Origin of the sequence: Alteromonas sp. CyTr2 (genome assembly GCF_947311905.1) — a bacterium.
Lineage (GTDB): Bacteria > Pseudomonadota > Gammaproteobacteria > Enterobacterales > Alteromonadaceae > Alteromonas > Alteromonas macleodii.
In genome coordinates, this window is record NZ_CAMZMZ010000006.1 from 1 (window position 1) to 57,671 (window position 57,671).

A 57,671-nucleotide genomic window follows, 5' to 3' on the forward strand; every position below is an offset into this window, starting at 1 on the left:
CATGAATGTTCCTATCTTTTTTATCTCGCTGATATCGTTATATTATTTGTGGGGATACCTCAGACTCTGACCCCATTCTTGTGGTTTAGTCGTTTCGGCGTTGAGATAGTCAGCGGTACAGGATACTCTTCGGTATCCTTTTTTATTTGTACCAATGGCTTATGTTTACTTATCTTTGCAAACCTTATCGCGCCTTTTCCTTTGTCTGCGCTGCTTCTGTACTTACTTCTACTTTAATGACTGGTTCGGCGAATGCCGAAGTACCTGCTTCTAATTTAGCCTCGGTTGAATCGTCGGCGACAACAAAAAGCAAAAAGATGACGCTGAGTAATGCCTCTATCGATTTGGACGTATATCGTCAGCACGTTAAAACACTGGCAAGCGATGAGTTTGAAGGGCGAGGGCCTTTGTCGAAAGGTGAAGAGAAAACAGTCGATTACTTGGTAACCCAATACAAAAAGCTAGGGTTGAAGCCAGCCTTTGGCGATAGCTACACCCAAGCTGTGCCTTTAGCCAAAATAACGCCTAAGAACATCTCATCGTTAAAAATAGGCGGGCTTGATTTTAGCGCAGGCAGCGACTTTACAGCCCGTACTCAGCGCATTGTTAATGACTACTCACTTGCTAATAGTGATGTAGTTTTTGTGGGTTATGGCATTAATGCCCTAGAGTACAATTGGAATGATTACGCAGGCCTGGATGTAAAAGGAAAAACCGTTGTATTGCTGGTAAATGACCCGGGTTTCGCTTCTAAAGATCCAGAGCTTTTTCAGGGCAACGCAATGACTTATTACGGTCGCTGGACATATAAGTACGAAGAAGCAGCCAGGCAGGGGGCAGAAGCGGTTTTCATTATTCATGAAACCATGCCTGCGGGTTACGGGTGGGGCGTAGTCGAAAACTCAAATTCCAATACCAAATTCAGTTTAGTCGACGACAACAACAATGCTTCACAAGTCGGTGTAATGGGTTGGCTTCATTTAAATGCCGCAAGACAGCTATTTGAAAAAGTGGGTATGGATTATGGCGAGCTTAAAGACAAAGCTTCAAAGCCAGGATTTATGCCCATCGCGCTAAACACAAAAGCATCATTGGGTTTCACCAATACTATTGAGCGTGCCGAGTCGCAAAATGTTGCAGGCATTTTAGAAGGTACAGATAAGCCAGAAGAATGGGTGATGCTTCACGCTCACTGGGACCACCTAGGCAAAGTTGAGAAGAACGGTCAAACCACTATTTACAATGGTGCGGTAGACAACGCGTCAGGCGTAGCAGGTGTGCTTACATTGGCAGATGCGCTGTCAAAACGCGATGAGGGCTTTGCGCGTACACTAATGTTTAGTGCGTTTACCGCAGAGGAAACAGGGCTACTCGGTGCCGATTATTTTGCAAATAATCCACCGGTACCAACATCGAACATGGTGGCTTTTTTAAATATCGACGGCATGAATGTAAACGATGATGTTGATTACATTTTGCAGTACGGCGAAGGTTATTTATCTATTGAAGACGATTTAGCAACAGCTGCCGCGCTACAAGGGCGAAACGTCAAAATGGATCCGAGACCTCAAAATGGACTGTTCTTCCGCTCAGATCACTTCGCGCTTGCTAAGCAGGGCGTGCCCTCAATTTTGTTCATGAGCTTAGGCGATACCGACCCTAGCTTCATCGCCAAACGCTATCATAAAGCAGATGATGACTACCTTCCAAGCTGGACATTAGGTGGTGTGCAACAAGACCTCTCACTTATCGGCTCTATGCTGAACTATTACGCCCAAGGCGATGTGTGGCCATACTGGAAACGTGACTCTGATTTTAAAGACAAGCGCACACAGGCAATGGAAGTGAAAAAGGCAAAGTAATTCACGCTTAACTGTAGGTAGCGATATAACAAGGTAAAGCGACGCTAATGAGTTGGATTTTATTTACGTTGGGCGCGGTTGTTATGCAAACCGTGCGCAATGCACTTCAGAGTAAGCTGAGCGGTGCAGTTAACACCTCTGGGGTGACGCTCTCTCGCTTTATTTTGGCTCCGCCAATAGCTCTCGTCTATTTACTCATTCTCTACAGCAGTAGCGCCAGTCAAGTGCCTGAGTTCTCAGGCTTTTTTATTACAGTGATATTGTGTGCTTCGCTACTTCAAATAGCGGCCACTTCTTTAATGGTGATTTTGTTCAAGCAGAAGAATTTTGCCATTGGCGCAGGTCTAGCGAAGAGTGAGGCCTTGGTGGCCGGCGTTGTAGGCATGCTCTTTTTCGGAAGTTATTTAACGCCCCTTGGGTGGGCGGGCATAGTAATAGGCGCAATAGCAGTATTTGTGTTAAGCAGTGGCAATCGGCTCCATGGGATTAGTGTGAAAACCATGGTAATAGGTCTTGCTTGCGGTACCTGTTTTGCGCTTACATCACTGTTGGTGCGCGAGGCTAGCCATATGCTAAATGTTCAGCATACAGTGGCTGCTGCTTGGGTGTTGTTATGGGTGCTATGTGTACAAACGATAAGTTTAAGTGGTTATATTGCGCTAACTAAACCCTTCGTGTTCAGACAGCTAACCAACGCTAAAAAGCAGGTGCTAGCGATTAGCACGGTAAGCTGTTTGGGCTCAATTTGTTGGTTCACCGCTATGGCATTGCAACATGTGGCGCTAGTAAAAACGCTTGGGCAGTTAGAGGTGTTACTTACCTTGATACTCTCACATTACTGGCTAAAAAATGCAGTCACAAAACGCGAAATTGCTGGCTTACTTCTTATTGGGCTTGCCGCAATCTTTGTTATGTGGGCATAAAGTACTGACAATATTAAACACTGAAGTTTTTAGTACAAAATCAATTGAATGTTATTTTCATAAAACAAAAAAGTGCTAAACAACCTTAATTAAAACGACAGGAAAGGAACATGGATAAGCGACATTTCTTGAAATTAGCGGGCGCTAGCTTTGCGCTTGCTCCTGTGGCTTCTATGGCTGCAATTAATCAAACCAATGCAACAGACATTAACGGTTTAAGCGGGCTAAGTGATATCACCGCAAATGCGAAGCCGATTACCGTAGAAGAACGCAAAGCGCGTATTGAAAAAGCGCAGTCGCTTATGAAAGCCCAAGACATTGCGGCAATTCTGGTCGAGCCTGGCGCTGCAATGGATTATTTTTCAGGGATTAATTGGTGGCGTAGTGAGCGCTTGACCGCGCTGGTTATCCCTCAAAAAGGTGACATGGCGGTGGTAACGCCATTTTTCGAAAAGCCAAGTGTGCTTGAGTCGTTAGCTATAGGCGATGATGTAAGAGTGTGGCAAGAGCATGAAAGCCCGTTTGATGTCGTAGCCAATATTTTAAAGTCGCGCGGTATAACAAGCGGCAATATCGGCTTTGAAAGCAGCGTACGCTACTTTGTAGTTACCGGAGTCAGCCGAGCGCTACCAAACATTCATATCGTTCCCGCCGAGCCAATTACACTTGGTTGTCGCATGTATAAAACTGCGAGTGAACTGGCACTTATGCATAAGGCCAATGAAGTTACTTTACGTGCTTACGAGTTTGTTTTTAGCAACCTAAAGCTTGGCATGAGTCAGCAGGATGTAAAAAGTTTGATGAACACCGCACAGCAGCACTTAGGCGGCAGCGGTACATGGTGTTTGGCGCTGTTTAACGATGCAAGTGCTTATCCTCATGGCACAAATGCAGCACAAACTATCAAAGAAGGTTCGGTGATCTTGCTAGACAGCGGTTGCAGCGTGCACGGTTACCAAAGCGACATAAGTCGTACTTTGGTATTTGGCAAGGCGCCTCAGAAAGTTCAGGACGTATGGCATACAGTAAGGGAAGGGCAGAACGTAGCATTTGCCGCAGCTAAAATTGGTGAGCCAGCAGGCAAAGTGGATGATGCAGTGCGCCAATTCTACGCCAGCAAAGGGTACAGCAAAGACTATGCATTGCCTGGGCTAAGTCACAGAACAGGTCACGGTATCGGCATGGAAGGACACGAGAGTGTTAACTTCGTGCGTGGTGAAAATACGCCACTTAGAAAAGGCATGTGCTTTTCTAATGAGCCAGGTATCTATATTCCGGGTGAATTTGGTGTGCGCTTAGAAGACTGTTTGTACATGACAGAAACAGGCCCCGCTTACTTTACCGAACCGCCAGAAAGTTTGGCGAAACCGCTGGGTAAATTGCTGAATTTATTAAGCTAAATAAGAAGTTAATAAACCTGCCTCTCAAAATTTTTATTAGCTGTTACACTTAAAAATATTACCTAAGTGAATGATGGATAAACTATGCCTGAAAGAAAATTTAGATTGGTTACGCGAAGTGATTTCGATGGACTGGTATGTGCGGTTTTATTGAAAGATTTAGACTTAATTGACGATATTTTGTTTGTTCATCCAAAAGACATGCAAGACGGTAAAATTGATATTACCGAGAATGATATCACTACTAACCTGCCTTACGTTGCGGGTTGCCATATTGCCTTCGACCATCACTTAAGCGAAACAGTGCGTAACTCAGGCGATATTGATAATCACATCATTGACCCGAAAGCGCCGTCGGCGGCGCGCGTTGTTTACGACTATTACGGTGGTGCAGATAAATTTCCTAACATCTCAGTAGATATGATGGATGCGGTAGATAAAGGAGACTCTGCACAGTTTAGCGAAGAAGAAATCCTTGAGCCCACAGATTGGGTGCTCATGAATTTCATCATGGATGCGCGAACTGGGCTTGGTCGTTTCAGAGATTTCAAAATCTCTAACTATCAGCTAATGATGAAGCTAATAGATGCGTGCAAAGACCATAGCATTGAAGAAATACTGCAAATGGAAGACGTGGCCGAGCGCGTGAGTTTGTACCACGAGCACAATGAAATGGCGAAGGCGCAAATTGCCAAGTGTTCTACCGTATACGACAACCTAGTAGTGCTTGATTTAACCGACCAAGAAACCATTTACGCGACAAACCGGTTTGTTATTTATGCCATGTACCCCGACTGCAATATCTCTATTCACAATATGTGGGGGCTTAAAAAGCAAAACGTGGTATTTGCTATTGGTAAATCCATTACTAATCGTAGCTCAAAAACCAATGTGGGAGAGTTGTGCTTGAAGTATGGCGGCGGTGGTCACATGAACGCAGGTACATGTCAGGTTGAAACCAGCAAAGCCGAAACTGTACTCGGCGAGCTTATCGAAACCATCACGAGTGATGGCTAAAGCTAATTGAATAAGAACGGTGGGGCAGAAAAAGTACTCTGACCCCCCAATTTTTATTGGGTTAGCCGAACTTTAAAAAATTCGGCGAGTGTTTTACTTATTACCGGGTGCTGGGTGTCTTGGTTAAATAAGCAAATATTTACCTTGCCTAATTTGGGCAGGTGCGGGTGGTTTAGCGCTACAAGGTTTGCCGGTAAGCTAGATTTTGCTAGAGCTGTCACGCCTAGCCCCTGTTGAATGGCGGCAACCAATCCACCTAAATCTGCATTGGTATAGCTAATTTTCCATGCAAAGGTTTGCTGCTTTAACTGCTCAATAACGCGGCTTCGATACATGCATCCATCGGGAGCAAGCACCAAAGGAATGTTGTTGCCAACCAACGGGTGAGCCGTGTCGCCAACCCAAACTACATCATCTTCTAACACTACTTCGCCTTCTGTCTGCTCGCCCGGGTTAACCAACGCCAAAATCAAATCGAAATGATCGCGCTGAGTCGGGTGCAGCAAGTCACGGCTTAAGGCAGAGGTCACTTCAAGTGATACATCGGGATAGCGCTTAGAAAATTCGCCAATTAGACCCGGCAATAATGTAGAAGCAAATTCATTGGGAATGCCAAGGCGCAAGCGACCGCTAAGCGGGGCAGGGGTTAAGCTGCGAAAGATGTTATCGTTAAGCTCTAGCAGTTCTTTCGCCTTTGGGTACAGCCAATTGCCGTCGGCGCTAGGTACATGCCGTTGCCCAACTTTAGTAAATAGCTTGCGGTCTAACTGCGACTCTAACTTTTTAATTTGTAGGCTTATTGCCGGTTGAGAACGGCCTAAGAAGTCGCCCGCTTTAGCGTAGCCACCAAGTTCAATAACGCTAACGAAGGTTCGTAAGGTATCAAGGGAAAGCTGCTTCATGTTGATTTGCAATCTTAATGTAGTTTAACCAATACATTATAAATATAAATGTATTGATAAGAAATTCCAATTTGTTGCATAAACGTTAGCTCACTATACTCAATTTCGTTTTCTACCTTTCAAATTAAAAAGAGTAAGTGGAATGTCTAGTACCACCGCCCTACACGCAAAGCACCTAGAAGCCGGTGCGAAAATGGTCGATTTCTTCGGCTGGGATATGCCAATTAACTATGGTTCACAAATTGAAGAGCATCACGCTGTGCGTCAAGACGCCGGTATGTTCGATGTGTCTCACATGACCATTGTTGACGTAAAAGGCGCACAAGCAAAAGCGTATCTTCAGTACCTTTTAGCCAACGATGTGGCAAAACTAAAAGACAAAGGCAAAGCGCTATACAGCGGCATGCTTAACGAAGATGGCGGTGTTGTAGACGACCTTATCGTTTATCACTTCGACGAGACTAACTATCGTTTAGTGGTTAACTCAGCAACGCGCGAAAAAGACATGAACTGGTTAATGAGCAAAGCAGAAGGCTTTGAGGTGACCATCACCGAGCGCCCTGAATTTGCCATGATTGCCGTTCAAGGTCCTAACGCAAAAGAAAAAGCCGCCACCTTGTTCAGCGCAGCGCAAAAAGAAGCGGTAGCGGGCATGAAGCCATTCTTTGGTGTACAAGCAGAAGACTTATTTATTGCTACCACAGGTTATACCGGTGAAGCAGGCTACGAAATTATGGTGCCAGCTGAGCAAGCGGAAAGCTTCTGGCAAGCACTACTAGACGCGGGCGTTAAGCGATGCGGCCTGGGTGCTCGCGACACACTTCGCCTAGAAGCAGGCATGAACCTGTACGGCCAAGATATGGATGAAACCGTATCACCACTAGCGGCTAACATGGGCTGGACAATTACATGGGAACCGGCTGATCGTGACTTCGTAGGGCGTAAAGCACTAGAAGCGCAGCGCGAAGCGGGTACCGACAAGCTAGTAGGCTTGGTGATGACTGAAAAAGGCGTGCTGCGTCACGGTCTTAAAGTGAAAACAGAAAGCGGCGAAGGCGTTATCACTTCAGGTACGTTCTCTCCAACTTTAGGTCACTCAATTGCGATGGCACGAGTACCAAGTGATGTTGGTGAAACAGTAGAAGTGGAAATGCGCAAAAAGTGGGTTACAGTAAAAGTGGTTAAGCCCTCCTTTGTTCGCAATGGAAAAAGTGTTTTATAAGTTAACAGAGAATAACAGGAACGATTATGAGCAACATCCCAACTGATTTACGCTATGCCGCTACGCACGAATGGGTTCGCCCTGAAGGTGACGGTGTTTTCACTGTAGGTATTTCTGAGCACGCACAAGGCTTACTTGGCGACATGGTTTTCGTTGATTTGCCAGATGTTGGCGACGCAGTAAGCACTGGCGACGACGTATGTGTTGCTGAATCGGTAAAAGCAGCGTCTGACGTTTACGCGCCAATTTCAGGTGAAATTGTAGCAATTAACGAAGACCTAGAAGATTCACCAGAACTAGTTAACACTGACCCGTACGGCGACGGTTGGCTATTCAAAATTAAAGCTGACGATGCGGCAGAAGTAGAAGGTCTACTAGACGCTGAAGGCTACGAAAACAGCATCGACGAAGAGTAATTCGTTTCGCAGTTTTAAAAGAACCATAATTTGAAAAGGGGCATGAAGATAATTCAGCCCCTTTTTAACTTAAAGATTTAACGCGCCCTTGCGGCAACCATTACGAGTGCTTAACAACGTTATGTCGAATACTTCCCCTACATTGGCTCAACTAGAGCAAAAAGATACTTTTATCCGCCGTCACATTGGCCCGGGTAAAGGCGAAATTGAAGAAATGCTGTCTGCTATTGGTGCAAGCTCACTAGACGATTTAATTGAGCAAACTGTACCGGCAGGTATTGCGCTACCAGAGCCACTAAAATGTGGTGAAGGGGCGACAGAAGTTGAAGCATTAAGTGAACTTAAAGCCGTTGCACAAAAGAACAAAATTAACCGTTCTTTCATTGGTATGGGTTACTACGATACACACGTACCAAACGTTATTCTTCGCAACGTACTAGAAAACCCAGGTTGGTACACAGCGTACACGCCTTACCAGCCAGAAATTGCTCAAGGTCGTTTGGAAGCTATTCTTAACTTCCAACAAGTAACCATTGACCTAACTGGCCTAGAGCTAGCATCTGCGTCATTACTTGATGAAGGTACAGCGGCAGCAGAAGCCATGGGTCTTGCTAAGCGTGTGTCTAAGAACAAAAAAGCGAATGCGTTCTTTATTGCTAACGACGTTCACCCGCAAACAGTTGACGTGGTTGAAACTCGCGCTGAAATGTTCGGTTTTGAAATCATCAAAGGTGCGGCAGAAGAAGCAGCAGAACATGACGTATTCGGTGCGCTACTTCAATATCCAACCTCTACCGGTGAAGTAAAAGACATCAGCGACATCATTGCTGCGGTACAAGCGAAAAAAGGCATTGTAGCAGTAGCCGCTGACCTAATGAGCTTGGTTATGCTTAAGTCGCCTGGCGAGCTAGGTGCAGACGTTGCACTTGGTAGTGCACAGCGCTTTGGTGTACCAATGGGCTACGGTGGTCCACACGCGGCATTCTTTGCTACACGCGACAGCTACAAGCGTTCACTACCTGGCCGTATTATTGGTGTGAGTAAAGACACCCGTGGTCGCCCAGCACTTCGCATGGCGCTACAAACTCGTGAACAACACATTCGCCGCGAAAAAGCGAACTCGAACATCTGTACAGCGCAGGTGCTGTTAGCCAACATGGCAAGCTTCTACGCGGTGTACCACGGCCCTCAAGGCCTTAAAACTATTGCTGAGCGCATTCACCGCTTCGCCGACATTCTTGCTACTGGTTTGAATCAGAAAGGTGTAGCTCTAAAGCACAGCACGTACTTCGACACGCTAACCGTAATGGTAGACAACAAAGAAGACGTACTAGCAAAAGCCTACGCAAAAGGCATGAACCTGCGCGCAGACCTTGAAGGTGCGGTAGGTGTGTCGCTAGACGAAACTACCACACGTGAAGACATTGTTGCGCTATTCGACGTATTGCTTGGTGAAGAGCACGGCTTAACAGTGGAAGGTCTGGATGCAGAAGTAACCACGCAAGACGTAAAATCTATTCCTGAAGGTTTAGTACGTACTAGCGACTTCCTAACGCACGAAGTGTTTAACAAGTATCACTCTGAAACAGAGATGCTTCGTTACATCAAGAGCCTTGAAAACAAAGACTTGGCGCTTAACCACTCAATGATTTCATTGGGCTCGTGCACCATGAAGCTAAACGCAACGGCTGAAATGATCCCAGTGACATGGGCTGAATTCGGTCAGCTTCACCCGTTTGCACCACTAGACCAAGCTGCGGGCTATCAAGAAATGATTGCCGAGCTAAGCGAGTGGTTAATTAACGTAACAGGTTACGACGCGCTTTCAATGCAGCCTAACTCAGGTGCGCAAGGTGAATACGCAGGCCTATTGGCTATTCAGCGTTACCATGAAAGCCGTGGCGAAGGTCACAGAAACGTGTGCTTAATTCCAAGCTCTGCCCACGGTACTAACCCAGCGTCTGCACAAATGGTTAGCCTTAAAGTGGTAGTAGTTGCGTGTGATAGCAAAGGTAACGTAGACCTTAACGACCTTCGCAAGAAAGCGGAAGAAGTGGGTGACAACCTATCGTGCGCCATGATCACATACCCGTCTACCCACGGTGTATATGAAGAAACCGTGCGCGAGATTTGTGACATTGTTCACCAATACGGCGGTCAGGTTTACATGGACGGCGCGAACATGAACGCGCAGGTGGGCATTACGTCACCTGGCTTCATTGGTTCAGACGTGTCGCACCTTAACCTACACAAAACCTTCTGTATTCCACACGGCGGTGGTGGCCCAGGTATGGGACCAATTGGTGTTAAGTCGCACCTTGCGCCATTCCTACCAAACCACACGGTTGTTAACGTAGAAACGGCAGGCAAAGACTGTGGTGCGGTATCGGCAGCACCATGGGGCAGTGCATCGATTCTGCCTATTAGCTACATGTACATCAAAATGATGGGTAGCGCTGGCCTTCGCCGTGCAACCGAAGTCGCTATTCTGAACGCTAACTATGTGGCTAAGAAGCTAGAAGGGCACTTCCCAGTGCTTTACAAAGGCAACAATGGCCGCGTAGCGCACGAATGTATTATTGACCTTCGCCCGCTTAAAGAAGCAAGCGGTGTGACCGAGCTAGACATTGCGAAGCGCCTAAACGACTACGGTTTCCACGCGCCAACCATGAGCTTCCCTGTAGCGGGTACACTTATGATTGAACCAACCGAGTCGGAAGCGAAGTACGAACTAGACCGTTTCATCAACGCTATGGTTAGCATTCGCCAAGAAATTGCGAAAGTAGAAAGCGGCGAGTGGGATGCGACTGACAACCCGCTACACAATGCACCGCACACACTAGCTGACATCTGTGACAGCGACTGGAACCGCAGCTACGACCGCATGCTAGCGGCGTACCCAGCTCCAGAAGTACACAGAAACAAGTTCTGGCCAACGGTTAACCGTATTGATGACGTTTATGGCGACCGGAACCTGATCTGTTCTTGCCCTAGTATTGAGAGCTATGTTGAAGAGTAGGGTGGTTTAGCTGCGTTGCTGTTAGAGCTTGATTGATTTGAAAGGCGAACCGGTTGGTTCGCCTTTTTTGTTTCAAGTTTTAGTGTTTAGAAGTCCGTTTTAGACGAATTGCAGACCTTCCCCCCACTTAGAGGAACTGATTGGGCTTAGGCAACAAGACATCATCTTGCATGGCCAGATTCCGTTTGTCTGGATACAACCCTATGAAGGCCACGCACTAAAAACACCTCATTCTCAGCGCAAAATACCCTTGGTCGGAGAATCCCTTCATGCCTTCCAGCAACAGCCAAAGGGTTTTCTTGATCGCTACCCAATACCTGATTCCGCCTCTACGGCGATTAACAAATACCTACGGGAAAACAAATGCGCCCTTCTCCCAGTAACACGCTCTATTCACTCCGGCATACATTCAAAGACCGTTTACGGGATATTGGCGCGCCGGAAGAAATTATCGATGAACTAATGGGGCATAAAACTCGTGGTCCGAAATACGGTCGCGGCCATTTGCTGGAAAAAAAGTATGAATGGCTACAACGAATTGCATTTGATGTTCATTGACGATTTAATGACCAACAAAGAACAATCGGAATAGCACCATGCAGGGAAATAGTAACAATTCCACAACTTTATCCACTTTGCTTATGTCTCAGTCAAAAGGTTTATTAGTTGCACACCGCAATGCACTAACTTTTCTTACCGCAAGCGTGATGGTTTTGAGCGTATCATTCGGTGCACAAGCACAAGATGAATTAAAATTCCCATCTTTCCCTGCAAGTTTCGAAACCGCTGAATATCAAGGACAAAAGGGCTGTATTCCTAATGATGATAGATATGAATTCGCCGTGATGAAAAATGAAGGGATGGAGAGAGTAGGTGGACATCCTTTATTAGAAACAAGAAAAAACGGTCTTCATGTTATGTCTATGATGTATAATGCAGAAAAAGGCTATGGCTATTCCTTATCAATTAAGGGGGATGGCAAGATGTGCGTAACAGACAAATATGTTTCAATGAAATTTAGTAATCAATTATCAAATAACTTCACCACAATCGCAGCCAAAACCAAGTCACCACTAACGCCTGAGGATTGTAATTTTGCTGAAAAAGCAGTTAACACTTGCGGCTCATACCACACCTTAACAAATAAATTGGTTAAAAGGGATTACCGGTTCGACTGGCAGGGTACAAGAGCTGACGGCAAAATTGCCACTATGCTCTCGGGTGAAAACCAGTCATTCCTATTGCTGACCGATGCTAAAACAAGCGCAACCATTATTATTGGTATCGGTAAGGGTGAGTTTGATTATTACAAGAAAGCCAAGGGATAACAGACTTTAGGAGTAAAGCATGGCTAAAATTAAATTACCAATCACCACCTGTCTTCTGGCCTTGTATTTTTGTCTATCGGTTAATGCACAAGCAAAAGAATTACCATTACCCGCTTTTCCAGCGAACTTTGAGGTGGCGGAGTACCAAGGTCAAAAAGGCTGTATTCCCGATGATAATAAGTATCAATTTGCAGTAATGGAAAATGAAAGCTTAGTTCCAGTGGGGTTTCACCCTCTTATGGATACGCCTCAAGAAGGCCCTCATTTAATGAATGTGCTTTATAGCAAAAGTGGAAATTATGCATACACAATGTCTAAAAAGTTAAACGGTATGCGCTGTGTTTACAATAAAATAGAAAATATTAGATTTGGTATTGCTGTAATAAATGATTTGTACAAAGATATAAAATACCAAGTAACCGATGTTGACTGCCACTTTGATACTAAAATCATAAATATGTGCGGATCATTTAAAGCTGTAACAACAAGACTCACCAATGCGGGATACAAATTTGATTGGTCGGGCACGTTATCATCACAATATCGTCTGAGCTTATTGACCAAAGATGAGCAATCTTTCTACTTAAAGACCGATCAAAAGACTGGAGCCACGATATTCATTGGTGTTGGCAAAGGTGCGTACGAAGCCTATAACATAAAATAATGCTTTTAGACTTCTACCGTTTAATGATCAATAGGGTGGAAAATGCATAGCTCCAAGGTCCGGTTTACGTACTTTGTTGTCCCACAGCCTGCATTTACAGGCTCAAATAGACAATATCCGGTCGGTCATGGCTAATCGAGTAGCGATCCGGAATGTGGCAGTATCGGACTTCGGCAATATTTTCGACAGTCAATTGAAGGATTAAAATGATGACAGTACTCTTGGAAACTAAGACAAGTATGAAAGAATAGGAATCTAGTGTTATGTCTACGTGGGCTGGCGTTGAACTTGGAGAGTACTCTATTGAGGAATGGCAAAATACCTATCATAAGTGGCTCTTCAACGACACCGATCGGGTCAGAGAAGTACCTAAAGATTCTTTCATTGGCTATCGTATGGATACCGCAACCCTTAGGCGAAGGTTGGAGCTTCAGGGAGTTAACAGGTTAGCAGTTGAGACAGAAATGGACGAGGTCAAGCTCTCATGGATCAAGGAAATGAAAGAACTATTGAGTGTTACAGACCTTACGGAGCACCATGACAAATATTTATGTTACATCGACGGACTTCTGAACTGTTCTTTCGATAGTTGGTTGAAGCTTATTCCCGTCGCTAGAGCCATTTCCATATCTGAAAACAAATCTACTCAAATCAAATCACCTACTGAGTCTAAAAATTTAACAGCAGCAGAACAAAATCTTCTTAAGTTTATGTGTTCTAATTACGATGAGTATCCGAATTACTCTGCTGGAGCTTATCATTTTCCTTGTAAGTCATCTTTTACTTACGCATGGGCGATTCTTCAAGTAGTAGAATCAGATGTCGTTTGCGAGCTGGATATATCAGGTCTGATTGATAGCGGTTGGGTTGAAGATTTCGATGATCTGGCAGAATATCAAGCTGGCCAAACTAAGTTTTATGAAAGAGCGGAAGTAGAAATTTATGAGATCACACATCTCAGTCGGTTGGATGAAGCTAACAGAGTTTTACAACGCATCTCATATAGTGGACTAGTTACCATACTTGAAGCCTATTTGTCGGATATCGTAAAACGACAAGTTCTGAACAGAGAATCCATCAAGAGAAGATTTGTTGAGAAATTCGAACCTTTTGCTAAAAGTCAAAAAAAATTCGAGATAACAGAGATCTACTTTAGAATGGAACAGCTTGATAAGTTAATTGTTGATTGCATTGACAGTTTATCTTTCCACAGTGTGAAGACAATTAAGGACTTCTTTTCCTCGGTCTTATTAATCAGTATTCCTGAGGAATTGAGTGACTGCCTTGCCAAAGCAATAATCACTCGACACGACATTGTTCACCGAGCCGGGAGGACAAAAGATGGTGATTCCAACGAGGTTTCTCAATTTGATGTGCAAGCTTTATCTCAATTGCTAATGAAAGTGATGGCTAGTATAGATTCCCAAATCGTTGATGATTTATTAGGCGACTGGCAATCGCAAAACTAGTAGCAGTGAATTTTGCTTCTCAATGAAAACAGTCACCCTAGAACAAGTATCTCAGTGTCTGCTTAACGTACATAGCAGCCGCCTGGCTTCGAATATACTAACGGCGGCAACTGGTACAAAAAAAGAATTAGGGGCATGTATCAGTTCACTCCCGATGATCTATTCTTTTCTAACACCCCGAATATTCCCATCCATAACAAGCGTCTTAACCAGCCCATTTCCATCATCCATCTCAAAACGAACGCTACTTCCATTCTTCGCAAAAAATCGCCCGCCACCCTCATGAAAATACTCTTCATTTTCAACATAAGGTAAGGCGTTAAGCACAAAACCATTGACTGTTTTTTCTAGTACCACATCAACGTTAACTGGGTTAGTTACCACGTAGGTTCCAATGTATTTACTCAGTTCCTTTTGGCTTATGGGTACTAACTTCCTAACCTCAGCTTCCGAGTAACCTACGTTTAACGTTTCTTTTAAGCGTATTTCTAGTTCAGTTATTAACTGCCTGCCGTTATTGCCGTTCGTCATAATGGCGTAGCCGTTGCCGGTATCTAGTTCAAGGTATAGCTGCGACATAAACCCAGCATCTGCGCCACCGTGACCAAAGCCCAGAATTTCTCCATCGTCACTCATGTTGATAAAAAAGCCTATTCCTACGTTAGGCGGCTCAGTGCTTGGCGTATTGTTGGTTAACATTTTTTGCGCGGTGGCTTGCGATATCCAGTCGGTTTTCTGCCCTAAATACGCACTGCGCACGCCGCTTGCCAATTTCAACATGTCTGATGGCGTACTCCACATGCCTGCAGCTGCTAATGTGGCGTAGGTATGGGCGCCACCCTTAATTGGCGCACCGTCTCCGTCATACGGCGTCGCCATATTGTTTGATAGGTTTGTTGCAATGGGTTGCTCGAAGCCAGAACGTGTCATGCCTAAAGGTTTAAACAAAAGCCGTTGTGACAGAGTTGGCAGGGGCTCGTTAGCTACGTCTTGCAAGGTAAGCTGAGCAAGCGTAGTACCGCCACCGGAATAACGCATTTGCGTGCCAGGTTGAATATCAACAACAACGGCATCGGTATTGGCGGGAAATACACCTTCTAGCACCTGCTGCAAAGTAGGTACTGGTTCGCCCGCTGCGTAACCAGGAAAGCCATGTACTGTGGTGCCTGCCGTGTGGCTTAATAATCTGCGTAAAGAAACAGTGTCTTGCCCTGTCCATTCATGTTCAGGCAACTGCCAGCTGGTGAGTAAGGTATTAACATCTGCATCTAAATCTAGTGGGTTATCTTCGCGGTACTTCACCAATACTGCCGCAAATGCGGGTTTAGAAATACTGCCTGCTTGGAACACCGTGTTTTCATCAATAGCCAATTCAGAAGTCAAATCTTTAACGCCGCTTTGCATGGTCCAAGCTATTTGCCCATTTCTCATAAACGCGACAGACACACCAGGTACATCATAATGCGCTTGTCTTTGCTCCAAAGATTGGTAATCAACCTCTTGCCCTTCAATTCGAATGCGTTCAGTAAGGCCTGTTTTTAAAAGGTTGGCTTCTTTTGACTCTGCGGCAGCAGAAGGGGAGGCGGGAAAGGTTTCAGGCTCTGTACAGCCCAATAACGACGCTAAACAAAGCGAAAGTGTAAAAGAGGAGAAGAGCTTGATTGATGTCATTATGTGTATTCCATTACGAGTGAACGTACCAGAGTACGTTCCTACTATTATTCGGTCAATGCTGACGATTTTCTAGTTCAGGCACTTGATAGCTAGTCGCCTGTACCTTCCGCAATCTTCTTTCGCAAGTATGCCAACCGCGTTTTAAAAGCACCATTTTCAACATTTTCTTCATAGCTCATTGCTAGCGCTTTCTCTCGCATTTCAAGTGCCATGGCTAAATCGCCGTTAGCTTCATAACCGTCTGCCAGGCTGTCGTAGGCATCAGATTTGTTAGGGAAGCGAGCTATATTTTTCTTAAAAATTGCAATGGCAGAGTCAAAGTCTTGTTTGTTTAACGCCGCATAACCCGCGTGGTTTACGGCTTTATATTCTGGCTTTGCTTCAAAAGCGTATTTTGCAGAAAGGTCTTTATAGTATTGCTCTACCGCAGGAATACCTTCTTGTATTATCGCACCTGTTGGGCGTAACGAATTTAGCTGCTTTTGAAGCGCCAAGCTCATACCTGCAAGTGCAGTCGTATTGTGGCTTTCAGATGTATCTAGCTCGGTATCAAAGGTAAACCCTTTTCGTTCGCTGCTATTTAGCAGTTCAACGTAACGTTCGTATGCGCTTAGCATGTTTCCACCTTCGTTACCCATATTTATGTATAGATATTTGTTAAGGTCGCTATCTGACGCAAAGAACGCTTTTGCCTCTGGAAATATCACTTCGTCGTGCCACCACAAACTTGGGCTAAATGCGAAGTAAGCTTGAAACAATTCAGGCCGCTCTCGCAGTGCGTATAAGGTAAAAAGTGCGCTTAATGAATGCCCAGAAACAATCGCGTAGTTATTGGTGCGATAGTTTGCCCCTACGTAAGGCTTTAGTTCTTTTTCTAGAAAGTCTAAAAAGTTGTCGGCACCACCAGATATTCCCCACTGGTTGTAGCTTTCATCATAGGTAGGTGTGAAGTCTCGCGTGCGCTCGGTGTTGGTAATACCGATAACAATCATTTCCTGCGCCATTCCAGACTGATTTAGCAGATCAAGCGTGCCTACGGTATGGGCAAAATTACGCTGTCCATCTAGCAAATATAAAACTGAGTAGGTGGTGTCTTTGTAGCGGGAATAGTTATTAGGTAAGTGAATAAGCAGTTCTCGCGACTCATTCAAAATTTCTGACTTTATTGTTGTAACCACGGCCTCGCCACGCACTTTGGCGTTTACGTGAAAGCTAAGGCTAAAAGCAAATAAGGCGCAGATAAAAACACAGGCAAGCTTTTGATACATTTGAAATTCCCTTTCCCGCTATCAGGCGCGAGTTTCTCTTTATAATTTAATTTACCTAAGCTGTCATAGTCACTCAAACTTGTCAAAAAATAACCAAGTCATTAATTGGACAGCATTAACTTTTCAATAGATTGCTCGATGATAGTTCGCAAGTTTTGTTTGTCCTGAGCGGGCAAATAGCGCGTATGAGCATTAATAAACTCAGGTGTTAAATAGATGCGTTTAATTGCAGCGTTTATACGCTCTATGTGCTCTGCACCCTGAGGAGTATTGGGGCAGATAACGTGGCCTGATACGTAGTCAGGGTTATCTGCAATAGAGTAACTACGCACTTTAATAGGCATGTTCTCTCCAAAACTTCTGTATAAAGTTGCAGGAAAAATGAGTGCAAAATCAGACTTTCCTTTTGAAAACATTTCCATAAAGCGAGAGTAATAAATATTATTTGCTATACGAAGGATTTGCTCTCGACTAACTTGCTTTAGATCGTCGTCTATCCTTTCACCGAATGAGTATTCTTCTGGTAACACAATAAAAGAGTCTGGAAAGGCTTCTATTACGCGAGATATGCTCAGTATTCGGCCTTTTTCATCTAAAAATTCCTTTTCTATTGGTGGCAGTGAAGCCAGTTGGTAAAAACGCTGTGTCTGGAAAAAGCTAAGCGGTAGTGAGTAAAGGTGATTTTTTTCGCGTTCTGGTGCTTTTATTTTATTAAGTACGCAAATGTTTTCGCCATGCTGCATATACGCAAAAGAACGCACAAGTGGAACATGAAGCACAGGATCTGTATACCCTATTTCATCAACTAGCATTTGTACCGTATCGACAGAAGTAGAATAGGGATTGCCTTGTAGATTTACCCTTTCAGTAAGAAATGCATTGTCTGCGTGAAACGCCAGAACATTATTCTGCTCAATGCTGTCACTCGAATTTGCATGAGCAAATTTCACTAATGTTATTAAAATGAATAGTCCAACCCTGAACAACTTTTTACTCCTTGGTAAAACCTCAACGCACCTCACCTTGTCTCGCGTTAAACGTACTTTTATTTTGTGACTCTATTAGGAAAGGTAACAGCGTTTAATTTACGTAGTTTTTAAGCGCGGCTTCTACGATTTAACCAATTTACCATCTTTTTGATGTGCTTTTATAAATATTAGAAAGGTTTTCACGTGTTGACGCGCGACTAACGAGACATTTAGCCCTGTGTAATTAGATTCTGTAGAGGGAGTAAAAAAGCCGCAATCAGCAACGTGATGCGGCTTTCCGAGCTGGGCTGACTAGGCAGCCTTATAGAGCAATTGCGTAAAAGGGGTTAGCTAGAACGACCCTCACTCATAGCTGCCTGTTCAAATACCTTAACTCTAGACATATGATCACCTCCTTATCTTCGTTGCTTAAACTTCTTGGAAAATAACACAGGCGGTATTTTAGTAAAGTGTCGCTGCATTAAAGAAAGTTTAGGAAAAGCGCGCACGACTCACAAACACGAATAGCGAAACCAAGTCGATAATATAAACCTGTTTAATTAAATCTACGTAACCAATGCTAACTGAAACCCTTTGCGCCGCCCGTTTACGTGCAATTAACGTCTTAACGTGCAACCAGCAGTACGCAAACCCTCAAAAAGGCTAGAACTTAATGCAAACAACAAGCACGCACAAAACCAGCAAGAGTCGGAAAGCCGCACTATTGGTTACGCTTTTTGCCACCTCTTTTTTTACCTTTGCTCAGTCGAAAGCATCTGAACAAATTGAAATGAAGGGCAGTAAGGGCACTACTGTAACGGGTAATGTTCAGGCGTCCTTCGATAACCCCTGGGCTATGACATTTTTGCCAGACGGGCACAGCTTGGTAACGGAAAAAGCTGGCACTTTATGGCTGCTTGATGAAAAACAGCAGAAGCGTTTTGCTATTAGTAATGTGCCAAGTGTTACTGCGCGCGGGCAAGGCGGTTTAGGTGATGTCATTATTCACCCTGACTTTGCGTCGAATAACACCATTTATATTTCGTACATTGAACGAGATGAAAAAGACGATGCGTTCAGCGGTGCGGTGATAGAGCGAGCCACGCTTACCTTATCTGATAGTGGTGCGAAGCTGTCTGATAGAGAGCTAATTTGGCGTCAGTCGCCGAAGGTGACGGGGAATGGGCATTATTCTCACCGCATGGCGTTTTCACCTGATGGCCATTTATTTATCACCTCGGGCGAGCGCCAGAAATTCACGCCAGCACAAAACATGGCGATGAACTTAGGTAAGGTGCTGCGCTTAAACGACGACGGTAGCGTGCCCGAAGATAATCCGTTTTATGGTCAAGGCAACGTAACAGAACAAATCTGGACATTAGGTCACCGCAATCCGCTAGGCATTGATTTTGATGAGAAAGGTAATTTATGGGCTCATGAAATGGGGCCGCGCCATGGCGACGAACTTAATATTATTGAACGAGGTCGCAACTATGGTTACCCAGCAGTGTCGCAGGGCGACCATTACTCAGGCGTGAAAATTCCTAACCACGAAGACTACCCCATCTTTAAGTCGCCTGAATTGGCATGGGTGCCTGCCATTAGTCCTGCCGGTTTTATCATTTACAAAGGCGATAAGTTTAGCGACTGGAAGGGAAATGGTTTTATAGGCGGTTTGTCTTCAAAAGCGCTGGTTCGTGTTGCATTTAATAAAGACGATGAAGGCAACTGGAAGGTTGAAGAAGCAGAGCGCTACGAATGGGGCAAGCGAGTACGCGAAGTCGAGCAAGACAGTAAGGGCAATATCTATGTGCTTGAAGATAAAGAAGGCGGAAGGCTGATAAAGCTCAATTCACTAAACTAGACGCTATGTAAGCAAAATGAGGCTGAAGCGTAAGCTTTGAGGGTACATAAGTACACATCGATAAGTGATGATATGTGCTCTCAAGCTGCGATAACTTTATAAGGTCTTGTTTTTGAGTGACTTTTTAAAGCCTTTTTTCTTTTAAATGACGCTTTTTCTAAGTTGGGCCACATTTTTACAATCTAAAGGAAAAATGTGTTGCAAGAACAAGATGGTTTCGCAAATGGTTTTAGGTGTATCTGCGAGCACCTTTACGCCATGAGCAATCAATGGAGGAGTTTAGTATCAACCCGTTGAGCAATGTGATACGTTGCTCTTTAGACGAAAGTATAAGTTAATCTATTCAAACCTCAGGATCCTCATGTCACAGCCCCCCAAAAACATTAACTTTGAACGTTGCGAAGACGAGCCAATACATATTCCCGAAAGTATACAAAGTTATGGTTTTCTTATTGCTTTTAATTACAAGGACTTGAAGATTTCGATTGTCAGTGACAACTGCGAGTCAGTGTTCACTGAGCCGCTCATTGGTAAACATTTTTTAGAAATACTCTCATCTGACACGAATGAACGGGCATTTCTTGAAGAGACGTTTGATAGGGTTACAAAAACCAAGATTAGGCTGCCCATTAAGCTTCACTTAAAAGCCTCGATGTTAAAGGAAGGAGCGGCGATAGATTATTTGGCGGTGGTGTATGATTCCGGTCACAACTATGTTGTTGAGCTAGAGCCCGCTACTGAATTCAGAGATACTTATAGCGCAGAGCAATTTATCAAACTCTATGCTATGTCTATTGCTCCGCGCTTTAAAGAAATGACGTCACTAAGAGAGATGGCTCAAGAAATGGTCTCGACCATTCGGTATCTCACAAATATGGACAGGGTAGTACTTTACAAATTCAATGATGACTACTCAGGGAAAGTTATCGCAGAAGCTAAAGCCGATGATATGGACTCATATCAAGACTTGTACTTTCCTGCGTCAGATATTCCTGCACAGGCTAGAGCGCTTTACAAAACTAACTGGGTAAGACTAACCCCTGATACTGAGTTACTTCCTGCAAAGCTAGTTCCGTCGACTGAAGCGTCAGGCAGAGAGCCGCTGGATCTCACTCGCTCGCTGCTGCGAACCTTTTCACCTATTCATCTTCAATACATTAGAAACCAAGGTTTGCGGGCTTCATTTTCGATCTCTTTAGTAACGGACGGCGAGCTTTACGGGCTAATTTCTTGCCACCATCGCGAGGCTTGTTATATTCCACAAGATGTACGACTGCAATGTGAGAATTTAAGTCAACTGTTCAGCTGGCATTTGTTGGCGAAAGAAGAAGAGATTGCGAAACGCAAAAAGCATGTTACTGATAAAGCTGTTGATGCGATGTTGGATAGAATCGGTCCAGCAAATCCTATTAGCCGTGTAGTCAAAAGTGGCGAGCGCGCTTTTTTAGACGCGCTTAATAGTTCAGGGTTTGTTTATTATTCTCAGTACGAGACCATTACCCTCGGTTCTACTTTACCGATAGAACTCATCAAGGAGATTTTTTCCAAAGCAAGCAGCCAAGGCGGGTTCCCATATACCAACGACGCGCTTTATGACGATTACCCGGAAGCACGACAGTACGGTATTGCTGGCATAATGATTATTCCACTGTTTGAAAAGAAGCAGTACTTTACCGCCTGGTTCAGGAAGGAAACCCATCGCGTACAAAAGTGGATTGGCGCCGAAGATGAGAAGTCTGAAGATGCACCAAAAGCTCAGCGGCTTAAACCCAGAGCTTCGTTCACTATCCATACCCGCACTATAAAAGGGCGCTCAACGAGTTTTGATAGGGCGGATGTCGATACTGCCAATCGCCTGAATAGAATGTTTCTTGTTTATGCACTTGATGTGCAAGAACGTATGCACATCAGTATTCAAGAGCTTGAAAAGCAAGATAATTACAGAAATGAATTTCTTGCCACGTTAGCTCACGAATTGCGAAATCCGCTTGGGCCTATTATGTCTGGCGCAAGTATTTTAGAAACGGTTGACGATGATAAAACGCGTAAAAGAGTGACGGCTATTATTAATCGTCAAGCGGAATACATGTCAAAACTTATCAACGATTTGATGGATGTATCGCGTATTACGCGAGGTAAGGTCAAGCTTGAGTTTGAAAAATTGAGTATTCAAGACGTGCTGTCAGATTCCCTTGAAATTGTTGATCAGCAGGTAAAAGCGAAAAAACACAATATAACCGTAAATTATCTCGAAAAAGATGTGACGGTTTATGGCGATAAAGCGCGTTTAAGTCAGATATTCTCAAACATTATTCACAATGCTGCTAAATATACGAGTGATCAGGGAAGGATAACTGTAGATATCAGAGAGGAAGGTGTCATGGTTGTCGTTGCTGTTAAAGATAACGGCATGGGGATACCTGAAGACAGGCTTAAAGACGTGTTTAATATGTTTACCCAAATTGAGGCGCACTCTACACATACTAAAGGCGGTTTAGGAATAGGGCTTACGTTGGTGAGTAAACTTGTAATGCTGCATCACGGTGATGTGTCGGTAATGAGTGAAGGGTTAGGCCGGGGAAGTACCTTTGAAGTTAGACTTCCCATCTCTAAATTGGCTTATGAGCAGTCTGACAATCAGGAAGCCGAGCCAGCTATTCAAAGCCAAACCAAAGTCATGTTCGTTGACGACAATGCCGATCTTATAGATGCATATTGCTTATTAGCTGAGTCTATGGGAGTGACTGCCCTAGGTATTACTTCTCCTAAAGAGGCTGTCGCTGAATTCAAGGCGTTTAAACCTAACTTCGTATTTCTTGATATCGGTATGCCAGATATTGACGGTTATGAGCTGGTTAAAATGCTGAAAGCCTTACCTGAATCAGAGAATGTTAAGTTTTATTCTCAAAGCGGGTGGGGCTCAGAAAAATATGTAGAGGACTCCCAAGCGGCAGGGTTCGATCAGCATTTCGTAAAGCCCTTGTCAAAAGACACAATTCAGTCGGTACTAAGCTAAAACATCTGTTAAGAGGTTGAAGCTTACCTACTGAATGACTCAAATGCTGTGAAACACGTTATAATGCCGGACAAACGTAATTAGGAATACATATGAAAGTTTGTGGTGTAGATTTAAAAGGTAATGAAGCAATTGTTAGTTTGGTGTCGCTAGCTGACGGCTTGTTTCATTTGCCAGATTGCCGTACGCGCCGTTTAACGCTTGCCGATACCAGTGCGAAGGGCCTAAAGAGCTTCCAAAGCACCTTCGCTAAACTTGTAGAAGACTACAAAATTGATGCAGTGATAATTCGTCAGCGTCAAAGCAAAGGTAAATTTGCAGGTAGTGCAATTGGCTTCAAGCTAGAGGCTGCCATTGAATTGATTGAAGGGCTTCAAGTTGTAGTATTTAGCCCAACGGATATTAAAGAATCACTACGTAGAAATCCGCTTGCAGTGCCATTTTCTGACACGGGTTTAAAACAGTTTCAAGAAACCGCTTTTACAACGGCGTATGCGTGGCTTATGAAAAATGAGTATGCCTCGCAAGAGTCAGACGAGTAATAATCGGGAGCGGTTGGCTCAATGTTTATTTTCAGTTTATTTAATTGTGCCTGCATTTATTGTGCGGGCATTGTTTTTCTTAATTTCTCTTATCCCAGCCTGAAAGGTTTTACTTCACCATTCCCTCAACTTTCGCATTCATCTCTACCAATGCTGTGTAAAGTGCTTCTAACTGATCGCTAAAACCAGCTACGCTTCCATGCTCATTACGTTTTACCGTTAGCTCAATCGTTGCAGCTAGCTCAGCTAAGGCGTAAGCGCCAATGTACCGAAGGGCAGTTATGTAGATATGCGCTATACGAACAATAGAAGCATAGTCTTTTTCATCAATGGCTTTTCGAAGGTTATCTAGCTCTTTGTTAAGTGCTGCAAAGTCGTTAAGTAACTCTTTATACAAAGTCTCGTCATTTAACATTGCTTGCATGGCTTGAGATTTATCTATAAAGCTCAGCGGTATTGTGTTTGCCGATGGCCCGCCGGTTACTTCAGTGGTCGCCGTCGACTTTCCTTTATTTAGCACTTCAACAAGCACGTCAAAGAAGCGGTTTGGGTCAACCGGTTTGTTGATGTGGCCGTCCATGCCCGCTGCCAGGCTCTTGTCGATGTCTTGCTGCATGGCGTGCGCCGTCATGGCAATAATCGGCAAAGTTAACTTCAGCTCATCTCTGATTTTTTTAGCTGCTGTTAACCCGTCCATAACGGGCATTTGGATATCCATCAATACCACGTCATAGCTGTTATCTTCACGTAAGGCTTTTATGGCTTCAAAGCCGTTGCTAACCACTTCAATATTCGCGTGGGTGTCGTTTAACAGACCAAGGGTTACTTTTTGATTCAGCGTATTGTCTTCTGCGAAAAGGATCTTCGTTCCGCGCAGATTAGGCACAGGCGCAGCATCTGCTGGTAGGGTTCTTGTGTTCACGTTTAAGCAAAGCTCTTGTAGCTTATCTACAAGCTCACTGGTGCTAAAAGGCTTTTTAATGAAGGTTCGAATACCTAGTTGGTTAGCCTGCTCTCGCATATGAGGCGACTCGAATGCATACAGCATTATCACCTTCGGTGGCTTAATTGAAAACTCCTGTTTCATGATGGCTGCAACTTCCAATCCATCAATGTCAGGCATATTCCAATCTAAAATAAGTACGTCGTAAGGCGCACTGTTTCCCACAGCAGCACGCATTTTGGCTACGGCTTCTTTACCGCCGGTCGCAACATCTGCTTTAATGTTAGCCACTGATAGCGACTCGATAATAGCGTCACGCGACACGCCAATGTCATCAGCAATAAGCACCTTAAGTAACGAAAGTTGCTTAGACGGCGATACAATTTGTTGGGAAGCATCCTGTTTAACGGTTACGGTAAAATGAAAGCTTGCGCCTTTTCCAAGCTGGCTCTCAACCCAAATCTCTCCGCCCATTAATGTGACTAACTGCTTACATATTGCTAATCCTAGGCCGGTGCCGCCGTATCGACGAGATATAGACTCATCACCTTGGTTAAATGGTTGAAATAGCAAAGCCTTTTGCGTGCTGTTTAGCCCAATCCCTGTGTCTTTAACTTCAAATTCAAGCTGAATGTCTTCTACATTATGCGTGCATCTAACGCTTACCGAAATCAGTCCATCCTCGGTAAACTTAAGAGCGTTGCTAACTAAATTGCTTAGAATTTGCTGTATGCGTAACGGGTCGCCGATGAGGTTTAACGGTACGTCACGTGATATATGCTGAATAAGCTCTATGTGCTTTTCCTCAGCGCGCCCTAAATGCAATCTAATGGTTTGGTTTACTAGCGCGTCTAAATTGAATTGCGTCGATTCAATATCAAGCTTGCCCGCTTCTATTTTCGAGAAGTCGAGTATGTCGTTAATTATGCTTAGTAGGGTTTGCGACGCGCCTTCAATTTGAATAAGGTTCGTTTGTTGATCTTTATCTTCTGCAGCCCGCTGCGAAAGCTTGGTCAGGCCGATAATGGCATTAAGCGGCGTGCGAATTTCGTGACTCATGCGTGCAAGAAAGTCAGATTTTGCTTTTGTTGCTTTCTGAAGGTCTTGAGTAAGTGCATCGAGCGCCTTACGTTGTTGACGAGTTCTAAGCCATAGGCCAACGACTAAGCCTAATGAAAGGATCACAAAACCGATGAAATACAGCTGAAACGTGTTTTGCTTTTTCTGTATAAGGTTACGCTGCTCTTTTAGCTGGTTGTCTTTCTCTAGAAGCTTGATGGTTTCTTCTTTTTCGGAAATAGAAAGTCGCACGCGGTTAAGGGCTAACAATCTTGATTGCTGTTCATTAAAACTTTCTTCATATGTTTTCGTGTATAGCTTTGAATATTCTAACGCGGCTTCAAAATTGTTGGTTGATTCAAGGAGTGAAATGAGCTTTTCCAACATGCTTAGCACCACTGATTTGTCGTTCTTTATGGCGTCTTTTTTTAATCCACCTTCAAGTTCGCTAATAGCCAAGTCTATTTGATTGCGTTTAATGTAGATGTCGACTAAGCGCAGTAGTCTAGACCCTTCGTTGTACTTAAAACCAACTTTGCGGTCTGATTCCGCAGCGCGGTTCAACATGGTCAGCGCTTCAGTTAAATTGCCTTGGGCGATATGTAGCTCAGCCATTTTGGTATGAACAATGCCAATAAAGGGATAGTGCACCTCTTTGAACAATTCTTCTGCCAGCAGAAGGCTTATTTTAGCGTCTTGATAGTCCCCCAGTTCCGTTTGCGCGTAACCTTGGAAAAAGTAAGCAATGGCTTTGTTTTCTTTATCATTTAAACGCTGGGCTGCGGCGAGGAAGTTTTGACCTAGCTGCAACATCATTTCGTAGTTTTGCAGCGACATGTACACATTGCCCATAGCGCTATATACAAGCAAGGCGTTATCGCTATTTACTTCAATGAAAGCAGCAAGGGATTTGTTGAGCGCTTCAAGTGCACGAGCATGCTCACCAGACAAGTCCAAAATAAGCCCTTCTAAGCGAAAAGATTCTGCCAGCGCCATGGTGTTGCCGCCTTTTTTTGCAAGCTTGCGGGCTTCCAACAGAGTTTCGTATCCGGCGACAAGGTCTTGCTCAAGAATGTGCTTATAAGCTCTTAGATTGAATAAACGGGCTTGCTGAAAAGCGTTCGGGTGGGCGTCGAAGAAATAGCCTAGCTCGGTGAATGTGGTTTCTACAGACTCATCATTATTTTGAATTCGCTGCTTCAGTTCGTCTAGCGTAGTGACTGATGATGTGGTGTTAAGTGGTTCTTTTAAAAGCGCAAAAGTAGGAAGCGCCATCGTAAAACAAACGATAGCGAAGATGCATTTCAAACGGCGCTTCACTTTCTACTTCAGCTAGCTTAAAAAGATAACGACTAGTAGCTAATTACGCGGGTAGCTTTGCTTGTATCATCAAAGCGTTTGGCTACTTCGTCCCAGTCTTGGTCTTTAATTAGCTGAAGATCTTCACCAGATAAACCGTACTTTTCTGCTGTGCCCACAGGGTCCTTTTTATACGCATCCACAAGTTTGCTGTTGCTGTCTAGCTCAACCAAGAAATCTACAATTGTTTTCTTTGCCATGTCGTTTTTCCTTTTAGTTTACTTTTGGAGATCTAAAGTCAATAACTTGCTGCTCAGTTAAACCTAGCTTTGCCAAACGATCCTGACGGTATGCTGGCATGCCAAGTGAGGGTACAACTAGGGTCGAAATTAGTGTTGGCTTGGCGAACTGTAATTCGCGAAGCAACACTTTTTGTATTTTTGGCTCGCAAAGGGGCAGGGTGGCTGCCTCGTAAATAATCAGCTCGTGATCTTCTGGGTAGTGCTCGGCCAGAATGTCAGCCAGCATGGCAAGCCCAGATTCACTGTGATTAGCATCTAACACGCTCAGCGTTGCTTCTCCGGCTAAACCTATTTGCCAGATGATTTGCGTCATGTGAGGGTCAATGCGGTAATCGCGAAACAAAAATTGAGTTGCTTCATAAGATTGACAGCCAAAGCGAGAGGGATCTATTCCCAAATCCGCAATTAAGCAGTCTTCTGCAGACACGCCGGGGAGCATTTGCGCATCTAGACCAAGTTCCCGCACTCTGCGAATAGCCTCATGAGAAGGCGTAACAAATACGCCTGGGTGACCATAAAAAGCCACGCACACTTTTTTACCTTCAACAACTGACTGCACGATGCGGTCGGCCATTTGGTCATAGGTGACAGCGCGAGATTTCCCTTCTTGATAAAGGTCGTCTAAAGACACACTGTTCGGGTTTATATTGGTGACCACGTGTTCACCAATTTTGTTCATAATCCCCATGTACACAATGTCAGCATTTTCGATGTGGCTTTTGGTCGCTATCGTCATTTGACCCGCAACACTGATTCCAGTGCCAACTACAACTAGCGATCCCTTAGGAGTATGTTCTTGTCCCTGAATTAGCGTCATATTTTCCTTTACCACTTGCTAATTGTGATTCACTCAACACTATAAATTAGATTTAGGGTATTTGCTACGTTCACTGATTTATAGCATCTACCATTGCTTTCACATCAGCGTATCGGCAGTTTTCACAAGAACCAAAGCCCTTTACTTGTCTCACTTTAAATCGAGTGAACAAAGGCATGGTCATGCCAGTTAGAAAACGACAGCAAATAGATGATGTGATTGGGCCATCAGATTTTCCGCTCAAATGCGCTTTTAGTGCTGCTATGGCCTCTGAAATTTGGTTTGGGTTCGGTGTGGAAATTGGATTTGAATAGCTGAGCTTAGCCACATTTCCCTGACATACACTGCAGTGCCCGCATTCATTGGGCGCTTGGGAATCGTCAAAATACGCCGATAAGTTATAGCTTAAGCAAGTATTGAGTTCGAAGAAGCCTACCAGCGCGGCGATTCGTTCTATTTCTTTGCACTCGTTTTCAGCGAAATAGTGAGCCAGATTATTGGCTAAGTCGGCACTTTGTAGTTTTTCGTAGTCCACGCGGTATACGTCAGTTATTAAGCGTGATGCAAGCTCAATATGATTGTGTTCATGTAAATACTCTAGTGCGGCCACCACCCTGGCACGCTCTGCGCCGTAATGCTGATAAATACTGTCGAAATCTACAATGCCCCACACCTTTTTCATATTTGAATGAGTGAATACGGCCTCTAAAAAGCGAGCCCGTTCTTCTGAGAAAAGGCCAAGTATGGAGGTTTTCTCTGAAATAAAGCGAAATTTATATTCAGCAAAATAGGCATACAAAGGGCGAATAACGTTGGCGAGTTCAAGCTGTACCAGCAGGGTTTTAAGCGGAAGCTGTCGTATGTTGCTGGCACTCGATAAGCTATTAATTTGCGTTTCCCACTGGTAAACACTGTTTTCGCCGTAAATAGGTGAATCATTGTGCGCCGCTGAATTTATGTGAGCAGGGACCTGTGAGCTAATATCATCAATTACGCGTTGAATGGCGCTCTTATCTGGTGTGTCGCCGTAAACGAAGTTCTCTATGGTGACTAAACCGTCAAGGTTTGCTAATACCGTGCAGTTTGCCGCTTTACCGTCTCGTCCACCCCGGCCAATTTCTTGGCTGTAGTTTTCAATAGACTTTGGTAAGTCGTAATGAACAACAAAGCGAATATCCGACTTATCAATGCCCATACCAAATGCAATGGTAGCCACAACAACTTGAAGCTTATTGTGCATAAAATCTTGCTGAATACCTTGTCTTACATCACTGTCGAGACCAGCGTGGTAAGCCTTTGCAGCAAACCCTTGTTGCTGTAGGAACCGGGCTACTTCTTCTGCACTATTTTGCAGCGTGACATAAACGATACCCGCGCCTTGCTGTTTTTGAATTTCTTCAAGTAAGGCTTGGTTTTTATATGGTTCATGTACTGGGCGAACATGCAAGTTCAAGTTAGGTCGATAAAACCCTGTTTGAATAATATTAGCTGGCGCAATATCAAAGTGCGCTGCCATATCTTCTTTTACTTTTTTAGTGGCAGTAGCTGTGAGCAGAAGTACTAAAGGAATATTAAGCTCTTTCTGATACGCGGGGAGTTTTAGGTAGTCAGGGCGAAAGTTGTGGCCCCACTCAGAGATACAGTGTGCTTCATCGACAACTAGCATACTTACCGGAATAGACTCAATGAACTGCCGAAAATGTTCGTTCTTAAAACGCTCCACCGACACCATCAGAATTTTACACTGGCCTGACCGCACGTCGTTCATCATTTGCTTGTTCTGCTTGGGCGTAAGCGTGGAGTCGATACTGGCTGCTGCAATGCCTTTGCTATGCAAAAATTCCAGTTGATCTTTCATTAGCGCTAGTAATGGAGAAACCACCAGAGTTAAATGTGGTAGCTGCGTAGCGACAAACTGGTAACACAAAGATTTGCCCGAACCAGTGGGAAAAATTGCTAACGTTGAATGCCCACTAAGTAGAGAATCCACCGCCTCTTTTTGCCCCTCGCGAAACGCTGAGAAACCAAAAAGCTGTTGTAAAATATTTGGGGTAGAAGACATTCTTTTTATCCATGTAGTTGATGATTTAAGTCTAACTATTTCTATCTAGTCGTACGTTGAAACAAAATATAGTAGGCAATTTGAAACTTGTTATATGGCGTTGTGGTAATAAACGCAACGATACCTGAGTCCAGTTTCAGCCTCAGTCAGTCTTTGTAGCCCCATGGCGTACTGGGAACAGAGACTGTGTTATCGATATCGAAATCAACCTGTACTTCGCGCGCAGGGCGAATCAATCGATAGCTAAAGCGGTTCGAGTAAATCATTATTTGCCACTCGTTATCGGTGGATGCTGCTATCCCAGATTCTATAAATAATGCTTTTGAGTAGGCGTCTGCGGGGAATGACTGAACTTGGGCGTACCCTTCATCTACCGTGTGCCCGCCGTACATGGTAGATGAATGGAAACTGCCGTCTTTATTTCTGTGGTCGTGTTTTAACAAAAGGCCAGCGCCAGTCTTTGTTAATATCCAGGTGCGGGACGCGTCGTCACCCACATGAAAAGGTATCTGAATTTCTGAGTCTGTGCACTTTCGTACGTGCATAACAAGTTCTGCATCACCGAAGGTATTACCTACATTATCTTTACTCACCTTCCCTTGAAACGCTTTACCGCAGAGCGCTTTTATAGAATTAAAAAACGCGTCGTGGGTAGGAATTGAGACCAAAGGTGCAGCTTTACCAAACCCCACATCGCTTATTCCGATTAGTCCTAGTAAGAGGTAGATACAATGTCTTTTCATTTTTTATTCGCTATTACAGGTCGATACACGCTTTGCAGTGTAACTCATCTAAATTATCGGGTGTATCAACCATCGAAACGCATATGTATTCGAAATATAAATACTGCTGATAGTGGCGGCGTGTTAGCTTGACAATACATACAGCGTTTAATTTTTAGGGCACGAGAGTCAATATGAATAAATCTAAACAACTATTTACGCTAATTACATCAGAAGGTGAGCTTCAGGTATCGCTAAAAGAGGTAGATGTTCCAGAGCCGAAGCCGCACGAAGTGATAGTGCGTATGGAAGCATCTCCTATTAACCCGTCAGACATGTGGCCTATGTTTGGTCCAGCAAGCCTAGATAAAGCGACCTTCGATACAGATAAAAGTGCGTTGGTTGCGCCGGTGCATAAGCCTTTGTTAAATCGTATTAAGTCGCGTTTAGACCAGACGTTGCCTATCGGAAACGAAGGTGCAGGTACGGTTGTTAAAGCGGGTGATAGCCCGGAGGCACAAGCTTTAATGGGCAAAACCGTATCTATTCTTACTGGCGCAGCTTATACAGAGTATGCATGCGTGCCCGTGCAGGCATGTTTACCTCACATAGATAGCACAACGCCACAACAAGCAGCGTCGTCATTCGTTAACCCACTGACCGCGCTAGGTATGGTTGAAACCATGCGTATGGAAGGCCACAAAGCGCTAGTACATACCGCAGCGGCATCGAACCTTGGGCAAATGCTGAACAAGATTTGTTTAGAGCAGGGCGTAGAGCTTGTAAATATTGTTCGCAGCCAAAAACAGGTGGATATGCTTAAAGAGATCGGCGCGAAAGTTGTGCTTGACTCAAGTAGCGAGAATTTCAAAGCTGAACTTTATCAAGCCATAGACAGCACGGGCGCAACCCTAGCGTTTGACGCCATTGGCGGCGGTGAGCTTGTTAGCGATATCCTTACCATGATGGAAGCGTCGGGCAGTAAAGATGCAAAAGGATTTAACACTTACGGCTCTGACAGCAATAAACAAGTGTATATCTACGGCGGCTTAGATTTCTCTCCGACAATTCTAAACCGCGCTTACGGTATGACGTGGAGCATTGGTGGCTGGTTACTAATGCGCTTCTTAGGCAAGCTTGATAAGAAACGCGTAGGCGAGCTATATCAAAAAGTGGCGATGGAAATTAACACTACCTTTGCGTCGTCTTACACCAAAGAACTGAGTCTTGAGGAGGCATTACAGCCTGAGAATGTAGCGCTTTATAACGCTAAAAAGACCGGTGAAAAATATCTGATTGTGCCAAACAAAGGCTAATCAGCGCAGCGTTTAAATACAGCAATTTCAGCTAAACTTTGATTAATAAAAGGGTCTGTTGATCTTTGATGTACAAACTTCGGTTTAAAGTACATCAAAGGGCTACAGCCCTTTTTTTTATTCGCTATTATTCAGCTGCAAAGAAGCTGAAAATGATGCGAAGTAACCAGTAACCGAGATAAAAGGTATTTGAGACAACATGCCTGAAGGTCCCGAAATTCGTCGTGCTGCAGACAAAGTCGAAGCAGTAATTAAAGATACTTCCTTAGAAAAAGTAGAGTTTGGACTAGCTCAGCTAAAACCCTATGTTAAACAGCTAGAAGGCGAGAAAGTCTTGCGCATGGAAACCCGTGGCAAGGCGCTAATTACCCATTTTAGCAATGGGCTCTCTATGTATTCACACAATCAACTCTATGGCGTGTGGCATACCTGTAAACGCAACGAAATACCGGGTACTACCCGCCAGCTAAGGGTAGGGCTTCATACCGAAACACACAGTGCTATTTTATATAGTGCGTCTGACATTAGCATTTGGCCAACACAAACTATTCATGAACACCCTTTTTTACAAAGAGTTGGACCCGATGTACTCAACAATTCGGTGTCAGAAGAAATGGTATTAGAACGACTACGTTCAAAAGCGTTCTACAATCGCGCGCTAAGCGGCTTATATTTGGATCAGCGCTTTATGGCAGGACTAGGGAATTACCTTCGCAGCGAAATTCTATTTGCTGCAGGTGTTCACCCATCACTTAAACCTTCTCAGATAGGTGATGATCAGCTGCGCAGCTTGGCACATCACACCTTAGCAATATGCAAACGCAGCTATGAAACCGGTGGCTATACCGTGTACACAGAACTACGCGAAGTGCTTGAAGCAAAAGGCGTTAACTTTGAAGGTACGCGGTTTATGGTGTTCGACAGGGAAGAGCAGCCTTGTAGAGTCTGCGCCACTACAATAAAACGCCAAACGTATAACGGGCGGCGCCTTTATTGGTGTAGCCAGTGCCAGGCGAAGTAATCTACCCCAATTTTTTATGATCAATAAATAATCTGTTTGACTTATTTCCAATTACGATTAATTTTATCCGTAACTGGTTACGGAGTTTTGTGAAGTGAAGTCATTTAATGAATTGGGGCATATTGCATTAGGTACTGCCTTACGTCAGTTAGCCGCGCAGGTGTCAAAGGATGCAGAAAATACTTATGCGAAATTTGGATTTGCGATAGAGCCAAAGTGGTTTCCAGTATTTTACGTGCTCGCGTCAAAAGGTGCTGATTCCGTCGTGAATATCGCTAAAGAGATAAATCATTCTCACGTGTCGGTGAGTAAAATTGTAAAAGAAATGAAAGCACGCGACCTTATTGAAAGTTATAAATCGAGCGACGATTCGCGGGTTACGCTGGTGGCTTTAAACAGCAAAGCGAAAGCGATGGTACCCCAAATGGAAAAGCAGTGCGATGCCATAGACGCTGCCATGCGCGAGCTAAAAGATGAAACGGGTATCGATTTATGGGAAGCGGTGAGCGTAGTTGAAAGGCATCTTCGATATCGCCCCATAAGTGCGAGAGTGGACGGTGACTCGCCTGATATTAAGGTAGTCGATTATGCGCCAAAGTATCGCGAGGCATTTAAATCGCTCAATGTTGAATGGATAAACAAATACTGGGAGCTCGAAGAGCCCGACTTTAAAGCGCTCGACGACCCTGAAGGCTACATTTTGAATCAGTCGGGTGTGATATTGATTGCGTTAGATAAGGGCGAACCCATAGGCTGCTGTGCACTTATTAAACAAGCTGACGATACGTTTGAACTTGCCAAAATGGCGGTGTCTCCCAAAGCTCAAGGCAAAGGGGTAGGGCTGCTGTTAGGTAAAAGTATTGTCGAAAGAGCGAAAATGATGGGGTTAAAGCGGCTTCATTTAGAGAGCAATTCGGTGCTTAAGCCCGCAATACGTTTGTACGAAAAGATAGGGTTTAAGCATATTAAGGGGGCGTCATCGCCTTACGCGAGATGTGATGTGCAGATGGAGCTTTATTTAAATAAGTAATTGTTACCGTGAAGTGCAGCGATAAGTTGTAACAGCTGTTTTTGCAAAAACGCAATATAGTCCTGACGTTCGTTTGTAGCGAAGTATTTCGGACAGTTTTGATCGAACAGCTTAAGACAGTCTTCTAAATGAGAGTTACTATAGTCACAAAATATCAAATTATTTTCAGTTATAATATTCCAAAAATTAACTAGTTATTATTTATCCCACTTGGGAGTGCAGTTAAACGCTCGTTCCCAAACGCGGTCACGTTGGAAAGTTAGATTAACTTTATCACTTATATCATTTTACTTGTTTGCTTTATCTTTGCTTCTACCTTGGCTAACCAAATCAGCGGAATAATAATTAAAGAAGATCCTATAGCCAAGCTCAGGTCCGGTATTTCATCGAACCACAGCACCCCTACAACTACAGCACCTAATAAGCCAGTGTATTCGGCACTGGAAATTTTACTGGCTTCGATTGCTCTATATACCAATACACATATACCAGCATAAATTAGGATAAAAGTGTTGGAGCCTGTTGCCGTTAACATTGGAGTCCAGTCCCAAGGTTTGCCTTCCCATAACGCCAACCCAAGTGCGGCTGGGATACCTACTAGGTTGGTGAGCATTAAAGTTTGGAACACATTATGATGCTGAGGTAATTTACGAACCAATAAATTATTTACAGCCATAGTCAATGCGACGACAAGGGCGGCAATCGCTGCCCAATTAATTTGGGTTGGTTTGACCACGATAAGTACGCCGATAAAGCCCAAAACAGCAGCAGCAATTGAGTGGCTAGTCAGCTTTTCCTGAAACAATATCATGGCTAACGGCAGCATAAGCAAAGGCGCTGTATAGAAAATAGCATTTACGGTAGCTAACGGTAGAGCGCCCAGAGCGAATACCATAAATATTGCCCCTAATAACCAAATGTGGCCACGTATGAAGTGCCATTTGAGGCCAGCGAAGAGGCTTTGTTTATTACTGAGTAGACAAAATGGAAATAAAATCAGCACTGCGGTCAATTGACGAAATAATACAAATTGGTATGTGGCAGTATCTGCTGGCAGAGTTTTTATCAAAGCGTCAGAAAAAACACCAATTATATTTCCGATGATAAGTAATGTCATCGCGAGTCCAACAGTTATTTTGGGCATTTCATTACTCCTGCTACATTCTAGAAAATGTCAATGGAACTGAATTAACAGAGTTACGTTTGTAAAACAGTTATATGATTAGCGTATTCCATACCTTATATGATGTATAATGTTTAAAATGTTTTTAGTATGAGCTAAATTTATAATGAAGTTGCCTCCTTTACGTGCCCTGCAATGCTTTGAAGCTGTTGCGCGACTTAATAGCTTTTCCAAAGCTGCTGAGCACCTCAATGTGACTCAAAGTGCGGTTAGTCACCAAGTTCGATTACTCGAAGACTATTTGGGTGAAACTCTGTTTAACCGACAGGGGCGTTCTTTTTCCTTGACTAAGGTCGGGGAACGTTACTTTGAAGAAGTGACTAACTCATTAGGAAATCTATCAAATGCCAGTCAAATGATACGTCACGGGAAATCAGGCAATCTTCGTTTGGCTTTATATAGCTCTGTGGCGGTGAACTGGTTGATACCGAAGTTAGAAGATTTTAGAAATCAGCACCCAGAAATAGAAATAACTTTAAATATGGTCGGGGATCAACCGGATTATAATGACCAATTTGCGGATTGTTTTATTACAACGAATCCACCGGAACGTAACTTTGTCAATCAATTCATGTTTACTGAAAAACTTTATCCAGTGTGTGGAAAAAAGCTTTGGCAGCAGTTAAGAAATAAGCCTCTACCTGATTCATTATGGCAACACCCGTTGTTATCAGTACAATACTCAGATACAAATGAAAGTCTTGGTGACGACTGGTTACGTTGGTGTATGAGTGGTAAATTTGAATTACCTAAAGATGTCAAAATTAATCAATTTAGTCATGTCTTACTTGCCGCTGAAGCGGCTCGATATAATTTGGGAATTACCCTCATTAATAATTACATGATGGATGATCAGGATCGCCAGCAAAGTCTTGTGCGCATACCTATGCACGAGCTTATTACCGGAGATAACTTCTATTTTGTCTATAAGGAAACACGAGCTAGGCAACCTGATATTATGAAATTAGGTCGTTGGCTTAAACAGCAGTGTTATGAACTGGAATCAGCTTAGCTATTTAAATCAGAGTTGAAGGTGAATACACTTACTCAGATAAGTAGCCACACAACACCACGGTCACTGTTTTGGTTTAACTGGAGGTTCGATACTGTTGCCAAAACGGATAACTCTCGGCTTTCAATAAAATAATAAAAAGCTGAGACGCATTCAGTCCATTCTTGCCAAAAGACGAGTGTGCGCCTTGTTAACCGCACACTCAAATTTTCACTTAAATATTCACTCAAAAACTCTCAGGCACAGAAAGTATCATTACTTTCTTTGTGAGTAATAATGCTGCTCTCTGCCTTCATCTCTTCAATATGAGCCATGGTTTGCTGTTTTAAATCGTTGAGCAATGCCTGAAAAAATTCAAGCTGCTCATCGTTCATATAGTCGTCTTCACTGGTGGCAAGAAGCGATTCTTTAGTCAACGTTTTACTCATTTCAGCTCCACTAAGACTCGATGAAACCAGCCAAAAACCTGATTATAGTGTGTCTCGCCATACAAACGCAGGAATTGTTTTGTATGCTGATCCTTCATGTTCGAAAGCGCCGCTATCCGTTATTCTAAAAACGCTTTGTCTAACGTTATGCCACAATCGCGGACAATACAGTTTGGCCATTCAACGAAGTTAGACGGTATTACCGGTGAATTCATGAGGCCTCCTGTTAGTCAATTTTGGTTTTAAGCCCTCTGCGAATAAGCAGAGCATCTGTTGTTGGCGCTTTTCCTCGGAATGCTTTATAAGACTCCATCGGGGGACGAGAATTGCCGGTAGATAAGATTTCCTTTCTATATTTCATACCGTTTTCTAACTTTAATCCGCCGAGTTCTTGCATATAAGCAAAGGCATCAGCAGCTAAAATTTCACTCCACATATAGGCATAGTAGCCAGCGGAATAGCCGCCACCCATTGAATGTGCAAAGAATGCTGACTTATAACGAGGTGGTACATAAGACAAGCCAACATTATGTTTATCGAGAGCTTGGGCTTCAAAGGCTTGGACATCTTCAGGCGCCTGCTCGGCAGAGATAGAATGCCACTCCATATCAAGCAGTGCCGCAGACATATATTCCAATGTGTCATAACCCATATTGAATGTACGTGAACGAATCACCTTTTCCAGCAGAGCGTCTGGAATAGGCTCTCCAGTTTCATAGTGCTTGGCATAGTTTGCAATAACTTCAGGGTGGGCTGCCCAGTCTTCTTCGAAGGTAGAAGGGAACTCTACATAGTCTCGCGAGACAGATGTACCGGCCAACGTTGGGTAATTTACGTCTGACAGCATGCCGTGAAGTCCGTGACCCATTTCATGGAACATGGTAGTCACATGATCGTAACTGACTAATGTAGGCTCGCCATCAGGCGCTTTGTTTATGTTCATTACATTAACCACAACAGGCTTTTGCGAGAGCAATTTCGACTGTCCTACGAACGAACTCATCCAAGCTCCACCGCGTTTACCTTTGCGAGAAAAGTAGTCGGCATAAAAAATCGCTAAACTGTCACCATTTATATCAAACAGCTCGTAAGCCTTTACATCAGGGTGGTAAACCGGCAAATCTGGACGGGGCTTGAAGCGCACTCCGTACAATTTATTCATAGTGAAAAATACGCCATCTTCAAGCACGCGATTAAATTCGAAGTATTGTTTCACCTCGTTTTCATCTAGCTCGTATTTAGCTTGTCTTACCTTTTCTGCGTAGAAAGCCCAATCCCAAGGTTTTAGTTCGAAGTTATTACCTTCCGCTTCAATCATTGCTTTAATGTCAGCGGCTTCTTTTTCAACGTTTTTAAGCACAGCGGGCACCATACTGCCTAGCATGTCGTATACAGCGCTTGGCGAACCGGCCATTTGTTTGTCTAGGCTGTAGGCCGCCCAGCTATCAAATCCAAGCAATGCTGCTTTTTGTGCGCGCAGTCCTGCCAATCGGCTAATAATTTTGGTGTTGTCGTATTCCCCAGATTGGTTTCGGTATGCTGATGCTTCCCACACTTGCTGGCGAAGTGCTCTATTTTCTAGTGAAGTAAGGACAGGTTGACGAGTAGTGTTCGTGATACTTAGAAGATACTTGCCTTCTTTATCAGCAGCTTTAGCAGCATCTGATGCGGCCTTTATTTGGCGCTCTGACATCCCTGACAGCTGCTCTACGTCATTCACTACCACCGCAATTTCAGATGACTCTGCCAGTAGGTTTTGAGAAAACTGCGTGGTTAAGGTTGAATGTTCTTCGTTTATTTCACGTATCTTCTGTTTATCTGATTCATTGAGTTTAGCGCCAGCGCGAACAAAATCAGAGTAATACACTTCGAGTAGTCGGGTTGATTCAGTATCTAACTCCAACTCGTCGCGCTGGTTGTATAGTGTTTCAATACGCTTAAAAAGCGCACTATTTAAATTAATGGTATCGCTGTGAGCCGCCAGCTTTGGCGCTAGAATTTTTTGGATTTCTCTGCGTTCAGGCGAGCTACCTGTTCCTACTAAGTTGAAAAATACTCGGCTAGTTCTGGCGAGTAAACTTCCGCTTTTTTCAAGCGCTAGCAACGTATTGTCGAAGGTGGGAGCGTCAGGGTTAGACGCTATTTTTTCTACTTCTTGTAAGTGCTGTTCCATTCCTTTTTCAAATGCAGGAATGAAATGCTCGTCCTTTATCAAATCAAATTGCGGCGCGCCGTAAGTCAGTGAACTTGCCATAAATAAAGGGTTCGTCTGCTCTGCTTTTACTGAGTCAGTCTGCGTTGTAGCAGTCTTATTCATTGTTGACACCTGTTCGGTGCAGCCTGTTGCCAAAAGTATAGAAGATATCGTGGCTGAAATAAGGAGCTTTTTCATAGGGTTCCTAAATTTTTAGGGTAATTAACTGTCTGTGAGTGTAATGTTATGTTGTAACAATTGTCAATTGTGAGAAAGTGCGAAGAAATTAAAGGAAGCGATAGAAGTGCTGCTGGGGTAAGCCTTAACTAGCGGTCTACTAGTCTTCTTTGCATAAAGCTTAGTGTGCTTCTCGTTTTACAAACATGAACACTAACATCACGTTTAAGCCAAATATAGCAATGCACAACGACCCAATAGTGGCATCTCTGAAGCTAAAGAATTGAGCCACGGTGCCTGCGCCAATGGTGCCTAGCATCATACCCACCCGAGTGGCGTTTGAATAAAACGCTGAAGTAAAACCTGTCAAATCAGGCGCTTGTTGTTGCAGCAAGGTCAATCCAATACCGGCATATAAACCGTAGAATAGGGCATTTAATATTTGAAGCGTTAACAGTTCCCAACTCGCTTGAGAGAAATATACGCCAACGTAAAAGCAACAGCCGAAAATAAATGCCACAGCCATGATACCCGCAGGTGGGAACCGTCGGGCTAATTTGGCTGCTAGCAGCATGGTTGGTATTTCAAGGGCGGCCACAACCCCCATCATTAACCCAGGCAAATTTTCAGGTAACCCCAGTTCATTCATTACGTACAAAGGCATGGATGATAAATACATGACATTGCCTGCCATTCCGGCAAGTATGGCTAACCCCACAAGCCAAAACGGCAGTGATAGCGAGCCCTTTAGAGTAGTGTTGAGTGAGTGTTGATTGGCTTTTTGCCCAGGCACAACTTTAACCACAAAAAGCGTCGCAACAACCACGCACGCTATAGCCACAGAAAAGGACGCTGCGAAGCCAAAATTGGCAACCAGCGTAAATGCCAGCGGCGGGCCTACCACCCAAGCGAGAGAGATGGCCGCGCGAACTTTTGAGTTAAATGCGGCTAAGTCGATGTCTTGGTTTTTTGCCCATAATCCTGAAACAGTCAGCATTTGAGACACGGCCCCAGCGCCTACTGACATAAACAATACGCCAGCAAGGAATACGTGCCAAAACTGCTTGCTAAAGATAAAGGCGATCATGGCGATGCCCACGCAAACCATGGTCAGCCCATAAAGGCGATTTGCGTTAAAACCTTTGTCTGCCAAGTGCCCGAGGTACTGACTGATCACCAACCCTGATAGCGTAACGGACACCATATAAATACTTATATAAATAGGCTCAACGTTGATCTCATCAATGAGAAAGTAGCTCATGAGCGGCGTAACAAACGACGATGTTAGGCCAGTTAATAGGCTTAACAGTAAAAAAGGAAGCTGTGGAGAGAATGCGTGACGCGATGTCATGAGGATACGAGCTCCGAGGGACTGTTAGACGTGGTTGACCGAAATTCGTAAAGAAAAGGTCGCAGCCCTTAATAACGAGCGCGCATTATAAGTGCTGCGCATCTCATGTCTATGACAAAGCTTTTATTAGTTATGCCGTTTTAAATACTTGGTTTACCTCATATGCTCAAGCACTGCGCGCTTTTTAAATTTAAAGAAAGCTCGCAATTTCGCTAAGCGACTTTTTTTGCATGGCGTGTGCAGGAATTGTGGCGTTATCCGCCGGATAGCCCGCAATAATAAGTATATAAGCACGCTCGTTATCAGGCCGTTGACAGACTTCGGTTAAAAAGTTCATTTGTTGCCCAGCACGCCCATTATAAAAACCGCGCTCACTAGGGCGTATTGTGTACATCGAAATAGAAAATGGCGTAAACAAGTATGCACAATAAAAAAGCGACTCACTCAGGAAAAGTGAATCGCTTTGGTGAAATACGTTGGTAGTAGAAAACGCTGTTAGTGGCGTTTGAACGGCGGGCGAGTGCCGCGTTTTTGCGTGTCAGTCTGCTCTTCTAGCATTTCAAGTTGGGCAACGTCATACACAGGCATCATGGTTGTCACTCTGCGATACGGTGGCTTGCCGCGCATGATGACTTCTTTCACTTCTACGTATTCAATTGCTTCTTGCCCTACAGATTCCAATTGCGCTACATCGTTCACCGATAAGCTTACAATCTTGCGTTTAAATGGAGGCTTTCCTGAATAATCAACTACTTGTACATCAACCGTTTCATCAGTTGATGATGTCATAGCTTGCGCTGCGTTTGCAGAAAAACCAAGTGAAACAGCCGTAATTAATGAACCCAATACATAGCGTAATTTCATGTCGTGTCCTCTCGTTGACATACTTACCTTTCTACATTGTATGAGCGAAAAAGTTCTAAACAATGACGATTGGTGATAGGTGATTGCTATCACCTAATTGGATATAGAAAATTTGAGTAATCAAGAGGATAGAGAGCAGTTGAAAGAGAAGTTACTGCGTTGAAAACGGAGTGTTTAACGTTGGTGCGGAGTAAATGGTTTTGTGCACTATTATGGTGCTGCGGCACCGTCTGGTATTGTAGAGTTTCGGTAAAATCAATCATTTACCCTTTGGTCTTTATCTTGCTGTCAATCAACACCTATGTAAAGTGTCGACAAAGGGTGTATGTGCGGTGAGTTTAAAATCTAAAATTCCCTTATTTTTTCTGCTAACTTTTTGGTTAGCGTGCACATCTGCCGTGTCAGCGATAGAGCAAAATATTCCTCTTTCACAAAGCAAAGGCGGAACACTGTACCTAGAAGCGACCCTAGAATCGAACATAAAGGCTTCGTTTCTATTAGATACGGGTTCAAGCTTATTAACCCTCAATCAAGCTACGTTCGATGCGCTAACAAGAAATCAAAAGCTTCTTGCCACCAGAACCTCTGCTGCCAGAATGGCAAATGGAAAGATCGTTAAGATATCTCAGTATCAATTAAACTCGGTTCGTATAGGAAATACGTGCGAAGTGGGGCCAGTGGAAGTGGCCGTGCTTCCCAAAGGGAACAATATTTTAGGTATTAATACGTTGCTTAGGGTCGCACCTTTAACTATAACACCAGACGCTGTTATTTTAGCCGGGTGTGAATAGCGTGAATGATTCACTTTTGTTTGATTAAACAGCAATAAAAAAGCGAACCCGAAGGTTCGCTTTTAAATGTGTTTTTCGCTGGAAGTTTAAATTAATCGTCGCACTCGCTAACGTCGCCGCCCATTTGCTCTTTCATTTTTACGCAAGCTTCATAAGCTTTCTTCGCTGCGGCGTCTTTAAATTCGCCTGCTTTCTCAGCTGTTGCGTCGTATGCGTCAGAGGCCATTTTCTTGCCATCTTCATATGCGTCTGAAGCCACCTCTTTGCCATCATCAAAGGCATCAGAAGCCATTTCTTTACCTTCTTCGTAAGCTTCAGAGCTCGCGTCTTTGGTTTTATCCCAAGAATCTGCAGCACTTTCTTTTGCGCTGTCATAGGCGTCTGCTGTCGCTTCGCCCGCTTTTTCCATCTCTTTTTTTACTTCGCTTTTCGTCTCTTCGCTAGACTCAGTACAGCCCATTAAAGACAGTAACAGTGCTAACGCCATTGCTTTAGTTTTCATTGTGAAGCTCCTTTTGCTGGGATAGTGGCTTGTTTCAAGGCCGGTCAACATGGTGTGTTCAAATATCCATTGTAAACGTTCAAAATGCCTGCCGTTTTATTGTCATATTCGGCAAGCTGAATATTCGACGAGACCAGTCTAGCCTACTTACCTGATAAAGTGTAAGTAGACTTTATGAGGAAAAATGAAAGGTTTATAACCAAAAACAAACCTAGCTAAGATTGAGCAAAGAAGTTGGATACCCTGTTCTGCAAAGCGTGATGTGGGTTACTCTTCTGGGCCTTGTGTGGTGAATATAAGATGTCGACGCATATCTTTTAACACTACGCCTTTTTTAAGCAGCGCTGCGCTTAATTTTCGCTGCCACTTCTTTAGCTCGGGCTCCGCGTTTGACACCGCTTCTTCATTTTCGAATTGAAAGCGAAGCAGTAACGACCCGGGGAATTGGTGATACTGAACGTCAAACCAACACTGTTGCATACCATTTAACTCTTCAAGCGCTTGTGCTTCAAGGCTATCGGCTACACTAAAGACCAGTGCTTGCTGTTTGAGTTGAACGGCAGAGAGTTTTTTCATTACAAATGCTTCTCTATAGACACTTCAACGCTCTCGGTGACATCTGCACCTTCAATGGTTAGCCACATTTGCCCATCTTGAATAGTAACCTGTATTTGCATAGAGCGATGAACAGCATTGGCCAAAGTAGTGGCAAGCGACTCTGGCAAAGTAAAAACTGATAAGTTCTTTTTGGTTTGTAGCTTGTTATGTTCTTTCTTCCACCACGCGTCGAAGCTGTTGTCGGCGTAGGAATAAATCATCATTTGTTGGCTTTGATTGCAGCCCTTTTTGATGCGCTGTTCAGAGGGTTGGCCTAACTCAATCCACAGCTCTATTTCATCGCTAAAACTCTTTTGCCATAAATCTGGAACGTCGTCGTCAGACAGCCCTTTGGTAAACTGTAGGCGTTCATGAGCATTAACAATAAACGCAACCACGCGCAGCATCATTCGTTCGTCATTTTCAGAAGGGTGACGGGCAATAGTAAGGTTGTGGTCGTTATAGTAATTGCGATCCATATCCGTTATGGATATGTCAGCTTTAAAAATGGTCGCTTTAAGAGCCATGGTGTTCCTGCTTCGTTCTTAGGAGGCTTGAAGTTAACCCCGTGTGCTATGTAAAAAAATGGCATAGCAAGTTTTGGCGATATAGTAGCAGTAAAAAGCAAATTTCGCTGTAGGTGAGTAGCGCCCAATACAAGTATTTGTCGGTTTATTTATTGGAGCGCGAAATTTCTAGTGAAGCTTCTCGGTCATATTGGACATCGCGCAAAGCGCGGATAACCAAATACAGTGTTTTGCCAGCACCCAGCATCTTCATGCTCAATAAAAAAGGGCAGGTTTTGTTTAGCTATGTTAACCCAGACTTCAAAGTTCGCCCGTCGGCAGACCTAGTTTTAGCGGTTGCGAAAACCCTTAAAAAAGAAATGTAATGTGAATAGCCTTACCAAGGCGTTGTTCTTGGTAAGGCATGCCAAAAGAACGTTATGATATCGAGCACTACTTTTCATCGTGTCTAATATTGATTAAGTTAGATTCGCACGTATTTGACTGTCATAACGAGCTGTACTTAACCATTCACCAAGTCACCCTATCTCAAACTGTAAGGAGTAAGCATTTACACTGAGATCAATGAAGTGATGTGCGCGGCTAGACGTTTAGGTTCAATATAAGTGTCGCCTTTACAGTTGTTTACGACGCTCAATAGCTGAGTAAGTAGGTGCTTATTCGCTACGTTCCGCTGACATATAGCGTGAACGGTATTGAGTTCAAGTGTACTTGCTAAGGCGTACACACCTTTCAAATTGCGATTTATTAGAAGCGTGTTTAACACGCGGTTAGCGGTGTATCGACGCCACGCCATATGAAAGCTGTCGAAATCGCACGTTAAGTCAACACTTAACGCCACACGAAGCGCCCAAGACAATGGGCGAAAGTGTAAAAGATGTTCGGTTAGTAAGAATATTTCAAGTGCGTGGTCAACAAACAGTGACGGCTTCGCAGTATCGCTTAGCTCAATAATGGGGAATAGCCCTTCAGCAGCGAACATAGACTCTACGAATTCAAAGGTGTAATACCCGTTACCATGAAGAGCAAGAAGGCATGTCTCAATCTCATCGAGAAGCGTTTCATCGAGGGTATTAGCAATGTCTTGAAGCATTAGGTTATCTAAAAACTTCGCAATGTTCGGGTAGAGGGCATTAATCTCAGCCCATTTACTTTCTTTTGAATGACGTAAGGCCCTCTGATATTTGAGAACGTCGTCATGCCGTGTTAAATCGATTTGGGTGTGCGATTCGTTTCTCGAATAAATCCATCCTGCCCAAGCTATCATTGGCGAGTCCGCTAATCCAAGTGCGTGGAGGTCATTGAGCGAAGAACCTAATGAGCATACCGCTTCCACCAAGCCATGGGCAGCCTTTACATCATTCCCCATAAAATCGGGTTCTTCTTGCATATGTTCGAATGAATACACGCCATTACGCCAGCCTGCTAAATAGCAGCCTTCTATACATTTTCCGCACATGACTGTGCTCCTGTTAGTGTTTTTTGGTGATAACGAAGAGGCCTGTTGCTCTTTGGTGGTATTTAGCCTGTATGACAAGGCGCACGCCAACGAGCAACTGGCTCGTTGCTACTGAAAGTTATGAAAAGTAATCAAGAAAAGCATCAATAGAGTGAAGTTAGATGCCAAGAGCGAACTTAAAACAAATTTTGTTTCAAAAAAAGTACTGTTTTGTCCCGCTATAAAAAAGTTATCTTCTGCAAGAATGCGAGGTTTACAGCGCCAAGTGGTATAGTAGGGCTTACGCCTTAACTCATCGTATTTCTATGATAAATAAAAACTTTCCATTACTTGATTTACATCGTCATTTAGATGGCAATGTGCGTCTGCAAACCATTCTGGAGCTTGGTCAGCAATTTAACATTTGTTTGCCAGCTTATTCGTTAGAGGGCTTGCGACCGCATGTTCAAGTAATGGAGATCGCCCCCGATTTGGTGTCATTTTTAGATAAGCTTACTTGGGGCGTTAAGGTGTTAGGCAGTCTCGACGCCTGCAAACGGGTGGCGATAGAGAATGTAGAAGATGCGGCTAAGCAGGGTATTGACTACACAGAACTGCGTTTTAGTCCTTATTTTATGGGGGAAAGTCACGGGCTACCAACTCAAGGTGTGGTTGAGGCCGTGATAGACGGTGTAAAAAGCGCAGCTAAAAATCACGATGTTAAAGTTAATCTCATCGGTATTTTGTCGCGTTCTTATGGCGCAAAAGTATGTCAGCATGAGCTAGATTCAATCTTGGCCTGTAAAGCGCATATAACTGCAATTGATTTGGCGGGAGATGAAAAAGGCTTTCCTGGCAACATGTTCATAGAGCACTTTACAAAAGTGCGCCGCGAAGGGCTGCCTATCACAATTCATGCAGGTGAAGCAGTAGGCTCGCAGAGCATTTGGCAAGCCATTAACGACTTAGGTGCTGTGCGGATAGGACACGGTGTTAACGCTATTAATGATGCTAAGCTAATGGACTATTTGCGCGACAACCGTATTGGTATTGAAAGCTGTTTAACCAGCAACGTATTGACGAACACGGTCACATCATTAACAGAGCACCCGTTAACAACCTTTTTGGATCACGGCATACTCGCCTGCCTGAATACCGACGACCCGGCAGTTCAAGGTGTAGAGTTAGATCACGAATTCTCCGTTGCAGCTAAGCAAGCTGGCCTTATGCCTTCTCATATTAAACAAGCGCAAGAGAATGCATTGGCAATTGCTTTTTTAAGTGAAACCGAAAAAGCCGCACTTAAGCGCAAAGTAAACTAATCCGAAAGATAAAAATCGTGCCGTGGTTAAACGGGCAGTAACATTATTTTGATTAATAATGCCACCGGTGGCATTATTGTCGTGATGTGAATATTTTGTTTCTTAAACGTAATCAGTTACGACTTAAATAATGGAGCTTTTATGCTGCGCTTTATACCTGATGTTGACCGTTCTATGAGTAGCTACCCCAGCCGTTTCACACACCGCCGGGCTTTGGGATGGGTGGCGTTTATTGTGACCCTTCTAACTTGTTCCTATGCGTCGGCATCTACTGACGAAGACTGGGAAATTGCTGAACAGATTGTAAATCAGATCCAGCTGCCCACTATTCCAAACGAAAAATTTGTGGTTGATGTGAGTGATACTTCACTAAGTGCAGCGCGAGCGCCAATTCAAAGTGTAATTGACAAGGCTTCGGCTAGCGGCGGCGGTATTGTTGTTGTGCCCAAAGGAACATGGCAAGTAGACGGTCCTATTCGTCTTAAAAGCAAAGTGAACTTGCACCTAGAGGAAGGCGCTACTCTGCTGTTTTCCGGCGACCCTTCGCACTACCTACCGGTGGTTAAAACCCGTTGGGAGGGTACTGAGGTATTTACCTATTCACCGCTAATTTATGCGCTAAATGTGGAAGATGTGGCAATTACAGGTAAAGGTACTATCGACGGAAATGCCCAATCGGCGTTCATTGGCTGGTATGAGAAACAAAATACAGATATGCATGCGCTTCGTAAAATGGGGTTTGATGGCGTTCCAGTAGAGAAGCGTCAGTTCGGAGAAGGGCATTACTTGCGCCCTCCGCTTATTCAGTTTTTCCACGCCAAGCGTGTGCTGCTTGAAGATTATACGGCCCTGAACTCACCGTTTTGGGTTAATCACTTAGTTTATACTTCTCATGCTACGGTAAGACGAGTGAAGGTAGAAAGTCACCTGTACAACAACGATGGGTTAGACATTGAGTCGAGCCAGTTTGTGCTTGCTGAAGATAATCACTTTAGAACCGGTGATGACGGTATCGTTATTAAGTCTGGTAGAGACGCCGACGGTCGAAATATAGGTATACCTAGCAAAGACATTGTTGCGCGAAACAATGATTTAGGCGGGGAAGACGGCATTGGTCTTGGTTCGGAAATGTCTGGCGGCATTAAGCGCGTATTTTTTGAGAACAACATCTTGCATGAAGGCGACTCAGCATATCGCTTTAAGAGTAACTTAGACAGAGGCGGGCGCGTCGAAATGGTTCGAATTAGAGGCAGTAAAGTGGCTTCGTTTAAGCACTTATTCTGGTTCCAGCTAAACTACCCAAGTAATTTACATGGTAATTTTCCGGCTACCTATACCGACATTATTATTGAAGATTTAACGGTAGAAAATGTGGGAACGGTTTTGGAAATTCACGCTCCGGACGCAGCCCCTGTGCACAACGTTAAATTCAAAGACATTAAAATTAAGGAAGCAGAAGAAATTCTTATCCTAGAAAATGCCGACGATATTAGCTTTGAAAATGTCAGCATAGGTGAGCAAATCTGGAACGGCACGTTTTCTTCGCTGCACATAGAATCTATTACTCGCTAGAAAACAGGTTAAACGCGATAGGTTGTTCGCATTGGTCCTTTATTTTCGCCGTAACAAGCGGCTAATTAATTGTAGGCGAACCTATTTAGGTTCGCTGGCTTTCAGTTTCGACCAGCTCAACAACAAGGCGTAAATTACTTTGTGTTGATACCGCATTAAATGGGTAGCAGGTAACTAAATAGAGCTGCTGCCCATTTACATCTACTTTCATTGCCGAGGCAGCATCGACTATCGTCTTCGATACAACCCGATAGGTTACCCACCGTGAGTTCGGCAACTGTAATTGCATAATATCTCTGGCTCTCACCTTCTTTAAGAACGTGAAGTGAGTATCTCTATGCCCGCCAATCACACTACCACCCTGTCCGAGTGGGGGCGAGTCGGTGTGGTGTCCAGGGCCAAATGCAAGGGCGTTTCCCTGTGCGCCTTCTAGTACATACAACTGTGTTTCGCTTTTGGCATGAACCAGCTTGCCCACTGGCCAGGTATCAGACCAACGCCAAGGCTTCTGGTTAGCGCCAGTGGCTAGCGTTTCTTCCCACGAAGATTGAATTAAATATTGCGCCAGTTCAGCTTTCAATAATATCCAGCCAGCTTTGCCAAAACTGGCTGTGGCGATCAAGACTAAGATGATGGTAAAAGCGTATTTAATCATTGTTTGTCCAAGCCATATTAAGTCAAAAAATAAAGAAATGAGCCTAAGGTGCTAACCTCGTTCCCCCTTTGTTTCGCAAAAAGGCGATGCTGTGAAAAAGCGACAATAAAAGCATGGCAATCATGCCTAATACGACATGTTCAGATACACCCGCTGCGGTTTGGGGGTAACTGATTTGTCTGAATTGCGTTCCCTGTGGCATTAAGTTTCTTACGTTTTCGGTGGAAGACGGTATGCGCTGTGTATTTGCTATTTTTTCTTCAATAGCAACGAAGCTGGTGAACTCTGTTATAAGTTTATGGGGCAGGGCTACAGCAAGAATGTCCTGTTTTACTTCATCTACATTTCGCCCTAACGCTTTTTCATCCATTAACGCCGCCACTTTCTTTCTTGCCCACGCAGTCGCTACGCCAAGGTGTTGAGTAGAACCTGTCGACGTTGGTGCTATTGCTACCGAACGGGTCCACTCGCGAGTAGTGCCCTGCTTGTCTACAAGTGCGCCCTGAAGGGTTATTTTTCCGCTTGTACCGGCGTTATGAGGCAGTTTCACATTCAAAAGTAAAGGAACTCCCGCGTATAAATCAGGGATCTTAGAAGGGTAAATCTCTGCTGACTGTGCATAGCCAGCTGGCAGAGTGAGGCTTAAATCACTCAACACAGGGCTTTCTAATTTATAAAGCAAGCTATCCATTTGCTGTTTAATATCTGCCGTATTGCTAACAAATACATAGCTTCCGCGACCAAACTGAGCGGCTCGGGTCATAAAATAGCTATTAGGCGCGCTGCCTATGCCTACTGTAAAAAGGCGCGCATCACCCAGTTCGTTCTTTATTTGCGAGAACAATGCAGCTTCATTGCCTACCGCCCCATCGGTGATAAAGACAACTTGTTTTATATAGTTTTCAGCTGTCGTGCGTTTAAGTGCGGCATTAAGGGCTGGCGCCATTTCAGTGCCGCCCCCTGCATTGAGGTGCTTTACAAAGTCCCTCGCATATTGCTTGTTTCGTGTTGTTCCCTCTACGGAGGTTTCAAACAAACGCGTGGTATCATTGTTAAATGCAACAACGTTAAATCGGTCTTTCTCACTCAAGCGGTCTATCGCTAATTGTAAACTCTCTTTTGCGTCGACAATCGGGCGACCTCCCATAGAGCCTGACGTGTCGATAACGAAGGTGATATCGCGATCAAAATCCTGTAAATCTTGGCTCTTCACTTGTGGTGGCATTAGCATAACAAGGGCGTAGTCATGCTGACCTTTCGACTCAGTGAAAATAGCTGCTTGTGGTGCACTAGAGGGCGTAGGCTGCCACTCTAGCCAAATGTCTCGGTCCATTTTGATATTGCTTTGATTAAAGGTGACAAGATAATTACCTGTCGATTCTGACCAATTCACACGGTGATTTCTGCTAGTGACGCTATTAAGCGTTAAACCAGTATTTAGTGTTGCGTTGAACGTAAGTTGCGGGCCTTCATTGCCTTCTCTCATAAAAGGCGTGATAGCTCTGGCATCGGGTACCTGATCTGTGGGCTCCCCCCAACCTGTACCTGATATTTCAGCCTCTATATTTTCGTCAAACTGATTTAGCGGAATGCCGGGCGAATAGCGAGGAGTGAGCGTAGTAGGCAAGTGAAAAGTAAATTTTCCATCGCGGTAGTCTACCTGTTGGACATACTGAAGTGTCACCGTTATTTCCTCACCCGGCGCTATATTCGCGACCTGCTGGGTGAATAAATTTGGGCGTTGTTGCTCTGTTAAACTGGCTTTCTTTCCCGCTTTTTTGGCCGCCTCAAATGCTTCTTTCGCTTCTGCCTTCGGCTTAATTTGCCCCCGGATTATTCTGTCTCCTATAAGCATTTCCATAGTGTTAATCGCCGCTTTTTCATTAAGCGGAAAGGTGTAAACGGCATGCTTCCATTCATTACTGGTGTTAGTGAATTTTTGAGAATAGGTAACGTGCGCAATCATGCCATTCACCTGTAAATTTACGTCAGTTGAATGCAATAGGGCGGGGGAAGACTCACCGTCCACGCTTTGCAGCATCAATTCGCCAGACTCAGCGCGACTTAGCGGGCTAACTACTACACCAAGCAAAAAGCAGAGGAAGGAAGTAAGGATAAGCAACCTGTGATTACGCGGCTTGGCTGCATGTTGCCGTTCCCTAAACCAAGATTTGTGAGTATTGGCAGGCGTTAAATAATCCCGTTTGGGTGTTTTGGAAAATAGCATCAGGTAAGCTCGCTTTAGTATCGATACTTACCATTAAACGCCCTGAATAGGGCGAATTGTGAACAGAGATTATGGCAATTTAATGGGCAATGGTGGCGAATAGCAGATTTTAGAAATGAGTCATTTGTTGGTCGAACCAAGGTGGTCGCTGAAGTCCCGCGATATCGGCATAACGAAAAAAGTATGCAGTTTGCACTTTTGTTTTACTGGCCCAGAGCATCAACCAGCGTACTGAATTTAGTTCTTCCTACTGGAACACTCGCGCCAGAGTGCAGGTGTGCAATGTACTTCGCGCCTGAATGTTGTTCAATATGCTTAACTTCATCAAGAGGTAACGCATAAGAGCGATGAACCCGCATAAATCCTTGAGGTAGAATTTGCATTAACTTGTCTAAGTGCTTGTCATGCAATATGGTTTGATTGTCTTTAGTGGTTATTTCACTGTAGTGCCCAGCGGCTTGAATGAATTGAATGTCATCAACTTGAAGAAAACAGAGCACATTGTTTTTGCGATATGACAACCGCTGACATTGGCCCTTAAATTGATGCAGAGAAAAGCGTTCTATCGCTTTACTTATTCTTTCTTGAGTAAATGGCTTACCAATGAAATCAAGTACGCCAAGCTCAAACGCTTCTAAAGCCCTGTCGGTATTCGCTGAAACCACCACGGTGTGATAAGGGGCGGCAAGCTGTTGATGAATTAATGAAAAACCGTCTTTTCCATGCAAATTCAAATCTAGAAAGAGCAAGTCTGTGTCGCGGTTAGACAAATGCTCTTCTGCATCATCGAGGTTGGAAAAGCGATGAATAGTGGTTTTATCGTCGGTACACTGGTCGATAAAACGAGCAAGTCGTTTGGCAACCATGGGTTCATCTTCTACTAGGGTAATATTCATCATAGCGTTTGTAAGGTGATTTGTTCGGTCTGCTCGGCGTGCGCGTTACTTTGCTCACCCGAAACGAACGTTGTTGGAAATGTGAGCTTAGTTACCCAATACTTATCTTCAATAAATTCCACTAGCTTCCAGTTATTACCAAACGCTTCTGTGAGCCGGGCTTTAATATACTTGGTGCCAACACCGGTTCCTTCTTTATTCTCTAATGCTGATGTCTGGTAAGAATAGTGTTGAGTAAGCTGAGCTTTAAACAGCAAGGTAGTTGAAGGTCTTTTATTCTTATCATGCTTGGCATTCTCTACGGACACCCCCTGTGCTTCATCCTCTTGTTGTTCAGAAAAGCTAAGACTAAATTGATACTCTCCCGAGCCGTATCTGTTGTGGCTAAACGCATTTTCTATGAGGGTGAGTAATACTCCGGGAGGAATAAGCTGCTGCCCTTTGTTTTCTGACATCTCCGGCTTTTGCAGTGAGAAGTGGGCGTCGAAGCGGTATCCCATAATTTTAAGGTGACTTTCACAAAGGGCGACTTCCTGCTGTAAAGTAATTAAGGCTCTATCGCTTAAGCTGGCCATTTGGCGAAACTCCGATGCTAACGCCTGAATAAACCCAATGGCTTCTTTAGGGGCGACTTCAATCCACTCTTCAATTGCGGTCAGGGTATTAAGAATAAAGTGAGGCTGTAGCTGTTTTTTTATAAGCTCAAGCTGCAGACGCTGGGTGGTAAGCGTTGACTGAGTAAGTGCACGCTGTCTCTCAGCATGGGTTTGGCTTAGCACGAGTAGTAATAAAAGCGCTAAGCCACTAAACGAAACAAAGAAATATTGGTCCATAAACGAAAACCGGTTTATGAGAACGGGTGAAACAAATACCGCTATTCCCATGGTCATTAACCACGCGTACTTCTTCCGTTTATAAATACTGGCCACACCAATAATAAAGCTAATGAGCAAAGACACACTGAACAACAAAAAGCTGCGGTAATCGTAACCATCGAAATATAACAGTACCCCACAACTAGCCATAACCAACACAAGCAAGGTACTGATAAACCAAGTTTTTGAATAGCGGAAGAAAGACAGGAAAAAGAGCGGTAGCACCAGGCTGATAACAAGGGTTAAGCCAAGGACGATTTCCATTCTAAGGATGTGCCACTGGTAGCTGTAACCGAATAGACCTCGCCATGACTCGGCCAAGATTAATAGAATCAGCATGGTGCATAGGCAGCTAAACCACAGGTATGCAGGCTCTTTGAGCGATGAAAAGTACACCACAAATGAATACATGGCGACAAGAACCAAGCCACTTAGCATCATTAATGGCAATCGGATACGCCACTCATTAATGGCGGCAAGAGTTTCGAAGTCGTCTGCAAATACCCAAAATCCACTACTTTGCGCGGTATCTGGACGAAACTCGCTGCTCAGCCTTACCATCACCGTGTTGTCACCAGCATTCAGGCGCTGTGAAGGTAGAATGAATATACTGTCTATTTCACCTGGCAATTCTTTGCTCTCGGCTGTTGCAGGCATGCCGTTATCACCAATGTGATAACCGTTCAAATAAACAGAAAACGCGCCAAGTATAGATACAAACAAGCCTTTAGGCGCACTATTGGTTTGTTGTACACCTTGTGACCCATTTGATGTTGCGTTGAACGCAAGTGTGAACTTGAGCCACCTTACTTCATTAGACAGTTCGATGTCCGACTGGGAGTGAGCCTGCCATCGAGGATCGTTCTCCGCTGGTACTTCCTCTTGCCCAGAATAGAGGATGCTGACCTGAGAAGGAAATGTCAGTGAATGGGTGGGTTGTTCGTGCAAAAGTACAACGCCCCAAATGAGCATTGTCATAAGCATTAAGTAGAACCAATTGAGTTTTTGCACGGGAAGTTAGGGCGTGTTGTTTGTTGTTACTGTTAACACAGTACACAGTTTTTAACTGTTAATGAAGTCGAAGTAATGCACTTTGGGAATGCCTGATGCAGTTTAGGAAATAGGTCGCCGTAAACCGAATAATTGACGCTACATTTGGCTGAAATTTATACGGAGAGTAATTTATGACACCTATCAATAAACTAGTAGCCTTTACCCTTTTACTTTTGTGGTATGCGCCACTTGAAATAGCCCACGCAAATGACAACCAACTGTTGTCTCAAGCAGAACTCAACGAGCTCTTAAAAGAATACAAATTAAGTGGCGTAAGCGTCGCGGTAATCGACGACTTCAATGTTGTCTATTCCGCCACAGCTGGGGAAAAAGTGTTCGGCTCAGGTGATGCCATTAACCAGTCAACGGCCTTTTCTACCGCTTCTATTTCCAAGCCGGTTACCGCGCTACTAGCGGCTATGCTCGAAGAGCAAGGAAAGCTTAGTTTAGACGACTCTGTAGCTAAGTATCTCACCCGCTGGACACTGCAAAAAGAGCAGTTTCCCAACCCAGAGGAAATTACTTTTCGTCGGTTGCTCAGCCACACTGCAGGCACCACACAAAGTGGGTTTGCTGACTATTATAAAGGGGACGTTGTGCCAACGGCTATCGATAGTCTAAATGGAGTAAACGTCCCCCGTTATGACTCGCCCATTAGCTTAGCATTTAAGCCTGGTGAAAGTTGGTCGTATAGCGGCGGTGGCTACGTTATTGTGCAAATTGCGCTGGAAGATCTAACTGGAAAGACATTGCCTGAATTAGCAGAAGAAATGCTATTTAAGCCGCTTAACATGGTTAACACCACAATGTATCAACCTGACAGCCCGCTATTTTTGCAAAATGTGGCAAGCGTTCATCACGACGATTTGAGCGTGATCCAATCAGGATATCCAATTTGCCCGCAAATCGCGCCTTCTGGAATGTGGAGTAATGCTCTTGATATGGCAACATTGATTATCGAAATGCAAAGAGCACTAAATGGCGATGATACAAAGGTAATCTCGCAAGCAGTGGCGCGTAATACTACTCAAATTGAAACCCTTGATGTTGTAGGTGGTTGGGGACTAGGCTGGATGCGTCTTGAGGCTAAAGGCAACCTAGAGTGGTTCTCTCATGGTGGTTCAAACACGGGAACAGGAGGGCAAATCATGGGCACAATGCGCGATGGTAGAGGTATCGCTATATTCGGTAACGGCGGCAACCCTGCTCGAATTCCGGTTATTGAAACAGTTATTGCAACGGTTGTGGAAAAGCTCGACTGGAAGAAAAGCTTGCCCGTGGTAAAGCAACAGGTTCCCCTTGAACTGTTAAATGACTTTGAAGGTAAATATCTTGCAGGCTTTGGAGAATCCATCGAAATCAGCAAGCAGAATAACCAGCTTTTCTACCAAGGAAGACTGTTGCTGTGGAGTCATATCGAAAGTGGGGAGCTTGTTTACCTTGGTGACGGAGAATTTGGTGTGGAAGGTTATCCAAACCGACTTTCTCTTGAAACAGTAAGCGGTAAAAAGCGGCTGAAAGTGTCGCGAAAGGGAAGCGATAAGGTGTCGTATTTTGAATCTGCCCCAGAATAGGGGCAGTAAGATAGACAAGGCGAGTGTGTTACTCGCCTGCCATAGCACGACCTTTCGTTTTAACACTGGCTATCAGCATATAAATACTGGTAGCAAGTAAGCACGCAAATAAGTAACCCATCAACCCTTGAGGGCCTACTAAAAAGTTATCGGCAATGAGTGGGCCTACTACTGAACCCACGCTGTAGCTAAAAAGCATGACCTGTGTGGCGCATACAATGAAGCTAGCATCGAGTTTGTCGCAGGCGAGATTTATTGCCACTGGGTATAGGGCAAATATTGCCATACCTAATAGAAACAGACTTGCTCCCAAAGCGTATATACCGCTAACCGCTGCGGTTAATGTTATGGCGGCGACACCCAGTAAACAAAATAGTGCCATGAGTAACGTGCGGCCTAAGTACTTGGATAGCGCAGGAATTAAAGGTTGAACTGCCATAGCGCCTAATATAATTAAGGCCATTAAGCTACCCAAATCGTCATGAGCAATGCCGCGGTTTAATAGTTCAAGAGGCATTAAGCCGTAAATGGCACCTAGGGTTAAGCCTGACACTATGCAACCAATAATTGCGGCATGATTTAGTTTCGATATTTGCTTTAGCGACAGTGGTGTACTCTGGGAAGATTCAGGCTGTTCGCTCTTTGCAAACAAAAGTACGCCAATGGCTAAAATCAACATGGTGAAAATGGCAGCAAAAGGAAGCATGCCGCCTACGCCAATAGCGCCAATACCTAACTGACCTAAAGAGCTTCCCCCGTACAGTGCGCCCATGTACAAGCCTAAACGTTTGGCTCTATCGGCTTCGTCGCCGTGTAAAAGCCACGACTCTACGATAACAAATACACCCGCTACAGCAACGCCAGCCACTAACCGAGCCACAAGCCAAACTGCGGTGTGAGCAAACAAAGGCATTACTGCGATAGTAAGTACAAGGATGCCTAAACACAGCGCAAAACCGTGCTTGTAACCAACGCGGGTGACCAACGGTTCAATACTAAGGGCACCCACTAGTAGCCCAGCGTAAAAGCTGCTAGCCAGCCAACTGGCGATAGCCGTGTCTAGGTTGTAATGGCTGAGCATTAGTGGGATCAGACTCATCAAATAGCCAGACGCAACTGCGTACATACCCAGCGCAATAACGGGAACAGAGATTCGCGCTTTGGCGGGCGGAATTAAGGTGTTGTCCAAGGTAATGCCTTACATCAAAGGAAAGAGAAGATAATTTCGCGGCGCGAATATGAGGCAAATTCTGATATAGGTAAAATGAAAAGAAATGCTCGTAAAGATGCTAAAAATTGATGGTGAGGAAGGCGCTGCTAGATAGTGCATGCGCCTCAGATAGTTTTAGTATTAGCGCCTTAAGTCATCCGGTGTATGATCTGCCACAAATGCATTTCTTTCGCCCATGGGTCTGTCTTCACCCACCGTACTGTCTGCAGTAGTTTGGAGCTCTATCGACGAGTTCACCTCTGCACCAATTAGAATGATATAGGCGGTTAAATACAACCACATGAGCAAGATAATAATTCCCCCAACGGATCCGTAGGTTTTGTTGTAACTTCCAAATTCATTGAGGTATATCGAAAAACCATACGAGGCTACCACCCATAATAAGGTGGCAAAAACTGAACCCGGTGTCACCCAGCGCCACTGGGCTTCTCTTCGGTGAGGGGCATATCGATATAGGGCTGAAAGCGCAATATTAAATAGGGCCAGCATCACCGGCCAAGTCACCCACATGGCTTGCTCGGTACTAAGGGCATGTGACGTCATCCAGCTTATTGCTTCGGGTAAAATGGTGATGCAGGCGAGGGACACAATTACGGTAAGGATCATAAATATGGTGCACGTAATGCGCGCTAGAATACCTTTGAAAAAGCCTCTTCCTTCCGCCTCGCTATAGGTAATGTTACATGCTTTTATCAATGCATTGGCGCCTTTGCTACTGCTCCACAGTGACAAGAGCAGAGTAAATAAAAAACTCCAGCCTAATGCAGTATTCGACTTCTCGGTTAAATTTTTAAGCTGTTCTTCAATGATGTAGCGACTGTCATTTGGTACTACATTTACCAGCAATGCCATGTGGCGTTGCAGTTCGTCGGGTGATACAACAAGCCCATACAAAGCAATAGTTGCCCCTAATAGTGGGAAGATAGCCAGCAAGCAGTAAAAGGCAACGCCAGCAGAGATAAGAGGAATGTTGTCTTTTTGCAGGCTAGTGAAAATACGCTTTGAAATACTCCACCAACTTTTCAAAGAAAGCTCGAATGCAGATTTAGCGTGGTTGAAACGTTCCTTGCTCATGTG

The 57,671-nt window shown here is 44.2% G+C and carries 47 protein-coding genes and 1 pseudogene; 23 read left to right on the plus strand and 25 right to left on the minus strand.

What is annotated here, in order from left to right; translation table 11 throughout:
* The first annotated feature begins 317 nt into the window (after window positions 1-317).
* From QME20_RS05265 to QME20_RS05280, 4 genes are all read left to right on the plus strand, one after another.
* Window positions 318-1,862: a M28 family metallopeptidase gene (locus QME20_RS05265; protein WP_281715627.1), complete on the plus strand. Its 1,545-nt coding sequence runs from the start codon at window positions 318-320 to the stop codon at window positions 1,860-1,862.
* Window positions 1,863-1,909: 47 nt separating this feature from the next.
* Window positions 1,910-2,785: an EamA family transporter gene (locus tag QME20_RS05270; RefSeq protein WP_281715548.1), complete on the plus strand. Its 876-nt coding sequence runs from the start codon at window positions 1,910-1,912 to the stop codon at window positions 2,783-2,785.
* 110 nt (window positions 2,786-2,895) lie between these two features.
* Window positions 2,896-4,185: a Xaa-Pro peptidase family protein gene (locus QME20_RS05275; RefSeq protein WP_281715549.1), complete on the plus strand. Its 1,290-nt coding sequence runs from the start codon at window positions 2,896-2,898 to the stop codon at window positions 4,183-4,185.
* An 84-nt stretch (window positions 4,186-4,269) separates the two neighbouring features.
* Entirely contained in the window at window positions 4,270-5,202 is a 933-nt protein-coding gene (locus QME20_RS05280) for an exopolyphosphatase (protein ID WP_281715550.1), read from the plus strand.
* 53 nt (window positions 5,203-5,255) lie between these two features.
* Here the strand turns inward: QME20_RS05280 and QME20_RS05285 are convergent, their stop codons facing one another.
* Entirely contained in the window at window positions 5,256-6,104 is an 849-nt protein-coding gene (locus QME20_RS05285; RefSeq protein ID WP_049587958.1) for a LysR family transcriptional regulator, read from the minus strand.
* Between the two features lie 142 nt (window positions 6,105-6,246).
* On the opposite strand from QME20_RS05285, the gene gcvT reads away from it, so the two are divergent.
* The 7 genes from gcvT to QME20_RS05320 all read left to right on the plus strand — a co-directional run bounded on the left by gcvT (window position 6,247) and on the right by QME20_RS05320 (window position 14,222).
* Window positions 6,247-7,326 carry a glycine cleavage system aminomethyltransferase GcvT gene (gcvT, locus tag QME20_RS05290; protein ID WP_281715551.1) on the plus strand — a complete coding sequence of 360 codons (1,080 nt, stop codon included), beginning with the start codon at window positions 6,247-6,249 and terminating at the stop codon, window positions 7,324-7,326.
* Between the two features lie 26 nt (window positions 7,327-7,352).
* Entirely contained in the window at window positions 7,353-7,742 is a 390-nt protein-coding gene (gene gcvH, locus QME20_RS05295) for a glycine cleavage system protein GcvH (RefSeq protein WP_281715552.1), read from the plus strand.
* Between the two features lie 121 nt (window positions 7,743-7,863).
* On the plus strand, window positions 7,864-10,761 hold the full coding sequence (gcvP, locus tag QME20_RS05300; protein WP_281715553.1) for an aminomethyl-transferring glycine dehydrogenase: 2,898 nt from the start codon (window positions 7,864-7,866) through the stop codon (window positions 10,759-10,761).
* A 363-nt stretch (window positions 10,762-11,124) separates the two neighbouring features.
* The gene (locus tag QME20_RS05305) at window positions 11,125-11,319 is read left to right on the plus strand and encodes a hypothetical protein (RefSeq protein ID WP_281715554.1); all 195 of its coding nucleotides are present in this window, start codon (window positions 11,125-11,127) and stop codon (window positions 11,317-11,319) included.
* A gap of 38 nt (window positions 11,320-11,357) precedes the next feature.
* Complete coding sequence (locus tag QME20_RS05310; protein ID WP_281715555.1) at window positions 11,358-12,089, plus strand: hypothetical protein; 732 nt, start codon at window positions 11,358-11,360, stop codon at window positions 12,087-12,089.
* 19 nt (window positions 12,090-12,108) lie between these two features.
* Window positions 12,109-12,753, plus strand: a complete 645-nt coding sequence (locus tag QME20_RS05315; protein ID WP_281715556.1) for a hypothetical protein — start codon at window positions 12,109-12,111, stop codon at window positions 12,751-12,753.
* 263 nt (window positions 12,754-13,016) lie between these two features.
* A complete protein-coding gene (locus tag QME20_RS05320; RefSeq protein ID WP_281715557.1) occupies window positions 13,017-14,222 on the plus strand; it encodes a HEPN/Toprim-associated domain-containing protein in 1,206 nt (401 codons plus the stop codon).
* Window positions 14,223-14,381: 159 nt separating this feature from the next.
* Here QME20_RS05320 and QME20_RS05325 read toward each other — a convergent pair whose 3' ends face one another.
* The 3 genes from QME20_RS05325 to QME20_RS05335 all read right to left on the minus strand — a co-directional run bounded on the left by QME20_RS05325 (window position 14,382) and on the right by QME20_RS05335 (window position 18,114).
* Window positions 14,382-15,893 carry a serine hydrolase domain-containing protein gene (locus QME20_RS05325; RefSeq protein ID WP_281715558.1) on the minus strand — a complete coding sequence of 504 codons (1,512 nt, stop codon included), beginning with the start codon at window positions 15,891-15,893 and terminating at the stop codon, window positions 14,382-14,384.
* Between the two features lie 92 nt (window positions 15,894-15,985).
* Window positions 15,986-17,164, minus strand: a complete 1,179-nt coding sequence (locus tag QME20_RS05330) for an alpha/beta hydrolase-fold protein (protein ID WP_187446487.1) — start codon at window positions 17,162-17,164, stop codon at window positions 15,986-15,988.
* Between the two features lie 101 nt (window positions 17,165-17,265).
* On the minus strand, window positions 17,266-18,114 hold the full coding sequence (locus QME20_RS05335; RefSeq protein WP_281715559.1) for a hypothetical protein: 849 nt from the start codon (window positions 18,112-18,114) through the stop codon (window positions 17,266-17,268).
* A gap of 691 nt (window positions 18,115-18,805) precedes the next feature.
* Here QME20_RS05335 and QME20_RS05340 point away from each other — a divergent pair.
* The 3 genes from QME20_RS05340 to QME20_RS05350 all read left to right on the plus strand — a co-directional run bounded on the left by QME20_RS05340 (window position 18,806) and on the right by QME20_RS05350 (window position 23,554).
* Window positions 18,806-19,996: a PQQ-dependent sugar dehydrogenase gene (locus QME20_RS05340; RefSeq protein WP_281715560.1), complete on the plus strand. Its 1,191-nt coding sequence runs from the start codon at window positions 18,806-18,808 to the stop codon at window positions 19,994-19,996.
* Window positions 19,997-20,357: 361 nt separating this feature from the next.
* Window positions 20,358-23,012: an ATP-binding protein gene (locus tag QME20_RS05345; protein WP_281715561.1), complete on the plus strand. Its 2,655-nt coding sequence runs from the start codon at window positions 20,358-20,360 to the stop codon at window positions 23,010-23,012.
* Window positions 23,013-23,104: 92 nt separating this feature from the next.
* Window positions 23,105-23,554 (plus strand): DUF3010 family protein, encoded by a 450-nt coding sequence (locus tag QME20_RS05350; RefSeq protein WP_014950351.1) that lies wholly within the window; start codon window positions 23,105-23,107, stop codon window positions 23,552-23,554.
* A gap of 109 nt (window positions 23,555-23,663) precedes the next feature.
* Here the strand turns inward: QME20_RS05350 and QME20_RS05355 are convergent, their stop codons facing one another.
* The 5 genes from QME20_RS05355 to QME20_RS05375 all read right to left on the minus strand — a co-directional run bounded on the left by QME20_RS05355 (window position 23,664) and on the right by QME20_RS05375 (window position 30,779).
* Entirely contained in the window at window positions 23,664-26,831 is a 3,168-nt protein-coding gene (locus tag QME20_RS05355; protein WP_049587941.1) for a response regulator, read from the minus strand.
* A gap of 77 nt (window positions 26,832-26,908) precedes the next feature.
* Complete coding sequence (locus QME20_RS05360) at window positions 26,909-27,115, minus strand: hypothetical protein (protein ID WP_049587939.1); 207 nt, start codon at window positions 27,113-27,115, stop codon at window positions 26,909-26,911.
* A 13-nt stretch (window positions 27,116-27,128) separates the two neighbouring features.
* Window positions 27,129-27,974 carry an SAM-dependent methyltransferase gene (locus QME20_RS05365; protein ID WP_049587937.1) on the minus strand — a complete coding sequence of 282 codons (846 nt, stop codon included), beginning with the start codon at window positions 27,972-27,974 and terminating at the stop codon, window positions 27,129-27,131.
* A 70-nt stretch (window positions 27,975-28,044) separates the two neighbouring features.
* Entirely contained in the window at window positions 28,045-30,036 is a 1,992-nt protein-coding gene (locus tag QME20_RS05370) for an ATP-dependent DNA helicase RecQ (protein ID WP_049587934.1), read from the minus strand.
* Window positions 30,037-30,182: 146 nt separating this feature from the next.
* Complete coding sequence (locus tag QME20_RS05375) at window positions 30,183-30,779, minus strand: hypothetical protein (protein WP_049587929.1); 597 nt, start codon at window positions 30,777-30,779, stop codon at window positions 30,183-30,185.
* A gap of 173 nt (window positions 30,780-30,952) precedes the next feature.
* Here QME20_RS05375 and QME20_RS05380 point away from each other — a divergent pair, with 173 nt between their 5' ends.
* The 3 genes from QME20_RS05380 to QME20_RS05390 all read left to right on the plus strand — a co-directional run bounded on the left by QME20_RS05380 (window position 30,953) and on the right by QME20_RS05390 (window position 34,125).
* Window positions 30,953-32,074: a zinc-binding dehydrogenase gene (locus QME20_RS05380; RefSeq protein WP_049587926.1), complete on the plus strand. Its 1,122-nt coding sequence runs from the start codon at window positions 30,953-30,955 to the stop codon at window positions 32,072-32,074.
* Window positions 32,075-32,273: 199 nt separating this feature from the next.
* The gene (gene nei / locus QME20_RS05385; protein WP_281715563.1) at window positions 32,274-33,095 is read left to right on the plus strand and encodes an endonuclease VIII; all 822 of its coding nucleotides are present in this window, start codon (window positions 32,274-32,276) and stop codon (window positions 33,093-33,095) included.
* Between the two features lie 94 nt (window positions 33,096-33,189).
* Window positions 33,190-34,125, plus strand: coding sequence for a helix-turn-helix domain-containing GNAT family N-acetyltransferase (locus tag QME20_RS05390; protein ID WP_281715564.1), 936 nt, complete (start codon window positions 33,190-33,192; stop codon window positions 34,123-34,125).
* Window positions 34,126-34,402: 277 nt separating this feature from the next.
* Here QME20_RS05390 and QME20_RS05395 read toward each other — a convergent pair whose 3' ends face one another.
* On the minus strand, window positions 34,403-35,269 hold the full coding sequence (locus tag QME20_RS05395) for a DMT family transporter (RefSeq protein ID WP_202942125.1): 867 nt from the start codon (window positions 35,267-35,269) through the stop codon (window positions 34,403-34,405).
* Window positions 35,270-35,414: 145 nt separating this feature from the next.
* On the opposite strand from QME20_RS05395, the gene QME20_RS05400 reads away from it, so the two are divergent.
* Entirely contained in the window at window positions 35,415-36,320 is a 906-nt protein-coding gene (locus QME20_RS05400; protein ID WP_004589681.1) for a LysR substrate-binding domain-containing protein, read from the plus strand.
* 236 nt (window positions 36,321-36,556) lie between these two features.
* On the opposite strand, the gene QME20_RS05405 is transcribed toward QME20_RS05400, so the two are convergent.
* From QME20_RS05405 to QME20_RS05425, 5 genes and pseudogenes are all read right to left on the minus strand, one after another.
* Entirely contained in the window at window positions 36,557-36,748 is a 192-nt protein-coding gene (locus QME20_RS05405) for a hypothetical protein (protein ID WP_281715565.1), read from the minus strand.
* Between the two features lie 226 nt (window positions 36,749-36,974).
* Window positions 36,975-39,140 (minus strand): M3 family metallopeptidase, encoded by a 2,166-nt coding sequence (locus QME20_RS05410; RefSeq protein WP_281715566.1) that lies wholly within the window; start codon window positions 39,138-39,140, stop codon window positions 36,975-36,977.
* Window positions 39,141-39,300: 160 nt separating this feature from the next.
* On the minus strand, window positions 39,301-40,470 hold the full coding sequence (locus QME20_RS05415) for a sugar efflux transporter (protein WP_168534222.1): 1,170 nt from the start codon (window positions 40,468-40,470) through the stop codon (window positions 39,301-39,303).
* Window positions 40,471-40,660: 190 nt separating this feature from the next.
* A pseudogene (locus tag QME20_RS05420) lies at window positions 40,661-40,813 on the minus strand (nitroreductase family protein); the annotation flags it as partial.
* 152 nt (window positions 40,814-40,965) lie between these two features.
* Window positions 40,966-41,334, minus strand: coding sequence for a hypothetical protein (locus QME20_RS05425; RefSeq protein ID WP_014977175.1), 369 nt, complete (start codon window positions 41,332-41,334; stop codon window positions 40,966-40,968).
* Between the two features lie 332 nt (window positions 41,335-41,666).
* Here QME20_RS05425 and QME20_RS05430 point away from each other — a divergent pair, with 332 nt between their 5' ends.
* Window positions 41,667-42,125 (plus strand): retropepsin-like aspartic protease, encoded by a 459-nt coding sequence (locus tag QME20_RS05430; protein WP_281715567.1) that lies wholly within the window; start codon window positions 41,667-41,669, stop codon window positions 42,123-42,125.
* A 91-nt stretch (window positions 42,126-42,216) separates the two neighbouring features.
* Here QME20_RS05430 and QME20_RS05435 read toward each other — a convergent pair whose 3' ends face one another.
* From QME20_RS05435 to QME20_RS05445, 3 genes are all read right to left on the minus strand, one after another.
* Window positions 42,217-42,627 (minus strand): hypothetical protein, encoded by a 411-nt coding sequence (locus QME20_RS05435; RefSeq protein WP_281715568.1) that lies wholly within the window; start codon window positions 42,625-42,627, stop codon window positions 42,217-42,219.
* A gap of 267 nt (window positions 42,628-42,894) precedes the next feature.
* Window positions 42,895-43,203 carry a hypothetical protein gene (locus tag QME20_RS05440; RefSeq protein WP_075176947.1) on the minus strand — a complete coding sequence of 103 codons (309 nt, stop codon included), beginning with the start codon at window positions 43,201-43,203 and terminating at the stop codon, window positions 42,895-42,897.
* Entirely contained in the window at window positions 43,203-43,751 is a 549-nt protein-coding gene (locus tag QME20_RS05445; RefSeq protein ID WP_014979959.1) for a YaeQ family protein, read from the minus strand. The genes QME20_RS05440 and QME20_RS05445 overlap by 1 nt, the downstream gene beginning before the upstream one ends.
* 113 nt (window positions 43,752-43,864) lie before the next feature.
* On the opposite strand from QME20_RS05445, the gene QME20_RS05450 reads away from it, so the two are divergent.
* Entirely contained in the window at window positions 43,865-44,116 is a 252-nt protein-coding gene (locus tag QME20_RS05450) for a hypothetical protein (protein WP_281715569.1), read from the plus strand.
* 185 nt (window positions 44,117-44,301) lie between these two features.
* Here QME20_RS05450 and QME20_RS05455 read toward each other — a convergent pair whose 3' ends face one another.
* Entirely contained in the window at window positions 44,302-45,210 is a 909-nt protein-coding gene (locus QME20_RS05455; protein WP_281715570.1) for a hypothetical protein, read from the minus strand.
* Window positions 45,211-45,515: 305 nt separating this feature from the next.
* Between QME20_RS05455 and add the strand changes: the two genes are divergently transcribed.
* Entirely contained in the window at window positions 45,516-46,511 is a 996-nt protein-coding gene (gene add / locus QME20_RS05460; protein WP_239241133.1) for an adenosine deaminase, read from the plus strand.
* A 141-nt stretch (window positions 46,512-46,652) separates the two neighbouring features.
* Window positions 46,653-48,083: a glycoside hydrolase family 28 protein gene (locus QME20_RS05465; protein ID WP_281715571.1), complete on the plus strand. Its 1,431-nt coding sequence runs from the start codon at window positions 46,653-46,655 to the stop codon at window positions 48,081-48,083.
* 85 nt (window positions 48,084-48,168) lie between these two features.
* On the opposite strand, the gene QME20_RS05470 is transcribed toward QME20_RS05465, so the two are convergent.
* The 4 genes from QME20_RS05470 to QME20_RS05485 all read right to left on the minus strand — a co-directional run bounded on the left by QME20_RS05470 (window position 48,169) and on the right by QME20_RS05485 (window position 53,720).
* Window positions 48,169-48,738, minus strand: a complete 570-nt coding sequence (locus tag QME20_RS05470; RefSeq protein ID WP_281715572.1) for a class GN sortase — start codon at window positions 48,736-48,738, stop codon at window positions 48,169-48,171.
* A gap of 43 nt (window positions 48,739-48,781) precedes the next feature.
* Complete coding sequence (locus QME20_RS05475) at window positions 48,782-50,965, minus strand: marine proteobacterial sortase target protein (protein ID WP_281715573.1); 2,184 nt, start codon at window positions 50,963-50,965, stop codon at window positions 48,782-48,784.
* Between the two features lie 203 nt (window positions 50,966-51,168).
* Entirely contained in the window at window positions 51,169-51,864 is a 696-nt protein-coding gene (locus QME20_RS05480; protein WP_281715574.1) for a LytTR family DNA-binding domain-containing protein, read from the minus strand.
* A complete protein-coding gene (locus tag QME20_RS05485; RefSeq protein WP_281715575.1) occupies window positions 51,861-53,720 on the minus strand; it encodes a histidine kinase in 1,860 nt (619 codons plus the stop codon). Before QME20_RS05485 ends, QME20_RS05480 begins: the two co-directional genes overlap by 4 nt.
* A 200-nt stretch (window positions 53,721-53,920) precedes the next feature.
* Between QME20_RS05485 and QME20_RS05490 the strand changes: the two genes are divergently transcribed.
* Complete coding sequence (locus tag QME20_RS05490; protein ID WP_281715576.1) at window positions 53,921-55,363, plus strand: serine hydrolase domain-containing protein; 1,443 nt, start codon at window positions 53,921-53,923, stop codon at window positions 55,361-55,363.
* Between the two features lie 28 nt (window positions 55,364-55,391).
* Here QME20_RS05490 and QME20_RS05495 read toward each other — a convergent pair whose 3' ends face one another.
* Together QME20_RS05495 and QME20_RS05500 are read right to left on the minus strand one after the other, a co-directional pair.
* Window positions 55,392-56,552: an MFS transporter gene (locus QME20_RS05495; RefSeq protein ID WP_281715577.1), complete on the minus strand. Its 1,161-nt coding sequence runs from the start codon at window positions 56,550-56,552 to the stop codon at window positions 55,392-55,394.
* A gap of 162 nt (window positions 56,553-56,714) precedes the next feature.
* The gene (locus QME20_RS05500; protein WP_281715578.1) at window positions 56,715-57,668 is read right to left on the minus strand and encodes a YihY/virulence factor BrkB family protein; all 954 of its coding nucleotides are present in this window, start codon (window positions 57,666-57,668) and stop codon (window positions 56,715-56,717) included.
* Between the last annotated feature and the right edge of the window lie 3 nt (window positions 57,669-57,671).

Bases quoted from the DNA above. Each gene is read 5' to 3' on its own strand.
- QME20_RS05265 (WP_281715627.1), top strand. From the start codon at position 318: ATGACGCTGAGTAATGCCTCTATCGATTTGGACGTATATCGTCAGCAC.
- QME20_RS05270 (WP_281715548.1), top strand. From the start codon at position 1,910: ATGAGTTGGATTTTATTTACGTTGGGCGCGGTTGTTATGCAAACCGTG.
- QME20_RS05275 (WP_281715549.1), top strand. From the start codon at position 2,896: ATGGATAAGCGACATTTCTTGAAATTAGCGGGCGCTAGCTTTGCGCTT.
- QME20_RS05280 (WP_281715550.1), top strand. From the start codon at position 4,270: ATGCCTGAAAGAAAATTTAGATTGGTTACGCGAAGTGATTTCGATGGA.
- QME20_RS05285 (WP_049587958.1), bottom strand. From the start codon at position 6,104: ATGAAGCAGCTTTCCCTTGATACCTTACGAACCTTCGTTAGCGTTATT.
- gcvT (WP_281715551.1), top strand. From the start codon at position 6,247: ATGTCTAGTACCACCGCCCTACACGCAAAGCACCTAGAAGCCGGTGCG.
- gcvH (WP_281715552.1), top strand. From the start codon at position 7,353: ATGAGCAACATCCCAACTGATTTACGCTATGCCGCTACGCACGAATGG.
- gcvP (WP_281715553.1), top strand. From the start codon at position 7,864: ATGTCGAATACTTCCCCTACATTGGCTCAACTAGAGCAAAAAGATACT.
- QME20_RS05305 (WP_281715554.1), top strand. From the start codon at position 11,125: ATGCGCCCTTCTCCCAGTAACACGCTCTATTCACTCCGGCATACATTC.
- QME20_RS05310 (WP_281715555.1), top strand. From the start codon at position 11,358: ATGCAGGGAAATAGTAACAATTCCACAACTTTATCCACTTTGCTTATG.
- QME20_RS05315 (WP_281715556.1), top strand. From the start codon at position 12,109: ATGGCTAAAATTAAATTACCAATCACCACCTGTCTTCTGGCCTTGTAT.
- QME20_RS05320 (WP_281715557.1), top strand. From the start codon at position 13,017: ATGTCTACGTGGGCTGGCGTTGAACTTGGAGAGTACTCTATTGAGGAA.
- QME20_RS05325 (WP_281715558.1), bottom strand. From the start codon at position 15,893: ATGACATCAATCAAGCTCTTCTCCTCTTTTACACTTTCGCTTTGTTTA.
- QME20_RS05330 (WP_187446487.1), bottom strand. From the start codon at position 17,164: ATGTATCAAAAGCTTGCCTGTGTTTTTATCTGCGCCTTATTTGCTTTT.
- QME20_RS05340 (WP_281715560.1), top strand. From the start codon at position 18,806: ATGCAAACAACAAGCACGCACAAAACCAGCAAGAGTCGGAAAGCCGCA.
- QME20_RS05345 (WP_281715561.1), top strand. From the start codon at position 20,358: ATGTCACAGCCCCCCAAAAACATTAACTTTGAACGTTGCGAAGACGAG.
- QME20_RS05350 (WP_014950351.1), top strand. From the start codon at position 23,105: ATGAAAGTTTGTGGTGTAGATTTAAAAGGTAATGAAGCAATTGTTAGT.
- QME20_RS05355 (WP_049587941.1), bottom strand. From the start codon at position 26,831: ATGGCGCTTCCTACTTTTGCGCTTTTAAAAGAACCACTTAACACCACA.
- QME20_RS05360 (WP_049587939.1), bottom strand. From the start codon at position 27,115: ATGGCAAAGAAAACAATTGTAGATTTCTTGGTTGAGCTAGACAGCAAC.
- QME20_RS05365 (WP_049587937.1), bottom strand. From the start codon at position 27,974: ATGACGCTAATTCAGGGACAAGAACATACTCCTAAGGGATCGCTAGTT.
- QME20_RS05370 (WP_049587934.1), bottom strand. From the start codon at position 30,036: ATGTCTTCTACCCCAAATATTTTACAACAGCTTTTTGGTTTCTCAGCG.
- QME20_RS05375 (WP_049587929.1), bottom strand. From the start codon at position 30,779: ATGAAAAGACATTGTATCTACCTCTTACTAGGACTAATCGGAATAAGC.
- QME20_RS05380 (WP_049587926.1), top strand. From the start codon at position 30,953: ATGAATAAATCTAAACAACTATTTACGCTAATTACATCAGAAGGTGAG.
- nei (WP_281715563.1), top strand. From the start codon at position 32,274: ATGCCTGAAGGTCCCGAAATTCGTCGTGCTGCAGACAAAGTCGAAGCA.
- QME20_RS05395 (WP_202942125.1), bottom strand. From the start codon at position 35,269: ATGCCCAAAATAACTGTTGGACTCGCGATGACATTACTTATCATCGGA.
- QME20_RS05400 (WP_004589681.1), top strand. From the start codon at position 35,415: ATGAAGTTGCCTCCTTTACGTGCCCTGCAATGCTTTGAAGCTGTTGCG.
- QME20_RS05405 (WP_281715565.1), bottom strand. From the start codon at position 36,748: ATGAGTAAAACGTTGACTAAAGAATCGCTTCTTGCCACCAGTGAAGAC.
- QME20_RS05410 (WP_281715566.1), bottom strand. From the start codon at position 39,140: ATGAAAAAGCTCCTTATTTCAGCCACGATATCTTCTATACTTTTGGCA.
- QME20_RS05415 (WP_168534222.1), bottom strand. From the start codon at position 40,470: ATGACATCGCGTCACGCATTCTCTCCACAGCTTCCTTTTTTACTGTTA.
- QME20_RS05425 (WP_014977175.1), bottom strand. From the start codon at position 41,334: ATGAAATTACGCTATGTATTGGGTTCATTAATTACGGCTGTTTCACTT.
- QME20_RS05435 (WP_281715568.1), bottom strand. From the start codon at position 42,627: ATGAAAACTAAAGCAATGGCGTTAGCACTGTTACTGTCTTTAATGGGC.
- QME20_RS05440 (WP_075176947.1), bottom strand. From the start codon at position 43,203: ATGAAAAAACTCTCTGCCGTTCAACTCAAACAGCAAGCACTGGTCTTT.
- QME20_RS05445 (WP_014979959.1), bottom strand. From the start codon at position 43,751: ATGGCTCTTAAAGCGACCATTTTTAAAGCTGACATATCCATAACGGAT.
- QME20_RS05455 (WP_281715570.1), bottom strand. From the start codon at position 45,210: ATGTGCGGAAAATGTATAGAAGGCTGCTATTTAGCAGGCTGGCGTAAT.
- add (WP_239241133.1), top strand. From the start codon at position 45,516: ATGATAAATAAAAACTTTCCATTACTTGATTTACATCGTCATTTAGAT.
- QME20_RS05465 (WP_281715571.1), top strand. From the start codon at position 46,653: ATGCTGCGCTTTATACCTGATGTTGACCGTTCTATGAGTAGCTACCCC.
- QME20_RS05470 (WP_281715572.1), bottom strand. From the start codon at position 48,738: ATGATTAAATACGCTTTTACCATCATCTTAGTCTTGATCGCCACAGCC.
- QME20_RS05475 (WP_281715573.1), bottom strand. From the start codon at position 50,965: ATGCTATTTTCCAAAACACCCAAACGGGATTATTTAACGCCTGCCAAT.
- QME20_RS05480 (WP_281715574.1), bottom strand. From the start codon at position 51,864: ATGATGAATATTACCCTAGTAGAAGATGAACCCATGGTTGCCAAACGA.
- QME20_RS05485 (WP_281715575.1), bottom strand. From the start codon at position 53,720: ATGCTTATGACAATGCTCATTTGGGGCGTTGTACTTTTGCACGAACAA.
- QME20_RS05490 (WP_281715576.1), top strand. From the start codon at position 53,921: ATGACACCTATCAATAAACTAGTAGCCTTTACCCTTTTACTTTTGTGG.
- QME20_RS05500 (WP_281715578.1), bottom strand. From the start codon at position 57,668: ATGAGCAAGGAACGTTTCAACCACGCTAAATCTGCATTCGAGCTTTCT.